Source organism: Stenotrophomonas sp. 1L-E-5-B-C3, assembly GCF_057292075.1.
On the sequence record NZ_JBXAWS010000013.1, the window covers coordinates 1 to 53,755 of the forward strand.

Here is a 53,755-nt window from a genome sequence, read left to right on the forward strand (position 1 = left end):
CTCTTTGGCGACCTGCAGTTTGAAACGCGCGTCGTATCTGTTCATGTATCCCTCGGGGTTGGATCTGGTGTCCAATTCCCGGGGGTCACTTCAGGACGGGTTTACGGCGTCCCCCGACCCGCCTACCCACCCGGCCAAACCCATGAACCCGAGCTTTTCAGCGACCAACCCAACCCCACCACGGAGGGGCTCCGCCGTTCGCCGACTCCCGCCGAAGGCGCGCTTTCCACGGAAGAAATAATTTTCAAAAGACGTGTCGATTCCCAGCCCCCTGGTTCGTTGTACCCAGTGAAGGGCACGCACCACGCGTCCCCACGGGAGACCGCAATGAAAGTGATGGTGATCGTGAAGGCCAACGCCGACTCCGAAGCCGGCCGCATGCCCAGCGAACAGGAATTGTCCGAAATGGGCGCCTTCAACGAACAACTGGTGGCCGCCGGCATCATGCTGGCCGGTGAAGGCCTGCACGCCACCCAGCGCGGTCGCCGCATTCATTTCGGCAGTGGCGCGCCCAAGGTCGAGGCCGGTCCGTTTGGCCCCGCCAGCGAACAGATCGCCGGCTTCTGGCTGTGGGACGTGCGCTCGCTGGACGAGGCCGTTGAATGGGCCAGCCGCGCGCCGTTCAACAGTGGCGGCACGCTGGAGCTGCGTCCGCTGATCTCCGCCGAAGACTTCGGTGAAGCCTTCACCCCCGAATTACAGCAGCAGGAACAGCGTTTGCGTGCACAGCTGGAAGGTTGACCCGGTTCATTTCCCCCGCCGGGCATGGCCCGGCGCTACCACCCTGAAACCCACGACGGAGCATTGCCATGAAATTGATTCCCTTCCTCGGCTTCAGCGGCCAGGCCCATGAGGCGATGGCGTTCTACGCCAAGGCACTCGGTGGCCAGGTCACCTCGGAAATGAAATACCGCGACATGCCGCCCTCCGATGGCTCGCCGGGCTGCAACGAGATGCCGCCGGAAACCCTGGACCACGTCGCGCACAGCCAGCTGGAAATCGGTAGCGCCATCGTGATGGCGGCCGACGGTCCCGGCGGCGGCGAGGGTGGCTCGACCACCATCAATGTCGACGTCGACAGCATCGAAGAGGCCGAACGTGTATTTGCCGCGCTGGCCGAAGGTGGCCAGGTGCAGATGCCGATCGCCGAAACGTTCTGGGCGCACCGCTGGGGCATGCTGATCGATCGCTACGGCAAGCCGTGGATGGTCAATTGCATGAAGCAGCCCTGAGTCCTCTTTCTTTCATCCACAAGGAGCTTCACCGATGAGTGCACCGCAACCGCAGATGATCTTCGTCAACCTGCCCGTGCAGGATCTGAACGCATCCAAGGCGTTCTTCGCCGCGCTGGGCTACAGCTTCAACCCGACCTTCACCAATGACGATGCGGCCTGCATGGTCATCAGCGAGAGCATCTTCGTGATGCTGCTGACCCAGCCGTTCTTCAAGCAGTTCACCAACAAGGCGATTGCTGATGCGCACAGCTACACCGAGGTGATCACCTGCCTGTCGGCCGACAGCCGCAAGGCGGTGGACGTGATGGTGGACAAGGCGCTTGCGGCGGGTGCCAGCGAACCGCAGCCGGCGCGCGACTACGGCTTCATGTACCAGCGCGGCTTCCAGGACCTGGATGGGCACCTCTGGGAAATCGCACACATGGACGGCGAGCCGGGCTGACGGCCGTCGCAAGGGAGAACCCTCATGGCTTACGTGGATGCTTACGTGCTGCCGTGCCCACAGGACAAGGTGGCGGCCTACCGCCGCCTTGCCCGCAAGGCCGGTGCGGTGTGGAAGGACCATGGCGCGCTGCAGTACATGGAATGCGTGGCTGACGATGTGGAACCGGGAAAGAGCACGTCGTTTCCGCGTGCGGTCAAGGCCAAACCTGGCGAAACGGTGATCGTCGCCTTCGTGGTGTTCCGTTCGCGCGCGGCGCGCGACCGTATCAACGCGAAAGTAATGGCGGACCCGCGGCTGGCGTCACTGGGCCCGAAGGACATGCCGTTCGATACCAAACGCATGTTCTGGGGTGGCTTCAAGCCGATTGTTGAAGCGTGAGCTGCGGCGCTTGTGCGGGCCGGGCGTGCGTGCTGTGATCGGCGCATGCTCGAGCCCGCACTGAAGCAGCGTCTGGAAACCCTCTGGCGGATGGAGTCGCCGGTGTTGATCGCGCGCCTGGCGCGGCTGCTCGGGGGCGATGTCGGCCGCGCCGAGGAGCTGGCCCAGGACACCTGGCTGGCCGCGCTGGAGCGCTGGCCGGAGCAGGGCATCCCGGACAACCCCGGAGCCTGGCTGATGACCACCGCGCGCAACCGTGCCATTGATGTGCTGCGCCAGCACCAGCGGGTGGCGCAGCAGCATGCGCAGTGGGGCGAGGAGCTGCATCCGGCACCCTTGCCAGCACCGGACGACAGCCAGGCGCTGGAAGATGATCTGGGTGACGACCTGCTGCGGCTGATGTTCGTGGCCTGCCATCCGGTGCTGCCGGCCGACGCACGGGTGGCACTGACCCTGCGCCTGCTTGGTGGCCTGACCACCGTGGAGATCGCGCGCGCGTTCCTGCAACCCGAACCGACCATTGCGCAGCGCATCGTTCGTGCCAAGCGCACGCTGGCGCAGAAGCAGGTGCCCTACGAGGTCCCGCGTGCTGACGCGATGCCCGAGCGGCTTGGTTCGGTGCTGGAAGCGATCTACCTGGTGTTCAACGAAGGCTATGCGGCCAGTGCCGGTGACGACTGGATGCGCCCGGCGCTGTGCGAGGAAGCGCTGCGGCTGGCACGGATCCTGGCCCACCGGCTGCCGATGCCGCCGGTGCTGGGCCTGCTGGCGCTGATGGAACTGCAGGCGTCGCGCGCGGCAGCGCGCGTGGACGCGCACGGCGCGCCGGTGCTGCTGGATCAGCAGAACCGTGCGCGCTGGGACTGGCTGCAGATCGAGCGCGGACAGCAGGTGCTGGCGCGCGCGCTGGCCGCCGGTGGCGGCGATGATCCCTACGTGCTGCAAGCACGCATCGCGGCGTGCCATGCGGCTGCGCGCCGCGCCGAAGCCACTGATTGGCCGCGCATCGTGTCGCTCTATACACAGTTGCTGCAGGTGCAGCCTTCGCCAGTTGTCGCACTGAACCGGGTAGTGGCGGTGCTGCGCAGCGAAGGTGCCTTCGCTGCATGGGCACAGCTGCAGCCGTTGCTGGACGATGCGCGCTTGCGCGATTACGCGCCGTTGCAGGTAGTGCGGGGCGAGGTACTACAGACGTTGGGGCGAGAGCAGGACGCACGTCACGCTTTTGCCGAAGCCGCCAGGCTCAGCCAGAACCAGGCGGAGCGTGGCCTGCTGCGGCAACGGGCCGGTCTGCCCCCTTTGGAGTGACCCCGACGAAGGCAGCACTTGTCGGCGGGCCCGCGAGCCGTTATGTTTCGCGCCCAGTGGACGCATGCGCGTCTGCTTTCCGTGCGTATTGACCGAGGAGCGGTTGGATGTATTCAAGGACGAAGAGCGCATCGCGCGCTTTTGCGCGCCTGCTCGCCTGTGCCCTGTGCGTGGCCGTATGGCCGATGGCCGTGCAGGCCGCAGACAAATCGCAGCAGGCCTATTGGGCCGGGTTTGCCTACACCGCTGATGCCGCCGCCGTGCAGGCGACCACGCCGCATGCGCATGCGGTGCTGGAGAAGCGCGGCCTGATTCCGCTCAACCAGACCCTGGTGCAGGCGCTCAAGCGCCGTGCGCCGGCCCACCTGGAACTGATCGACCAGCCAGTGGCGATGCTTGACGGCACCACCAGTGCCACCGTGCTGGCTGCCGCGCTGGACCGCGAACTGGTGTCTGTCGAGCCGATCGGCAGCCAGTACAAGGTGCTGGTGGAAGTGGCGCTGCAGGCGCTGTTCTTCGACTTCCGCGAGCGCCAGGTGATCGCGTCCTATCCGCTGACCCTGCAGCGCATCGACGTGCAGGACTACCGTCCTGACAGCGACGATATCGACGCGATCGTCGCTGATCTGCTGTATGGCAACGCCAGCACCAGCCTGTCGCAGGTCCTTGCAGCCAGCCTGGCCCAGGCCAAGCTGCCGGATGCTGCGGTGCGCCGCCTGCAGGTGGGCGGTGTAACCCTGTCCGATGCAGTGCGCGCCAAGTTGCCGGACCCGAAGTGGGAAGCGCCGCTGCGCGCCACCCTGGCCCATGAGCTGTCCAAGACGCTGTCGTCCAATACCGGTGTCGGCCTGCTGCCGCCGGCCTCGGGCCAGGCGATCGGTGGCGCGATGGCGGCCCGCTTTGCCGATGGCAAGGTCTACCAGCTGAAGATCCCCGAGCCGGACTACGTCATCAACCTGCAGGTCGATGCGCTGAAGAACGGCGTGATCGAAGAAACCCCGGCGATGAAGACGATGCTGTTCGGCGCCTTCTTCACCGCCAAGGTGACCGAGCCGTTCTCCGGCAAGGTCTATTTCGAACAACCGCTGCGCAAGGGTGCCACCAAGGTGGTGCCGGTCACGCAGTGGCAGGTCGACCAGTGGTCGGCCAGCTACGAAACCCTGCTGGCCGGCTTCGACGCCTTCGCCGGTGCCGCCGCCAAGCGCGCTGATTCGCGCGGCTGGCTGGACGAACAGAAGCCGGGCGGCCGCCCGTTGCAGCAGCAGACCCAAGCCCTCCAGGAGTTGATCAAATCATGTCGTTGATGCGTACCATCCTGCTCATCCTCATCGCCCTGGCGGTGGCCTCGCCGGTCGCCGCACAGACCGCCAGCTCGCGTGGTACCGGTTCGGCCAGCTACAGCCTGCGCCTGAGTGCCGATACCCGCGCCCAGGCCATGAACAAGGCCAAGGTCAATGCCCTGGAGGCGTACATCGCTGAAACCGGTGCGGCCAAGCTGCGCCTGTTCGAAGCCCGTCGCGCCGAGTTCATCGGCGAGATCGACCGCTACGTGCTCAGTGCCGTGCAGCTGTCGGACAACGAAGACAAGAAGGCCAAGACCTACAGCGTCACCGTCCGCGCAGAGATCAACACCACCCTGCTGCAGACCAAGCTGGATGCTGGCTCGGCCGTTGCTGGCGCCACTGCTGCGCAGCGCTCGCTGCTGACCTTCCTGTTCATGGCGCGCTCGCAGGACACCGTGCAGTCGTTCCAGGACAAGGAATACCGCCGCGTCGACGCCAGCAGCAGCTACAGCGAGAACACCCGTGAAGGCGACAGCTTCCGCGGTAACTCGGTCAGCACCAACGGCAGCATCAACCAGAACGGTTCGATGTCGGTCACCAGCGGTGGCAGCACCACCCAGCGCAGCGACAACATCAGCTGGAAGGTGGCCAACGCCGCCGAAGTGAACACCGCGATGACCGGTGCCTTCAGCGCCGCCGGCTACGAAGTGGTTGAAGCCGAATACGTGGAAGGCGAGTCGCGCGGCCTGCTCAGCATCGAGCGCATCCGCAAGGACTTCAGCACCGGCAACGACCTGGCCCCGGCCACCCTGCGTGATACCGCCAACGGCATCCGTGCGGCCAACATCCCGTACATCGCCGTCGGCACCCTCGACGTCGGCATGCGCGACCGCGATCCGGCCAGCGGCAACACCCGCGTGTTCGTCACCGTCACCGGCAAGGTGCTGGACGTGACCGGTCGTTTCCCGCGCACCGTGTCGTCGGTGGGCCCGGTGCAGTTCTCCGGTACCGGCCCGAATGAAACCGTGGCCCGCACCAATGCCCTGCAGCTGGCCGCCGAGAAGGCTGCCCAGCAGATGATCAACGAACTGAACGTCAAGGCGGTTCGTTGACGTTACCGCTGCGCTCGCCGGGCATGGCCCGGCGCTTCCGGCTCTGGTGGGTGCCGCGCTTGCTCGGCACTGACCCGCTGCCATACCCGATCTTGCGCGCCGCATCGCGGCCGTCTCTCCCAAAGGACTCTCACATGATCCGCAATACTGCTCTTGTCGTGGCCATCGCGGCCGCCACCCTGTCGATGCCGGCCCACGCCCAGTTCGGCAAGCTGAAGGACCTGGCTGGCGCCGCTACCGGCACCTCCAGCAGCAGCGCCTCCAGCGCCGCCGCTCCGGACGAAGCCGCGCAGGAAGCGCTGGTGCGTCGTTTCGTCAGCTCGCAGTCGCACTCTCTGCAGGCCCAGACCTCGTTCGCCCGCGCCTTCGGCCTGGCCGAGCAGGTGCAGCTGCTGGAAGCCGAGCGCCAGGCGCTGTCGTCCGGTTCGGTCAGCGTCGATGCCATGAAGAAGTCGGTGTCGGTCAGCGAAGCCGCCCAGGCGGCCATCAACGAGCGCCAGGCCGCACAGCCGGAACTGAACGCTGAATCCAAGCAGCACTACGCCGAAGGCCTGGTCTCGCTGCTGTCCTCGGCTGCCGAAGCGCAGAAGCTGGGCGGCGAAGCCAGCAGCTTCACCGCCGGCATGAAGAACCTGGGCGCGACCCAGCTGGCCACCGTCGGCCGCAAGCTGGCTGCCGGTGCGTGGGTGGCCAAGGAATCGCCGGGCTTCATCAAGGGCCTGTACGGTTCGACCAAGTCGGCCGTGACCTTTGCCAAGAAGAGCAAGGTGAAGGTGCCGTCCAACGCCGATTCGATGCTCGACTCGCTCTGATCCGAGGCGAATCTCCATGCGTATGACAACCCGTTTGATCGGCCTGGGCCTGGCCGCCGCGCTGCTCGCAGCCTGTGGCAAGCAGGACACCCCGGCTGCCGCGCCCACACCCGCCAAGGACAAGGCAACCAGTGCACTGGCCAGCAATGCGCCAGTGGAAGCAGCGCCCCTGCGTGGCACGCCGGATTTCGGCGGCACCACCCAGGTCGCGCGTGAAGCCGACGGTATCGGCAGCACCCCGGAACTGGCGGTGCTGGCGGCATTGCAGTCGGCGGTGGCGCAGGTCAACGGCGTACGCGTGGCCAGCCAGATGCAGAGCCTGCGTGCAGGCCTGCATGTGGATGTGGATGGCGAACACGTCGGCGATATCCGCGCCGACGCGTTTACCCAGCAGATGATCGCCGGCTCGCAGGGCGCGGTGCTGGGCTATGAAATCCTGTCGCAGGATGAAGTGCGTCAGCTTGACGAGGAAACCGTCGCCCGCGTGCGTGCCAGCGATGAAGGCTGGAGCTTCAAGGGCTCGGCCTCGGCCAGTGCCTCCGGCGAAGCATCGGCCAAGAGCGGTTCGGCCTCGGCCAGCGTCAGGGAAAGCTACGACGAGAAGGTCAACGTCGATGCCAAGCGTGGCGCAAGCTCGTTCGATTCCGATGTGACCCATCGCAGCATGCGCAGCTACTGGAAGGTGCGCGTGCGCGCGCAGATCGCCCAGTACCGCGCACCAGACGAGCAGGGCAAGCCGAAGATCGTGGTTGCCCTGCCGCGCACCAAGGCCGGCAGCTACGCCGTCGGCGACGGCCGCGTGGATGCCGATGAAGTGGCAGATGCGATCCGCGCACGCCTGTCCGACACGCTGACCCAGACCCAGCGCTTCATCGTGCTGGACCGCGAATTCGGCGACGAACTGCAGGCCGAGATCGACCACATCAACAGTGGCAACGTGCGCCTGCAGGACACCGCACGCGTGGGCCAGCAGCTGGCTACCGACCTGATCCTGATCCCGACCATCGAACGCTTCGAGTACCCGCGCAGCGTGCGCAACCTGCGCATGTCCGACCGCCAGGTGACCTCGTACTCCGGTGGCGGCCGCATCACCCTGCGCCTGATCAACGCCACCACCGGCCAGGTGGTGATGTCCGACAGCTTCGACCACCAGCTGGCCTCGACCGGCCCGAGCACCCTGCCGCGCGTGGTCAATGGCCGCAACATGGCCGCGGCGATGATGGAATCGCTGTCCGGCCAGATCGGCACCACCATCGTCACCACGCTGTTCCCGGTGTCGGTGGTTTCGGTGGACGGAGACCAGGTGGTGCTGAGCCAGGGCGGTGACACCGTGCAGGCCGGCCAGCGCTGGCAGGCCGTGCGCCTGGGCGAAGAACTGAAGGACCCGCAGACCGGTCGCTCGCTGGGCCGCAGCGAACACCCGTGCTGCACCATCCGCATCGACCGCGTGGCCGCACAGACCTCTTACGGCACCATCGAAGACGGCGTCGACGCCATGCGCGGCGGCTTCCGTCCGGGCCAGATTGAACTGCGCCAGAAGCTGGGCAGCAAGCCGGCTGCCGCCGCTGCTGGCGGCGCGACTGCCTCGGCCGCACCGGCCGCCGCCGCGCGCCCAGCGGCCAAGCCGAAGCCCAAGCCCGCTGCCGCCCCGGCCGAAGACCCGAACTGGTAACACGCCAAGGCAGCACACAGATGGGGTCAGAGCCCTTTCCCGCCGGGAAAGGGATCTGACCCTTTCTTGTTTCCGCCCGTGTCGACCAAGGTCGACACCTACCAACAGCGGTGTGTCGCCCAAGGTCGACACCCACCAACAGCAGCGGGAACCTGTCGAAGGCGGGGTGGGTCCGGTTGCGGGGGCGTGAGCCGCATGGATGCGGCGACCGAGCTTACATGGACGTACTTGCAGCGGCCCCCGCAACCGGACCCACCCCGCCATCCCACGGAATGCCGCTGTTGCTTCAGCTGTTGCTGTTGCCCTGGCTTCGGCAGGTGCAGGGCGCAGCCCTGCCGAATCCCATTACACTCCAGAAGGATTTCCCTGCTGGAGAGAGCAATGAAACGAGCAGTACTGGGCGTGCTGGCCCTGTCAGTGTCGAGCGCACTGATGGCGGCCACCCCGAAATTCGATGGCGCGCGGATCTCCGCCGACGTCAAGGAACTGGCCTCCGACGCCTACGAAGGCCGCTCCCCGGCCACCGCCGGCGAAGAGAAGACCGTCACCTATCTCAGCAAGCAGTTTGCCGACGCCGGCCTGCAGCCGGGCGGCGACCTCAAGGACGGCAAGCGCCTGTGGACCCAGGCGGTGCCGCTGCGCAAGGGCGACATCGTCGGCGCACCGCAGCTGGCGCTGCACCAGGGCGGCAAGACCGTTGCGCTGGAACAGGGCAAGCAGATCGCCGTGCGCGCCGCCATGAACGGCGCCAGCAACGTCGACATCAGCAAGGCCCCGCTGGTGTTCCTCGGCTACGGCGTCAAGGCACCGGAGCGCAACTGGGACGACTTCAAGGGCGTGGACCTGAAGGGCAAGATCGCCGTCGTGCTGATCAACGACCCGGATTTTGAAACCGGCCAGGGCGACTTCGACGGCAAGGGCATGACCTACTACGGTCGTTGGACCTACAAGTACGAGGAGGGCGCACGCCAGGGCGCGCTGGGCGTGCTGATCGTGCATGAGACCGCACCGGCATCCTATGGCTGGGCCACCGTCGCCGGCTCCAACACCAACACCATGTTCGACGTGGTGCGTGACAACCCGGCCGACAGTCACCCGTTGCTGGAAGGCTGGATACAGCGCGACTTGGCCGTGGAGCTGTTCCGTTCGGCCGGGCAAGATTTCGAAGCGCTGAAGAAGAAGGCGCAGCAGCGTGACTTCACCCCGGTGCCGCTGACCGGTGCCAGCCTGGATGCGAAGTACGCGGTGAAGACCGAAGTGATCACCTCGCACAACGTGGCCGCGCGCCTGGAAGGCAGCAGCCACCCGGACGAGACTGTCATCTACAGTGCGCACTGGGACCACATCGGCGTGGGCGAGCCCGACGCACGCGGCGACCGCATCTTCAACGGCGCGCTGGACAACGCCAGCGGCACCGCATCGCTGATCGAACTTGCCCGCGGTTTCGCCAAGCAGAAGCGCCCGCAGCGCTCGGTGCTGTTCCTGGCGGTGACCGCCGAAGAGAAGGGCCTGCTGGGTTCGGAGTACTACGCCACCCATCCGCTGTATCCGCTGGAAAAGACCGTGGCGATGATCAACATGGACGGCATGGCGCCGTTCGGCCCGTCGCGTGACTTCGGCATCTACGGTGCCGCGCGCTTCGAACTGCTGGACCAGCTGAAGGACGTGGCCAAGGGCTGGGATATCCGCTACACGCCGGACCCGAAGCCGGAAGCCGGCCTGTTCTTCCGCTCCGATCACTTCCCGTTCGCCAAGCGCGGCGTGCCAGCGCTGTCGTGGTCGGCTGGCCAGGATTGGGTGGACGGCGGCGTGGCGGCAGGCAAGAAGGCCTCGGAGGACTACACCGCCAAGCGTTACCACCAGCAGGGCGACGAATGGCAGCCGGACTGGGTGTTCGCCGGTGCCGCCCGCGACCTGGAAGTGCTGTACACGCTGGGCAACCAGCTGGCCAACTCGCGCAGCTGGCCGAACTGGAGCAAGGACGAGTCGTTCCGCGCCGTGCGTGACGCCAGCGCCGACCAGCGCAAATAAGGCAACGCGCCGGGCTTGCCCGGCGCCTCCCTGGTAGTGCCGGCCGCTGGCCGGCAACCCTGTGATGCATGCGGAGATAATGGGGAGCCGGCCAGCGGCCGGCACTACCAGATGGGCTTCCATCCCCGCTTTCCGGCCCTTCGTCGCAGGCCGCTTGCTTGCCGGATGGGCCGCCCTATGCTCGGCTCACCCCCTTCCACCAAGGCGCCGCCGTGATCGCCAGCCTCTCCCTCATCCTCCGTCACCTGCTGGCCTGGGCCGCGGCACTGTTTGTGGCCGGCATGGTCTGGAGCGGCATTTTCAGCGGCATGAACGACGGCCCCGGCTGGGTGTTCGGGCTGCTGGTGATGTTCCTGATGATCTCGGCGCTGGGCAGTGCGGTGACCCATGTGCGCCGGGTCTGGCTGGTGGCCGGCCGCCTCGATGGCGCCACCCTGTCCGGGCGCCAGCGTCGGCAGATCGAACTGCCGATGGATGCCGGCCACGCCTTCGCGGTGGTCGAGGCGGCGGTGGGCGAGCTGCCGCGGGTGGAGGAGGTGGAAAGCTCGGCCGGCAGCCTGCAGGTGCGCGCCTATGTACGCCGCGTCGATCTCTGGAACGGCCGCCAGCCCTCGCGCTGGAACCTGCCGGCGCGGCTGGCGATCAAGCGCAACAGCGTGCTGGCCACGGTCACGCCGGGGCAGGGCACCAGCACCGTCACCCTGCTGTTCGAACCGGACGCAGGCTGGTGGGCCGACCTGTTGGCGCTGGACGAGGGCAGCAACTACGAGAATGCCGAAGCGGTCACCCGCGCGATCAGCCGCCGTGTTGCCGACCAGCGTCGCGACGAGCAGGCCGCCGCCGAACAGACCCAGGTCGAAAAGGAGCTGTCGGTGGCGCGGCTGAACCTGCTGCATGCGCAGGTCGAACCGCATTTCCTGTACAACTCGCTGGCCAACGCGCAGGTGCTGACCCGCACCGATCCGGCGCGCGCCGAACAGATGCTCGGTCATCTGATCCAGTACCTGCGCAGTTCACTGCCGCAGGTGGACGAATCGGTGTCCACCCTGGGCGTGGAGCTGGAGCGCACCCGCGCCTACCTGGAAATCCTGCGTATCCGCATGGGTGCGCGGCTGGCGGTGGAAGTGCAGGTGCCGACTGAACTGCACGAGGTGAAGCTGCCGGCGATGGCGCTGCAGACGCTGGTGGAAAACGCGATCAAGCACGGCCTGGAACCCAAGCCCGGCGGCGGCACGATCTGGATCCTGGCGCGTGGTTTCGATGACCATGTGACGGTGACGGTGGCCGACGATGGCCTCGGCTTCGGCCAGGGCACCAGTGGCACCGGCATCGGCCTGAAGAACCTGCGCGAGCGCCTGCGCCTGACCTGCGGCGAGCAGGCCGGTGTGGCGATCGTTGCCAACTTCCCCAGCGGCGTGGCCGCGACCATGACCCTGCCGCAGTCGGCCAAGGAACGCAGCCATGCCGCTTGAAGCGCTGATCGCCGAAGACGAAGAACTGCTGCGGCAGTCACTGGTGGAGCAGCTGGGCCGGCTGTGGCCGGAACTGAAACTGGTGGCCGAGTGCGAGGACGGCGCCAGTGCGCTGGAGCAGCTGGCCGAGAAGCAGCCGGATATCGCCTTCCTCGACATCCGCATGCCTGGCATCAGCGGCATCGAGGTAGCACGTTCGCTGTCCGAACTGAGCCCGCGTACCCAGGTGGTGTTCGTCACCGCTTATGACCAGTACGCCATCGATGCGTTCGAGCAGGGCGCGATGGATTATCTGCTGAAGCCGGTGAGCGACGAGCGCCTGCTGGCCACGCGCGAGCGCATCCTGTCGCGGCTGCCATCGACGCGCCAGGACGACGCGGTGCTTGAACGCCTGCTGCAACGGCTGGGTCCATCGCAGGGCAGCGCCGACCACCCGCCGCTGGCCTGGATCACCGCCAGCAACGGCCGCGAGACGCAGCTGATCATGCTGGAGGACGTGGCCTACTTCCGCGCCGACAACAAGTACACCACGGTGGTCACCGCCGCCGGCGAAAGCCTGCTGCGCACGCCGCTGCGCGAGCTGCTGGAAGTGCTCGACCCGCAGCACTTCCGCCAGATCCATCGTTCGACCATCGTCAACATGAAGGCGGTGGCGGCGGTGAGCCGCGACGATACAGGGCGCGGTGTACTGCGCCTGCGCCAGCGTGCGGAAACACTGGTGGTCAGCCAGCCCTTCATGAGTCTGTTCCGCGGCATGTAGCCGCGCCGCATCTTCCGATACCCGGAGCTTTCCATGCGTTCCTTCCTGCTTATGGGCCTCGCTGCTTTGGCGCTTGCCGGTTGTCAGAAGTCCACCGAGACCGCAATTACCCGCACCAACGCCAATGGCGTGGACACGCTGTACAGCAAGCGCACCGTGGTGGATGGGGTGGCGCGCTTCGAGTGCATCGCCAGCCGTAGCGGCCAGTGCCACTACCTGGTCCTGGACCCGGCCTGCAGTCCCGATGCCGTCTGTGCGAAAGCGCCGATACGGTCGTTCGCGGTGGCAGTGGGAGAGACGCGGGAGTTCAGTGACCTGCCGAAGGGCTTCAACCAATGCGTCAGCGAGGAACGGAAAGAACAATGCCACCGTGAGTGATCACGGTGGCATTGTGGGTCCCCCCGCTTCCCCGAAGGGTCAGTAGGCTGGCTGCAGCGTCAGTTCGTGGTGGTGCTCGGTTTCACCCACGTGGTTGAGGCGTCCCACCAGTTCCGAATGCTGCTTCATGCGCCCGATCTCGGTCATGATGCGGATGTCCTCATGGCGCAGTTCACGCCGGGCGGTGACCGCCTGCTTGTAGTCCAGCACTTCCGGATAATGCTCGGCCAGGTCCAGCGCCTCGGCCACGTGCTCGACGCTGTCGGCCTTGGAACTGATTCGCGCGCGGCTGTTGAACGCCTTCATCCAGCGCTCGAAACCGGCGGTACGGTCGAACATGTTGGCCATGAACCAGATCACGAACAGGATCGATACCCATGAGCCGAACACGATCACCACGCGGGTGAAGGTGATATGGAAATCGTCACGCCACAGGTAGTTGGCAATCAGGCCGAGGATCAGCAGCGACGCCGCCTGCCAGCCCACGATCGAGGCGATCAGCCATTGGCACTTGGCCTGGGCGAGCACAGCCACTTCGTCGCGGATCTGCTGCTCGCTGAGGTTGCGCCAGTGCGCGACCTGTTTATCGAACGGGCTGCTGTAGAGCTCGTTGTCGCGAAGCAGAATTCCCAAACCCTTGAACAAAGCAATCATGGCTGGCTCCTTGTGGAACGTGCGTCGATCAGCGTTGGACGGTGTGGCAGGTTCAGTTCTAGCACTTCCAGCGAGCCGTGCAATGGGGCCAAGGCCAAGCGGCGCAAGGCTTCTGTCTGAATGAGTGAATGTTGCTGCATTGCAGCATCGCGGCTGCAGCCTGCGACAAGATGTCGCAGGGTGAAACGTGCTGCGGCCGCACATGAAACCGTGGCTGAGTGCGGAGACTCGCCGTTGGCGTCGTGATCGCCCAGAATCGGGGCCGACCGCGCAGCGCGTGGCCGTTCTTCCGCCTTCCCTGGACCTGTGATGCCGGCTCTGCTGCAGCGACTCTCCCGCCCCGTGACGGCGCCGATCCGGCGCTGGGTCCTGGAGGCCTTCCCGCGTGGCCAGAGCGGCATCGATTACGACCACCCGCTGGGTGACCCGGGCTGGTTCGGCCCCGACAGCGTCACTTGGCGGCTGCACGCCGAATTCCCGTCGATGCTGGCCGGCGGCCTGTGCGCACTGATGCTGCAGACCCTGCACCCGCGGGCGTTGGCCGGGGTCTACGACCACTCCAATTTCCGCCAGGACCTGGTGGGCCGCCTGCGCCGCACCACGGCCTTTGTGGCCGGCACCAGCTATGCGCCCGCCGGCGAGGTCGAGATGCTGGTGGCCAAGGTGCGCCGCATCCATGCGCAGATCCGTGGCCAGACCGCGCAGGGTGAGCACTATGCGGCGGACGATCCGCAGCTGCTGACCTGGGTGCACGTGACCGAGGCGTTTGGCTTCCTGCAAGGCTTCCGCCGATACGGGCGCGAGGTGCCGGCGCACATCGCCGATCGTTACTACGACGAGTACCGCTGCGTGGCCGAGGCATTGGGTGCGGTGGATGTGCCGCGCAGCGAAGCGGAAGTGGCGGCGTACTTCTGCGCGCGGCAGCCGGAGCTGCGCGTGGACGAGCGCTCGCGCGAGGTGCTGGAGGTGTTGTCCGGTGTGCGCCTGCCGGTACCGGTGCCAGGCCTGTCGCGCGAAGTATTCCTGGGGGCCGGTGCCGCGCTGCTGCCGGACTGGGCCGAAGGCATGCTCGAACGCAATGGTCGCCAGCGGGCGCAGGCGGCCGCGTCGGCGAAATTGATGCGGGGCATGGCGCCGCTGTTCCGCCGCGCGCTGCCCGATGGCCTGGCCAGCCGCGCCTGCACGCGCGTGGGCGTGCCGGTGGATGTACTGCGCGAGTGGCCCACCGTTCCCAGGTAGGTGCCAACCTTGGTTGGCACGCGTTGCGCGCGGTGCGGCAGAAGAGCCAACCAAGGTTGGCATCTACCAGAGCGGATTCCGTAGTAGATCCTCGCCATGCGTGGATGGGCCTTACTCCGTCGACTTCAACCCACGCAACAGCATCTCCAGCGCCGCCGTCGCCTGCCGCAGGCGCGCGTCGCCCTGCTCGCCGTCGGCGATCCAGAACGCGGCCTCGGCCAGGCTGCCGTAGATCAGCGACGCCAGCGCCTGCGCATCCACCGGCGCCACCGCACCCTGGGTGATCAGCTGCTCGATCAGGCGCTGCATCGAGTTCACGCAGTGCCGCTGCGATTCCGGTGAGGCGCCACCCAGCACCGCGCGCGCATCGCGCAGCACGATGCGCTGGATCTCCGGCTCAAGCGCCATCTCAAGATAGGCGCGGCAACGTTGCACGAAGCCCTCCCATGCATCGTCGGCGGTATCACTGATCGCCTGCAGGCGCAGGTCGGTCTCGGCATCGAGCTGGGCGACGACAGCCGCCAGCAGACCCTTCTTGTCGCCGAAGTGGTGGTACAGCGCGCCGCGGGTCAGCCCGGCCTGGGCGGTCAGGTCGTCCATCGAGGTGGCGGCATAGCCATGCTCGCTGAACACCCGGCGGGCGGTGGCCAGCAGGGTGGCGCGGGTTTCTTCCATCTCGGCGCGGGTGCGACGAACCATCCGGAGCTCCTTACATACACAGTGCATGATTATTTACATACGACGCGTATGAATGTAGTCTCATATTCATACGCACTGTATGTATTGTCGTGGCGCTTCCCGCGCCAGGCAAGTCGCTGCCCTGGAGAATGCGATGGCCACCCCTTACCGCGACCTGTTCGCCGCCCCCGGCACCGCCGGCCTTGCCCTGGCCGGGCTGCTGGCCCGCCTGCCACTGCCGATGACCGGCATCGGCATCATCACCCTGCTGTCGCAGCTGCGCGGCAGCTACGCACTGGCCGGTACGGTGTCGGCCACCTTCGTGCTGACCTACGCGCTGCTGTCGCCACAGGTATCGCGCTGGGTCGACCGCCATGGGCAGGGCAGGGTGCTGCCGTGGGCCACCGCGCTGAGCGCCAGCGGCCTGGTGGTGTTGTTGGCCTGCACCGTGCTGCAGGCACCGGACTGGACCCTGTTCGCCGCGGCGATGCTGGCCGGCTGCATGCCCAGCGTGTCGGCGATGGTGCGCGCGCGCTGGACCGCGATCCATCGCGGTCGCCCGCAACTGCAGACCGCCTACTCGCTGGAGACGGTGTTCGACGAGGTCACCTTCATTGCCGGGCCACCGTTGTCCGTCGGGCTGTCGGTGGCGGTATGGCCGCAGGCCGGCGTGCTGGCTGCAGCCCTGCTGCTGGTGATCGGACTGACCGCACTGGTGCTGCAGCGTGGCACCGAGCCGCCGTTGCAACCGGTTGACAGCGCCACACCACGCCGCTCCCTGCTGCGGCAACCGGAGATCCGCCTGCTGGCGCTGCTCATGCTGGCGATGGGAGTGATCGTCGGCACGGTCGACATCACCAGCGTGGCCTTCGCCGAACAGCGTGGCCAGCCCCTCGCAGCGAGCGTGGTGCTGTCGGCCTATGCGCTGGGCAGCTGCGCGGCTGGCCTGCTGTTCGGTGCGCTGAAGCTGCAGGTGCCGTTGCCGCGCCTGTTGCTGCTGGGCGCAGCGGCCACCGCGCTGACCACGTTGCCGTTGCTGTGGGTCGGCAACCTGCCTGCACTGGCCGTTGCCGTGCTGCTGGCCGGGGTGTTCTTCGCGCCGACGATGATCGTGGCGATGTCGCTGGTCGAACAGTACGTGCCCGAATCGCGCCTGACCGAAGGCATGACCTGGTTGCTGGCCGGATTGAACATCGGCGTGGCGCTGGGCGCGGCGCTGTCCGGGCAGAGTGTCGATGCGGGGGGCGTGCGCAGCGGCTTTGTTGTTGCGCTGGTGGCAGGCAGTGGCGCGCTGCTGTTCGCCGTGCTCGCGCAACGTGCACTGCGCCCGTCTGCCTCGACAACATCCCCTGAAGGAATCGTCCCGTGAGCGCTTCATCGCCTGCGCACGCCGCGCCTGTGCCTCGTCATCTGTGGTGGGCGGTTTCCGCCGTCGGCCTCGCCACGTTCTCGGTGGTCACCACCGAAATGCTGCCGGTGGGCCTGCTGACGCCGATCGCCGAAAGCCTCGGCGCCTCCACCGGCACCGCCGGCCTGATGATCTCGCTGCCGGCCCTGCTGGCAGCAGTGTTCGCACCGCTGGTGGTGATCGCAGCCGGTGGCATCGATCGCCGTCGCATCCTGTGCGCGCTGCTTGCGCTTCTGCTGGTCGCCAACCTCGCTTCGGCGCTGGCACCGGGCATCGGCTGGCTGTTGGCCGCACGGGTGCTGGTGGGGTTCTGCATGGGCGGCATCTGGGCCATCGCCGGCGGTCTGGCCGCGCGCCTGGTGCCGGCTGACCGCATCGGCCTGGCTACTTCGATCATCTTCGGCGGCGTGGCCGCAGCGTCGGTGCTGGGTATTCCGTTGGGCGCGCTGATCGGGGATGCATTGGGTTGGCGCAGCGCCTTTGCGGCGATGGCGTTGTTCAGTGCGGCGGTGATGCTGCTGCATCTGCGGGTGATTCCCGCGTTGCCTGTAAGTACATCGGTGCGGCCAGCGCAGTTCGTGCAGCTGCTCGGCCATCGCGGTCTGCAGCGCGGCCTGTGCTTGACCCTGCTGCTGGTGGCCGGGCACTTCATCGCCTTCACCTACGTGCGGCCGCTGCTTACGACGGTGTCGGGCGTGGAGGCGTCGTTGATCGGTGCACTGCTGTTTGCCTACGGCCTGGCTGGCATCGCGAGCAACTTCATTGCCGGGCCGCTGGCAGCACGCCATCCGCGCGGTACGTTGCTGGCGATTGCGTCCGGCCTGCTGCTGACGCCGCTGTTGCTGCTGTGGGTGGGCAGTACGCCGACCGGCGGCATCGCGGTGCTGCTGTTGTGGGGCCTGGCCTATGGTGGTGTGTCAGTGGGCCTGATGAGCTGGATGATGAAGGCGGTGCCGCATGCCCTGGAGATCGCCACCGCGTTGTACGTGGGCGTGTTCAACATCGGCATCGCAGCGGGCGCGTGGGGCGGGGGTCGTCTGCTGGATGGCGTCGGGTTGCACGCCATCCTGTGGGCTGCGGTGGTGTTGGCTGCGAGCGCTCTGCTGATGGTTGCCACCACCCGCAGGTAGATCCACGCCATGCGTGGATTCCCACCCCTGCCGACCAAGGTTGGCACCCACCAAAGCGAGGGATGCGCCAACCAGGGTTGGCAGCTAACGGGAAATGGAACGGGCGCCGCAAGGCGCCCGTTCCGGTTACATCACCACACCTTGACTCGCTTGTCCGGGGCCAGGTACAGCTTCTGGCCTTCCTTCACTTCGAACGCCGGGTACCAGGCGTCGATGTTGCGCACGGTCAGTGCGCGGAACTGGCCCGGTGCATGCACATCGGTCAGCAGCGAGTTGCGCAGCGCCTGCTCGCGGCTCTTGCTGCGCCACGCCTGGGCAAAGCCGAGGAAGAAGCGCTGGTCGGGTGTGAAGCCTTCCAGAGTCTGCGCCGGCTTGCCCTGCAGCGACAGCTGGTAGGCGTCATAAGCAGTGCCCAGACCGGCCACGTCGGCAATGTTCTCGCCCAGGCTCAGCTTGCCGTTCACGTGCACGCCGGGGAACGGCTCATAGCTGCTGAACTGCGCGGCCAGCGCATCACCGGCGGCGTTGAACTGCTTGAGGTCCTCGGCGGTCCACCAGTTGTGCAGCTTGCCGGTCTCATCGAACAGCGCACCGGCATTGTCGAAGCCATGGCTGATCTCGTGGCCGATCACCGCGCCGATTGCACCGTAGTTCACCGCATCGTCGGCCGCACCGTCGAAGAACGGCGGCTGCAGGATCGCGGCCGGGAACACCAGGCGGTTCTCCAGCGGTACGTTCATCGCGTTGATGGTCTGCGGCAGCATCGCCCACTCGCTGTGGTCGACCGGCTTGCCCAGCTTGGCGATGTTGCGCTGGTACTCGAACAGTTCGGCGCGCTGCGCATTGCCCAGCGCATCATCGCGGCGGATCTCCAGGCCGCTGTAATCACGCCACTTTTCCGGGTAACCCATGCCCACGGTCAGGCCGGCGACCTTGGCCTTGGCGCTGGCCTTGGTCTGCGGTGACATCCAGGCCAGCGCATCGATGCGCTTGGCGAAGGCAGCGATGATGTTCTTCGCCATCTCGTCGGCGCGTTCCTTGGTCTTCGCGTCGAAGTGCTTCTCGACGTAGCGCTTGCCGATCGCTTCGCCCACTGCGTGGTTGGCGTCATCCACTGCGCGCTTCCAGCGGTCGCTCTGCTGCGGGGTGCCGCTCAGCGCGGTGCCATGGAAGGCGAAGCGGGCATCGGCGAACTTCTTCGGCAGGTACGCCGCGGCACGGTCCAGCGCGTGGAAGGCCAGGTAGTCCTTCCAGGCGTCCAGCGGCTCGGTGGCGACCAGCTTGGACAGCCCGGCCACGGCCTTGGGCTGCCACACGATGAAGTCCTGCTGCTTGCCCAGCGCCGCTGCATCGAGGAAGGCGTTCCAGTCCATGCCCGGTGCCTTGGCATTGAAGTCGGCCTGGGTCCAGGGGTTGGCACCCTTGGTCACGTCGTTGGTTTCTTCCTGGGTGGCGTGTGCCTGCGCGATCTTGGTCTCCAGCGCGAGGATGCGCTGCGCCTTGCCGGCCGGGTCGGCAACGCCGGCCAGCTGCAGCATCTGCGCGATGTAGGCCTGGTACTGCTTGCGCAGTTCGGCCATGCGGCCACCCCCCAGGTAGAAATCGCGGTCGGGCATGCCCAGCCCGCCCTGCACCAGGTACGGCGCGGTGCGGTCCGGCTGCAGCATGTCCACCGACACCCACAGGCCGAACAGGCGGTCGGTGTAGAAGTTGGTGGCGTTGAGCAGGTCGACATCGGCGCGCATGTCGCCGCCGAGCGTGCGCGCCAGGCCGGCCTTGTCTGCGATGGCTTCGATCGCCTTCAGCTGCGGCTGCACCGGCGCGAGGCCGTGCTGCTCGATGCCGGCTTCATCCATGAAGGCGGCGTAGTAGTCGCCGATCAGCTTGTCGTCACCGTTGGCCTGGGCGTTGCCGGCAGCGCCTTCGAGGATGGCGCGGGTATCGGCCAGGGTCTTTTCGGCGATGACGTTGAAGCTGCCGAAGCGCGAGCGGTCGGCGGGGATCTCGGTGTTCTTGACCCAGGTGCCGTTGGCGAAGCCGAAGAAGTCGTCGCCGGCGGCAATGCTGCGGTCCATGCCGCTGGCATCGAAGCCGAAGCTGCCCAGCATCGGCTTGGCCGCTGCGGGTGCGGCATCGGCCGGCGCGGCGGTGCCGGCGGCCGGTTCGGCCGGGCGGTCGCAGGCGGCCAGGGACAGGCTGGCAACGATGGCCAGTGCCAGGGTGGGACGGCGCAGCTTGGACATGGACTTCTCTTGCAGCGGAAAACCCCAAGTCTAATCCGCCCCGGCCCGGCTGGCCGTTCCGTTGCACCGCAGCGCCTGTGCAGGATCTGGCTGAACGCGCGGATGCGATCTTCACGGCGCCAGCCGCGTGGTGCATGCTGGCCGCTGGAACCCTGCGCGGACACGGGGAGGTGGCCATGCGGGGCGGTGCCAGGCGTCAAGAATGGCGTCCGCCGGCCGTTGAGGTCGGGGACGTGGAGGATTCGTTCGCGCATGAAGCCAGCCGACTGCACAAGGAAGACCGACCGATGCCCGCGCTGAAGCGGGCGTTGGCTCGGCCGTTGCGCGCCATTACCTGGGGCGGCGTGCTGCTGGGCGTGTTGCTGGTGGCTGGCTTGACCACCATGCTGGCCAACGACCACCACCGCCGGCTGGAGGCTGCGCAGCGCCAGAGCCGCGCGCTGGCGGTGGGCAGCGAGCGCCTGCTGGCGCTGGAACTGCGCAACCTGGAACGGGCGATGTCCGGTATCGCCGCCGACGCGGCCGAACTGTTCCGCCGCGTGCCGGTACAGGCGCCGGCACTGCTGGATGCCGCCATCGGCGGCGTGCTGAGCCGCCATGCCGAGCTGCACAGCATCGTGGTGCTGGACCGCCACGGCCGCGCGATCACCGCCGGCAAAGGCGATCTGAACCTGCCGCTGTGGACCGACCCGCAGCGGCGCGGGCAGGGCAGCGCGCTGTACATCGGTCCGCCGCAGCAGGCCGGCGACGATGGATGGGTGGTGCCGCTGGCGCTGTCGATGGCCGACGATCGCTGGCTGCTGGCGCGGCTGCGCTGCGGCGAGCTGCAGCGCATCATCGGCGGGCTGGACGTGGGCCCGAACGGACTGGTCTCGATCAGCGATGCCGAGGGTTACATGCTGGCGCGGGTGCCGGATCCGCATGGCACGGTCGGCCGTCGCTTCGACCTGCCTCGGCGTGACCTGCTCGGCAAGCAGGCGGTGGTCGAGCTGGGCAGCGTGCCGGGCGCGGTCGATGGCGTGCCACGGATCATCACCGTCAGCACGCTCGAGCGCAGCCCGCTGGCGGTGCAGGTCGGGTTGGCCGATGAGGACGTGCTGGCGCCATGGTGGCCGTACCTGCAGGCGTCAGTGGCGATCGTGCTGGCTTACGTCGGGGTGCTGCTGGTACTGCTGTACGCGGTGCGCCGCAGCACCCGCCGCCAGCAGTCGATGGCGGAGGAACTGAAGACCGGCCACGCCGAACTGCGGCTGGCGCACCAGGTGGGCCGCGTCTGCACCTGGTATGTGGACGAGGACGCGGCACTGCTGCGCTGGTCGCCGCTGGCCCGAGAGATCTTCGGGGTGCAGACCGATGCGCTGCCGGTGGCTGATTTCTTTGCGCGCGTGCACCGTGATGACGCCGCGCGCCTGCAGCACGCCTTCGACCAGGCGTTTGCCGGTAGTGCGGTGCTCGACCAGGTGTTCCGGCTGGTGCTGCCCGGTGGCGAGGTGCGCTGGGTCGGTGCACGCGGCCAGCGGGTCGAGGTGGCTGACAGTGAGCGGCGCATGATCGGTGCGCTGACCGACCTGAGCGAGCGCTACCAGGCGCGGGAGCAGATGGGCGAAGCGGAGCGTCGCTTCCGCCTGCTGTTCGACCGCAACCCGGCGCCGTTCTGGGTATTCGATCCGGACACGCTGCGCTTCATCGAGGTCAACGACGCCGCTGTGCGCCAGTATGGCTACAGCCGCGAGGAATTCCTGGCGATGAGCATCCTCGACATCCGCCCGCGCGAAGGCTGGGACGAGGTGAAGGGCGCGATCGCCAAGGCCCGGGTCGGCGAGCTGCAGGACGCCACCGTGCGACTGCACCGGCGCAAGGACGGCAGCGTGTTTGAAGTACGTGCACATCTGTCCCGGCTCGACTTCGACGGCCAGCCGGCATGCCTGGTGCTGGCCGAGGATGTCAGCGAACGGCTGGCCTATGAGCGCGACCTGGCCTACCAGGCGCGGCACAACCCGGCCACCGGCCTGCTCAACGTGCGCGCGCTGACCGAACAGCTGGACGAGCACGATGCGGGCTACACCATTGCGTTCGTACAGCTGCGCGGCCTGCAGCTGGTGGCCGATACGCTGGGACGCGAGATCGGCGATGCGGTGCTGCAGTCGATGGCCACCCGGCTCGGCGGGCTGGGTGCACGCTGCGGCACGCTGGCCTTCCAGCCGGCAGAAGATTTCGTGTTCGCCATCAGCACCGGGCAGGATGTCCAGCGCGTGCTGGACGACCTGCTGCAGATCGTATCGGCGCCGATGCGCGGCAAGGATTCGCTGCACCAGTTCGAGCCGCGTATCGGCGTGGCTACGCACGTGGCCGGTGACGGGCACAGTGCCGAGCAGGTGATCGGCATGGCGGCACAGGCCGCGCATGCAGCGCGCGCCGAGGGCAACGTGGTGGTCTGGTTCGACGCGGCGGTGACCACGCGGCTGGCCGACCGCCTGCGCTTGGCCGGGCGAATCCACGCCGCCATCGACAACGAATTCCAGCTGTACTTCCAGCCGATCCGGCACGCCGGCGATGGCAGCCCGGCAGCGCTGGAGGCGCTGCTGCGCTGGCCGCAGGCTGACGGCAGTTTCATTCCGCCCAACGAGTTCATCCCGTTGTGCGAAGACACCGGACTGATCCTGGCACTGGGGCGCTGGGTGATCCGCGCGGCGGCGAAGGCGCAGCGGCGGCTGGTCGATGCCGGTTGGGGCGAGCTGCCGATCGCGGTCAACGTGTCGGCGGTGCAGTTCTTCAACAGTGACCTGGTAACCGAGTTCACGCGCGCGCAGCAGGACTTCGGCCTGGCGCGCGGCGCGCTGCACGTGGAGCTGACCGAGAGCAGCCTGATGCGCAAGCCGGCGCAGGCGATGCAGACCATGCAGCGCCTGCACGAGCAGGGCATCAGCGTGTCGCTGGATGATTTCGGTACCGGCTACTCGAGCATGTCCTACCTGCAGCACCTGCCGCTGGACATCCTGAAGATCGACCGCAGCTTCGTTGCCGACGTGGAAACCAACCCACGCAATGCCTCGATCTGCCGCGCGCTGCTGTCGCTGGGCCACAGCATGGGGCTGACCATCATCGCCGAGGGCGTGGAAACGCCGGGGCAGCTGGACTGGCTGGCCGCGCACGGCTGTGACCAGGTACAGGGCTATCTGCTGGGCCGGCCGGCGCCGCTGGAGCAGATCATTGATGCGCTGGACGAGGTTCCCGCCTGATCGGGTTTCGCATCTGCCGGTCAGCGGCCCGGCGCTACCCCGTGACGGACCTCTGGTAGCGCCGGGCCATGCCCGGCGGATGCGTCATCAGACTCCGACGTCCACCAGATGGTCGATGAAGCTGCGCACCTTTGGCGCCAGGTGGCTGCGGCTGGTGTAGACCGCGAAGATGCCGATCGGCGAGGCCTCCCATTCGGGCAGGATGCGCACCAGGCGGCCATCAGCCAGCGCGTCTTCCAGCAGGAAATCCGGTTGCAGGATCACGCCCATGCCGGCGATTGCTGCTTCGCGCAGCACGTCGCCGTTGTTGGCGTGCAGCAGGCTGCTTACTCCCACCTTCACTTCGCCACCGGGGCCCTGCAACGGCCAATGGTCGCCGGCGGACCAGTAGCTGTAGCTCAGGCATGCATGTGCCTGCAGCTCCTGCGGGGTCTTTGGCGCACCGTGCGCGGCCAGGTAGGAAGGTGCGGCGCACAGGCTCACCCGCGATTCGCCGAGGCGGCGCGCGATCAAGGTAGGGCTGGGCTCGCGGGTGATGCGAATGGCCACGTCGTAGCCTTCTTCGACCATGTCCACCAGGCGGTCGGACAGTGCCAGGTCCAGTTCCACCTGTGGAAAGCGCTCGCGGTAGCTGGCCAGTAGTGGCCCGAGGCGGGCGATGCCCCAGCTGACCGGCGCGTTGATCCGCAGCGTGCCCGAGGGCTCCAGCGCCTGCGCACCGATGCTGGCCTCCAGCGCATCGAACTCGGCCAGCAGGCGCACGCACTGGGCGTAGTAGGCGGCACCGGCACTGGTCGGGCTGACTCGGCGCGTGGTGCGGTGGAGCAGGCGCGTGGCCAGGCGCTTCTCCAGCGCGGCGACGTGGCGGGTGACGCCGGCGGTGGACAGGTCCAGGGCCTGCGCGGCAGCACTGAAGCCGTTGCGCTCGACCACTGCCACGAACACGCGCATCGCCTCGAGGGTGTCCATTGTTGCGCCTTTTGAAATAAATACGGTCGAAAGATCGTATTTATCGATTCGTGAAGGCGCAATAACCTGTGTCCACTCCCTTCAAGGTGTTTCCCCCATGCACACCACGACTGCTCCTGTTTCGCCGCTGGCCCCGTATGGCGCCACCCTGCTGCGCCTGGCCCTGGGCGTGCTGTTCCTGGTCCATGCGCTGACCAAGTTGCTGGTGTTCACCCCGGCCGGTACCGCCGCGTTCTTCGAATCGCTGGGCCTGCCCGGCGTGCTCGGTTACCTCACCATCGGCGTCGAGCTGGTGATCACCGCCGCATTGCTGCTGGGCATCTACGCACGCTGGGTGGGCCTGATCGGCGTGCCGCTGCTGCTGGGCACCATCGTCACCGTGCATGGCGCCAATGGCTTCAGTTTCGCCAACGCTGGCGGCGGCTGGGAATACCCGGCGTTCTGGGCGCTGGCGCTGGTGGTGCTGTTCCTGGTCGGCGACGGCAAGTGGACCCTGCGTTCGCGCTGATCGCCGCCTGATCCTGCAACTGGAGAATTCCATGTCCCGCCTGCCTTCGCTGTACATCTCCCACGGTTCGCCGATGACTGCCCTGCATCCGGGCCAGGTCGGCGTGCGCCTGGCCGAGCTGGCGCGCGACCTGCCGGCGCCACGTGCCATCGTGATGGCCTCGGCGCACTGGCTGGGCCGGCAGCCGCTGGTCGGCGCGCACCCGCAGCCGCCGACCATCCATGACTTCGGCGGCTTCCCGCGCGCGCTGTTCGAACTGCAGTACCCGGCGCCGGGTGATCCGGCGCTGGCCGAAGAGGTGGCCGGCCGTATCGCCGCCGCTGGCCTGCCGGTGGCGCTCGATCCGCAACGTGGCCTCGACCACGGCGCGTGGGTGCCGCTGCGGTTGCTGCGCCCGCAGGCCGACATCCCGGTGGTGCCGGTGTCGATCCAGCCGCTGCTTGGCCCCGAGCACCAGTTCGCGCTGGGCCGCGCGCTGGCACCGCTGCGCGAGCAGGGCGTGCTGCTGGTCGGCTCGGGCAGCATCACCCACAACCTGCACGACTGGGGGGACTACCAGGACGGCAAGGAAGCGCCGTACGTGCGGCCCTTCATTGAGTGGGTGGAGCAGCGCCTGGCCGCCAATGACCGCCAGGCCCTGTTGGATTACCGCCGGCAGGCGCCATTCGCCGAACGCGCGCACCCGACCGACGAGCACCTGCTGCCGCTGTTCTTCGCGATGGGCGCGGCCGGCGAGGGCGGCTTCGGTGCACGCCGCATCGACGCTGGTATCGATGCCGGCTTCCTCGCCATGGATCTGTACCGCTTCGACGGGGCATGAGCCGGGGCTGACGCGCGGCGGCCGTGGTCGCCGCGGTCGTGGCCGCGTGTGGTAATTTTTTCCGGGTTTCCGGCGCTGGCCCCCGTGCCTCCCCGCGCGCCGCTTCCTGGAAGAAGCATGCATACCATCGAAGTCGTCCTGGCGATGCTGGTGGCCGTTGTCGCCAGCGGCTACCTGGTTCGCGTCCTGCCGTTCTCATTGCCGCTGCCGCTGGTGCAGATCGGCCTGGGTGCGGTGATCGCCGGGGTGTTCAACCGCGGGCACGCGTTGGAGCCGGAAGTGTTCTTCCTGCTGTTCCTGCCGCCGCTGCTGTTCCTCGACGGCTGGCGCATCCCCAAGCAGGGCCTGTTCCGCGATAAAGGCGCGATCCTCGAACTGGCGTTCGGCCTGGTGGTGTTCACCGTGATCGGTGCCGGCCTGCTGATCCACTGGATGATTCCGGTGATGCCGCTGGCAGTGTGCTTCGCGCTGGCGGCGATCGTGTCGCCGACCGACCCGGTGGCGGTCGGGGCGATCGCCTCCAAGGCGCCGATTCCCAAGCGCCTGATGCACATCCTGGAAGGTGAGTCGCTGCTCAACGATGCGTCCGGCCTGGTCTGCTTCCGCTTCGCGGTGGCGGCGGTGATGACCGGTACCTTCTCGCTGGCCACGGCCTCGCTGACCTTCCTGTGGGTGGCGGTGGCCGGCCTGGCGGTGGGCGTGGCGGTCACCCTCGGTGTTTCCACCTTCCAGCGCTGGCTGTGGCGCCGCTTCGGCGAGGAGCCGGGTGCGGCGATGCTGGTCAACCTGCTGATTCCGTTCGCGGCCTACCTGCTGGCCGAAGAGATCAATGCCTCGGGCATCCTGGCTGCGGTCGCGGCCGGCATCTCGATGAGCTACGTGGAAATGACCGGCCGCGTCTCCGGCAGCATGCGCGTGCAGCGTGCCGGGGTCTGGAACATGCTGCAGTTCAGCTTCAACGGCATCATGTTCGTGCTGCTGGGCGAGCAGCTGCCGGGCATTGTCGAACGTGCCACCACCACCATGAACGAGAGCGGCCACCAGAGCGCGTGGTGGTTGCTGGTCTACGTGCTGGTGATCAATGCCACGTTGATCACGCTGCGCCTGCTGTGGGTATGGCTGTCGCTGCGCTGGAACCTGCTGCGCGCGCGGCGTCGCGGGCTGGAGCGTGGCGAGGCGCCGAACTGGCGCATCGTGGTGGCCACCTCGGTGGCCGGTGTGCGCGGTGCGATCACCCTGGCCGGCGTGCTGACGCTGCCGTTGTTCCTGCCTGATGGCAGTCCGTTCCCGGCGCGCGACCTGGTGATCTTCCTGGCCGCGGCGGTGATCCTGTTCTCGCTGGTCGGCGCCAGCGTGGCGCTGCCGCAGTTGCTGAAGGGCCTGCAGCTGCCGGCCGATTCGGGTGAACGCAAGGAAGAAGACCTGGCACGCAGGCTGTCATCGAAGGCCGCGCTGGCGGGGGTGGAGCGCATGCGCCAGCAGATGGTGATGAACCAGAACACCGAGAACGTGCAGTTGTACAACGACGCCGCCTCGCGGGTGAGCCTGCTGTACCAGCGGCACCTGGAGAAGGACAGCGACGGGCCCGACGTGGACCCGGAGAAGGTGCAGCGCATGGAACTGGGCTATCGCCAGCTGCGCAGCGCCGGCCTCAATGCCGAGCGCGAGGAACTGTTCCGGCTGACCCGGCGCGGGGTGATCTCCGACGAGATCTCGCGGCGCCTGATCCGCAACCTGGACCTGCTGGAATCGCGCAAGCGCGAATGACCCGGCCCCGGTAGCGCCGGGCCATGCCCGGCGGTCCCAGGTGGGTGCGGACCGTAGTCCGCACGCCTTATTCCGGCTTCGTTTCCAGGAAATATGCCTCGACCTTGCCCTTGACCTTGATCGTCATCGGGTTGCCACGGCGGTCGCGGGCCTTGCCGGCCTGCACGCGGATCCAGCCTTCGCTGACCGAATATTCTTCGACGTTGTCGCGCTCGACGTCGTTGAAACGCACGCCGACGCCGCGCTCCAGCGCCTGCGCATCATGGAAGGGGCTGGCCGGGTTGATCGCCAGGTGGTCGGGAGGGGTATCGCTCATCGCTTCATTCAGGGTGACGGCCACCAAGGCCGGCTTCAGCGCTACAGGATAAACCGTAGAATGCCCGCCTGCCCCAAGGAGTGCCCGCCATGCCCGACAACAGCGATTATTTCGACTTCGAAGAAGACGTCCAGGATTTCGACGAGGCCGATTTCGAGGCGCGTGTCTGGAACCTGCTGGTGCTGATCAATCCGGGTGATGACGAGCAGGCCCTGCAGCAGTTCAACCGCTGGCGCGAGCAGCTGGCCGAGCAGGGGCAGCCGCTGGAGGCTGACAGCGACTGGCTGCCGGCCCTGTTCACGGCCATCGCCTGGCAGTCGGGCTTCGAGGTGGAGCGCGACGACCTGGATTCGCTGCAGTCGGCGGTCAATGAGCTGTCGGCGCGCTTCAACGTACAGCTGGACTGGGGCGGCGACCTGGATGACGAGGACTTCGCCGAGGAGCTGGATGGTGTGCAGCTGATGTCCACCGCTTTTGATCGCCTGCGCGAACACAACTACACGCTGTGGAGCGTGGATGCCGGCAGCGATGGCTTCACCGGCGTGATGGCACTGACCCGCGATGACGACGCGATGCTGGCGCTGTGCTCGCTGCTGAACGTGGAAATCCGCCTGGGCAGCGACCCGTTCTGAGAGTGATCGGTAGCGCCGGGTCATGCCCGGCGGCTTCTCACCGCACTGCGCGCTCGCCGGGCATGGCCCGGCGCTACCCATCTACGGCCGGTACTGCGCCCTGGCGGTGGCGATCACGGCTTTTACCAGCGCGCGGTCGGTATGCCGGGAAATCGCCCGGGCACCCAGCGCGATTGCCTGCGCACGCAGGTCTGCAGTGACATCGTAATGCGCGCCGCTGGCCTTGTTCTGGAAGGCCCGCGGTGCAATGCCGAGCTGCGCCGCCATGGCGTGCAGCTCGGTCAAGGTGTCGGCCATCAGGTGCGCCCAGCGCTGACCGCGCCAGGGATGCACCGCGTCATCGACGTAGACCGACACCGCCGTGGCCGGATCAGGCCTGCGGCTTGCCGTCGGCGTCGGCGGCCGGGGTGGCCTCGGCGTCGGCAGCGCCTTCGGCGCCGGTGGTCTCTGCAGCAGCGTCATCGGCAGCTGCTTCGCCTTCAGCGGCTGCGTCTTCGGCCTGCTCGCTGGCGAACTCGGCTACCAGCTTGTCCAGGTACTCCTCGGCGGTCTGGCCGGCTTCAGCGGCCAGGGTGTCCAGCAGCTTCTGCATCAGCTCGGAGTACTCCAGGGTGACCGTGCGGCCTTCGGCTTCCTGCATGTTCGACAGGTGCTTGAGCATGGCCAGCATCGGCACCGGGTTGTCGGCGTTGCCCATGGTCTGGCCACCGATGGCCAGCAGCCACTCACGGCCCTGCAGGCCGATGGCGGCCACGGCCTGGCCGTCTTCGCTGAGCAGCACGGCATGGTTCTGCACCTGCTCGCGCGCGTTCAGACGGAGGAACGGACGCTTGGCCTGCTGCTTCTTGCGCTTGTCGCGCTTGGCCTTGGAGTTCTGGGACATGGGGTGGAATCACCTGAAAAGGAAAGACCGCCATTGTAGCGGGTGCTGCAGGGCGCGCTCGCCGGGCATGGCCCGGCGCTACCCGGGTTCATCGTCATCCGGTAGCGCCGGGCCATGCCCGGCGGCGGGCTTCAGGGGGTCACGGCCGAGGTTGCGGCCTCACCCTGCGCCGCCTGCACATCCGGGTCGGCGGTGGTGGCCGACAGCCCCACCTGCGGGCCGGCACCGGCCAGTGCGGCCTGTTCGGCGGCCTGGGTCATCACCACGATGCTGATGCGGCGGTTGATCGGGTTCTGCGGGTCGGCCTTGTCGAACAGCACCGACGAGGACAGGCCGACCACGCGGGTGATCTTGCTGTCTTCCAGGCCGCCATCGATCAGCGCACGTCGTGCGGCGTTGGCGCGGTCGGCACTCAGTTCCCAGTTGCCGTAGCCGCGCGCGGCCGAATAGGCGGTGATGTCGGTGTGGCCGGTCAGGCTGATCCGGTTCGGCACGTGGTTCAGGTATTCGGCCAGCTCGTGCAGGATCTGCTGGGTGTACGGCTTCAGCGTGGCGCTGCCGAGGTCGAACATCGGCCGGTTCTGCTTGTCCACGATCTGGATGCGAAGGCCTTCCGGGGTCAGGTCCAGCAGCAGCTGGTCCTTGAACGGTTCCAGTGCCTGGCTCCGGCTGATCGCTTCCTGCAGTTCCTTCATCAGCGCTTCCAGCTGCTGCTTGTCGCGCTGCTGCTGGTCCACCGGCTGCGGCACGGCTTCCTTCTGGTTCTGGAAGGGATCGTTGCTGCTGCCCCGCGAGATGTCGGTGGCACCACCCAGCTTGATCATCGAGGTGCTGGCGCCACCCGGGCCGGCCATGCCCGGTGCGGGGGTGGCACTGGAACCGACCAAGGGGCTGGGGTTGCGGAAGTATTCGGAAATAGCTGCCCGTTCCGGCTTGCTGGTGCTGGCCATCAGCCACAGCACCAGGAAGAAGGCCATCATCGCGGTCACGAAGTCGGCGTAGGCGACCTTCCACGAACCGCCATGGTGGGCGGCGTGGCCGGCCTTCCTGACCCGGCGGACGATGACGGTGGGCTTGGTTTCGGCCATGGCTTACTTGACCGTCTTCAGGTGCTGCTCGAAATCGGAGAAGGCCGGGCGCACGTTCGACGGCAGCGTCTTGCGGGCGAATTCCAGCGCGATCTTCGGGTTGTAGCCACGCAGGCAGGCCAGCAGCGCGGTTTTCACCGACTCGTAGATGCGGCTGTCCTGCTCGGCGCGGGCTTCCATCGCCGAGGCCATCGGGCCGACGAAGCCATAGCCCAGCAGGATGCCGAGGAAGGTGCCGACCAGTGCGCCGGCCACGTGGCCGCCGACCTCGACGATGTCGCCGCCGATCGAGCCCATGGTGATGACGATGCCCAGCACCGCCGCGACGATGCCGAAACCGGGAAGTCCGTCGGCGACCTTGGTCAGCACCTGCGACGGCGCCATCGCCTCGGCGTGGTGCTTTTCCAGCTCCAGTTCCAGCAGCGGCTCCAGCTCGTGCGGCTCGATGTTGCTGCCGATCATCAGGCGCAGGCAATCGGTGATGAAGTCGATCAGGTGATGGTCGGCCTGCACCTTCGGGTAGTTGCCGAACAGCGCGCTTTCAGCCGGGCGCTCGACATGGTCTTCCAGCGCCATGAAGCCCTCGCGGCGGGCCTTGTTGAGCAGTTCGTACACCAGGCTGAGGACGTCGATGTAGTCCTGCTGCTTGTAGCGCGGGCCCTTGAACACGCCGACCATGGCCTGCAGGGTCTGCTTGACCGTCTTGGCCGGGGTGCCGACCAGGAACGCGCCCAGTGCGGCACCGCCGATGATGACCAGTTCGTAGGGCTGCCAGAGGGCACCCAGGCGTCCGTGGGCCCCGAGGTAGCCCCCGAGCACGCTGATGATGACGACCAGGAATCCAACGATGATGAGCATGGGGCGACGCAGGGAGGGGGGATATCTCCTTGTCGGCCCGTCGCCCGGATTTCTGAAGAGGGAATTCTGTGAAATCGGTCAGCGGGGTGTTTCAGCCCGCCACGCCGCTTTCCGCGCCGCCACGCTGCAATGGGTCGGGCCAGGGCTCGCCGTTGCCGGTGAACGAAAGTGAGACGGAGTTCAGGCAGTGGCGCTCGTAGGTCGGCGGCGGGCCGTCCGGGAACACATGGCCCAGATGGCTGCCGCAGCGCGCGCAGGTGATCTCGGTGCGGACCATGCCGTGGCTGGTATCGCGGATCTCGCGCACGTGCGCCGGGTCGAACGGCGCGAAGAAGCTGGGCCAGCCGGTGCCGGAATCGAACTTGGTGCTGGAGCGGAACAGCGGCAGCGCACACAGCCGGCAGCAGTAGACGCCCTCGCGCTTGTTGTCGAGGAACACACCGCAGAAGGGCGCTTCGGTGCCGTGCTGCAGCAGCACGCGGCGCTCCTCACTGCTGAGACCGGCAACCAGCGCTTCGGTCTGGGTGGTGGTCGGGGGCGTCAGGTCGAAGGCGGTCATGGCGGCGCTCCGTGGGGTCGATGGCCTGGGGATGCCGACAAACGTGGGGCTGCCGGCGCGACCTTGCAAGTGTGATGGCCGTTCATGGGCGGCACACAGGCGCAGGCGCAAGGTGAATGCGATCCATGCCGGAGCGTGTCATGAAACCGACCCTTTCCCTGCTGCTGGCCCTGCTGCCCACGCTGGCGCTGGCCCAGGTGCCGACCGGTAATCCGACCGCCACCCGCAGCACCACCACCGTAGCCCCCCAGCCGGTGGTGCCGCCCGTGCAGCCAGCGCGGCCGCAGCCACAGGTACTGCCTTCGCCGCAGCCGGCACAGCCGATCAAGTCCACCGGTCCGGCCCAGATTGCGCCGGTTCCGGCGCCGAAGCCGTCCAGCAAGGTCTACGACCGCAACGGCCGCATCATCCCGGGGGTGCGCCCGGCTGGCCCCAACCGCGTGTTCGATTCGCGCACCGGCCGCTATTACGACAGCGTGCCCAGTGGTGACGGTCAGCAGATCCGGTAGCGCCGGGCCATGCCCGGCGGCCGGGCAGTACGGTGCCAACCCGGGTTGGCCGCTACCTGGCCTGAACGCACGAAAACAACATCCTGCCGATCACTGCTTTTTCGCCTGCGATTAACCGTTCCGGGACCACCGTGGCCCTGCGTCGGCACTCCGCCGCCGCGTGTCCTTCGTCCACTGGATCGCGATCATGAAAAACCAGCAGAACCGTCATCCCGGCAAGGAACCGCAGGGCCGTAACCCGCAGCAACAACAGCAACAGCAGCAGATGGACCCGCAGCAGCCGCACAAGGGCGGAAAGCAGCAGGAGCAGCGCTCGCAGAAGCACCCGCAGCAGCGTTGACTGTTGCCATGACCGGGGTCAGAGCCCGCTGCGCGGGATCCGACCCCTTGCCGAATCCTGACCGGGGTCGGATCCCGCACCGCGGGCTCTGACCCCAACCGCAGCCGCAGCCGCGGCTCAATCCGGAATCGGCAGGCTCAGCGTCTCCTTCACCTCTTCCATCACGATGTAGCTCTTCGACTCACGTACGTGCGGCAGTGTCAGCAGCGTGCTGCCGAGCAGCTTGCGGTAGGACGCCATCTCGCTGATCCGCGCCTTCAGCAGGTAATCGAAGTCGCCCGATACCAGATGGCACTCCAGCACGTTGGGCAGCTTCAGGGCCGCGCGCCGGAACTCCTCGAAGATGTCGCCGGACTTGTAGGCCAGGCTGATCTCTACGAACACCAGCAGGCTGGCTTTCACCGCCGCCGGGTCCAGGTGAGCGTGATAACCGGTGATCACTGCTTCGCGTTCGAGCCGACGCACCCGTTCGGTGCACGGGGTGGTCGACAGCCCGACCCGTTCCCCCAGTTCGGTGAAGGAGATACGGCCCTCGGCCTGCAGGATGCGCAGGATCTTGCGGTCTATCTTGTCCAGTTCACGGGTACGTGTGGCCATGGCCGTCAACCTTGGGGAATGAATTGCAGGAGAACATCCTGCCGGTTGATCGCAAATCAGGCAAATCAACTGGTATTGGCTGTCTATACTTCCCCAATTATGGTCCCGGCACGCTCCAGTGCAGGGAATGATCGGGTTGGAGAAGTCCCATGCGAGTCCTAGTCCTCGGCAGCGGCGTGATCGGCACCACCAGTGCCTGGTACCTGCGACAGGCCGGGTTTGAAGTCACGGTCATCGACCGTCAGCCCGGCCCGGCGCTGGAAACCAGCTTCGCCAATGCCGGCCAGCTGTCGTTCGGCTACACCTCGCCGTGGGCCGCCCCGGGAGTGCCGAAGAAGGCGATCGGCTGGCTGTTCGAAAAGCACGCGCCGCTGGCGATCAAGCCGGGCATGGACCTGGCCCAGTACCGCTGGCTGTGGCAGATGCTGCGCAACTGCACCCACGAGCGCTACGCGATCAACAAGGCGCGCATGGTGCGCATGTCCGAGTACAGCCGCGACTGCCTCAATGAGCTGCGCGCGCAGATCGGCATCGAATTCGAAGGCCGCGACCTGGGCACCACCCAGTTGTTCCGCACCCAGCAGCAGCTGGACGCCTCGGCGCAGGACATCGAGATCCTGGCCCAGTACGGCGTGCCGTACGAGGTACTGGACCGCGCCGGCATCATCCAGGCCGAACCGGCCCTGGCCCACGTCGACGGCCTGGTCGGCGCGCTGCGCCTGCCGCGTGACCAGACCGGTGACTGCCAGCTGTTCACCCGCCGCCTGGCGCAGATGTGCGTGGACGCCGGCGTCGAGTTCCGCTTCGACCAGGACATCACCGGCCTGGTCTCCGATGGCGAGCGCATCACCGGCGTGCACGTCAACGGCACCCTGGAAACCGCTGACCGCTTCGTGGTCGCGCTCGGCAGTTACTCGCCGGCGCTGGTCGCACCGCTGGGCATGCGCCTGCCGGTGTACCCGCTGAAGGGTTACTCGCTGACCCTGCCGATCACCGATCCGGCGATGGCACCGACCTCGACCATCCTCGATGAGAGCTACAAGGTGGCGGTCACCCGTTTCGACGACCGCATCCGCGTCGGTGGCATGGCCGAAGTGGCCGGCTTCGACCTGTCGCTGTCGCAGCGCCGCCGCGAGACCCTGGAACTGGTGGTCAGCGACCTGTACCCGAAGGGCGGTGACCTGTCGCGCGCGCAGTTCTGGACCGGCCTGCGCCCGGCCACGCCGGATGGCACGCCGGTGATCGGCGCCACGCCGTTCCGCAACCTGTACCTCAACACCGGCCACGGCACGCTGGGCTGGACCATGGCGTGCGGCTCGGGCCGCTACCTGGCCGACCTGATGAGCGCGCGCCAGCCGCAGATCAGCACCGAAGGCCTGGATGTTTTCCGCTATGGTCAGTACGGTCACGCCCCGCAACATGAGAACCGCACATGCGTCCTGCCCGCGCGCTGATTGATCTGGGCGCCCTGCGCAGCAACTACCGCCTCGCCCGCGAACTGGGCGGTGGCAAGGCCCTGGCGATCATCAAGGCCGATGCCTACGGCCATGGCGCCGTGCGCTGTGCGCAGGCGCTGGAAGGCGAGGCCGATGGTTTCGGCGTGGCCACCATCGAAGAGGCGCTGGAACTGCGCCAGGCTGGCATCGGTGCGCCGATCCTGCTGCTGGAAGGCATCTTCGAAGCCAGTGACATGGCGCTGGTGGCCGAGCACGATTTCTGGTTCGCCGTCGGTTCACCGTGGCAGCTGGAGGCGCTGGCCGCCTTCGACAGCCCGCGTCCGTTGACGGTGTGGCTGAAGCTGGACAGCGGCATGCATCGCCTCGGCCTGGACGTGGACAGCTTCCGCGCCGCGCATGCGCGCCTGTCGGCGTTGCCGCAGGTCGAACGCGTCGTGCTGATGACCCATCTGGCACGTGCCGATGAGCTGGACAGCGAACGCACCCACGAGCAGGCGGCGACGTTCGCCCGTGCCATCGACGGCCTTGAAGGCGAGACCAGCGTGTGCAATTCGCCGGCGCTGCTGGGCTGGCCGGATGTGCGCAGCGACTGGGTGCGCCCGGGCCTGATGCTCTACGGCGCCAATCCGTTGCCGGACAACACCGATCTCACCGCGCGCCTGCGCCCGGTGATGACCATGCAGTCCAAGGTGATTGCCGAGCGCTGGATCGAGTCGGGGGAGCCGGTGGGCTATGGCGCCCGCTTCGTTTCCAAGGCACGCACCCGCGTCGGCGTGGTCGCGCTGGGGTATGCCGATGGCTATCCGCAGTTCGCGCCGAACGGCACCCCGGTGCTGATCGATGGCCAGCCCGGCGCGCTGATCGGCCGCGTATCGATGGACATGCTGACCGTGGACCTGACTGCGCATCCGCAGGCGGGCGTTGGCAGCGTGGTGGAGCTGTGGGGCAATGCGCCGACGCTGTCCGAGCTGGCGCCGCGCTGTGGCGTGAGTGCGTACCAGCTGCCGTGTGGCGTCAAGCGCGTGGCCAGGGTGTACATGTAGAGCCGAGCCCATGCTCGGCGCTGTGAATGCGTGTCGACCAAGGTCGACACCTACCGATGGGCCTAACAGGCAGCGGTCGCCTGGTACGGGTCGCCGTGGGGCCTACCGCGCCGCGGTGGCCTGGCTGGTCAGCTGCCGCTTCACCCAGTCATCGATCAGGCGCTTCTCGTAGCGCAGCGGATCACTGTCGCTCTTCAGCCCCACGTTGTGCAGATAGCCGGTGTCGCTCAGGCGCGCATCGCCTTCGCTGATGATGCGGCCGCTGGCATCCTTCAGCGTGTACTGCAGGCTGATCCGCGGCGGGTAGATGTCACGCATGATCCGGATGTCGCGCCCACGCGGGCCGTGCCACGGCTCGTAATCACCGGCGCGCTTGACGTCGACCAGGGTCACATCGAGGGTCTGACCGGGCTGCAGCGGCTTGGCTGCCGTGGTCTGCAGGTAGCGCGCCAGCTGCTGCACCCAGTCGCCGCGCTCGGCTTCGAAGCGGTTGCTGCTCTGGCGGATCTCGGTGAACTTGGCCGGATCATCCCATTTCACGTTGACCGGGCCATCGGCCTGCAGGGTGCGTGGTGCCTGCGCATCGGTCACGGTGCGCGGGGCCGCATTTGCGCCACCCGCCACCAGGGCGCCTGCCAGCAGGGCAATCGCGAGTGAGCGTTTCATGACGGTCTCCTGCGTCCCGCCGATGGGGACGATGTTGATCACAGATCGAGTGTGATCCTGCTTCCAGGCAACGGCAATGGCCGATTGCGTCATGCGCAAGAGTGGTTGCCGCCAATTCATTGTCGTCAAGCATGACTGACGGCGCTTGACGCTGTGAATACGCCCTTTGGAAGATGCTGTGCCTCCAACCCGGCCTGTCCAAACGCCCTTGTCCACACTGCCGCCCCTAGTGGAGCGCCCACCGATGATGGTGCCGGCGCCCGAACCCGACCTGCATCATGGCGTGCTTGAGCGCATCAACGCAGGTTTCTGCGTGATCCAGGTGCTGTTCGATGGTGACCGCGCGGTGGACTACCGTTTCATCGAGGTCAACGATGCCTTCGAGCGGCATACCGGCCTGAAGGACGCACGCGGCCAGCGCATGAGCGCGCTGGAACCGCATCACGAAGAAGACTGGTTCCGCATCTACGGTGAAGTGGCCCGCAGCGGCCGGCCGGCGCAGTTCGAGATGGAAGCGCGGGCGCTGGGCCGCTCGTTCGCGGTCGACGCGGTGCGCGTGGGGCGCCCGGGTGAGGACAAGGTCGGCATCCTGTTCTTCGACATCACCGCGCGCAAGCAGATGGAAGTTGAGCTGGGCGAAAGCGAAGCGCGCTTCAGTGCGCTGGCCGATGGCTTGCCGATGCCGGTCTGGGTGCTCGACGAGCGCGGCCATGCGCGCTTCGTCAACAGCGCCTTCAGTGAGTTCTTCGGTGGCGACGAGACACGCGTTCCCGAGGACGTGTGGCGTGGGCTGGTGCATCCGGACGATGCCTCGGTGTTCGAGTACGAGCTGCAGGAGGCCTTGAAGGCGCAGCGCTCGATGCACGCGCTGGTGCGTGCGCGGCGTGCCGATGGCCAATGGCGCTGGCTGGAGATGAATGCACGTCCACGTTTTTCGCGGATGGGCCGCTTCATCGGCCTTGCCGGCAGCAGCCCGGACGTGACCGAGCGCCGCGAAATCGAACTGGCCCGCGAGGAGCTGCTGCAGTCCGAGCGTGCCGCGCGCAGTGCGGCCGAGAACATGGCGCGGCTGAAGGACGAATTCCTGGCCACGTTGTCGCATGAGCTGCGCACGCCGCTGACCACCATCCTGGGCTGGAGCGAACTGTTGCTGCAGCGCGTGGACAACACCAGCCCGCTGTACAAGGGCCTGGGCGTGATCGCCAACAGCGCTGGCGCGCAGAAGCGGCTGATCTCGGACATGCTCGATCTCAGCAGCATGCTGCTGGGCAAGGTGCAGCTGGAAGTGGAAGTGCTGGACCTGTGCGGCGTGCTGGGCGAAGCGATCGGTGCGCAGGAGCTGGTGGCCGAAGGCAAGGCGCTGGATGTGCACCTGCAGCTGCCCGACCGGCCCAGCCTGGTGCTGGGCGATGCCACCCGCCTGCAGCAGGTGTTCTGGAACCTGCTCTCCAACGCGATCAAGTTCACCCCGGCCGAGGGCCGCATCGACGTGGCCCTGCAGGCCGATGGCAATCACTGGGTGATCACCGTGCGCGATACCGGCGACGGCATCGCGCCTGAGTTCCTCAACCACCTGTTCAGCCGCTTCCGCCAGGCCGATGGCACCACCACCCGCCGCCATGGCGGCCTGGGCCTGGGTCTGGCGATCGTGCAGCAGCTGGTCGAGCTGCACGGCGGCACGGTCACCGCCGCCAGCGAAGGCCATGGCCACGGCGCCACCTTCACCGTGCGCCTGCCGCAGCACCTTCCGGATGCCGAGCGGCGGCCGCTGCGCGAAGTAATCAGCGGGCCGATCCTGGAGCCGGTGATCGTTGAACCGTATCCGCTGCGCGGCATGCACGTGCTGGCGGTGGAAGATCAGCCGGAAGTGCTGGAGTACCTGCGGCGCATGCTGGAAGAACAGGGCGCGAGCGTGTCCGCGGCAAGTTCGGCAGGCGAGGCATTGGCGCTGCTGGCCGACACCGGCCATCTGCAGTACCACGTGATGCTGACCGACATCGGCATGCCCGGCATGGACGGCTACGGCCTGGTGCGTACGTTGCGCGAGGACATGGGCGTGGACGCGCTGACCCTGCCAGCGGTGGCGGTGACAGCACTGGCGCGCGCTGACGATCGCCGTCGTGCGTTGGCGTCAGGCTTCCAGGAGCATGTGGCCAAGCCCTATTCGGTGGCGCAGCTGGTGTCAGCGGTACGCAAGGTGCAGGTGCCGCGCGCCGACAGCGCGCTGCACTGAGCATTCACGGCTGATCGGCGACCCTGCATGCAGGAGGTCGCCGATGTCCCGTATAGCTCCCCGTATCCATACCGATCCGGCGCAGATCGCGCGCCTGGAAGCCCTGCTGCCGCAGCTGGAAGGCGAAACGCAGGTGGAACTGACCCTGCAGGACGGTCGCCGGCTGCTCGGCACCATTGCAGTGAAGCCGACCGTGCAGCAGTACCGCAACGATGCCGGCGACGAAGGCAGCAACGGCCAGCTGCGCCTGGACGACTACGACACGCCGGTGCAGCAGCATCATGTGTGGCTGGATGAGATCGCCAGCATCCGCAGGTTGCCGCCAAAGGCACCTTGAGCCGATGTAGAGCCGAGCCCACGCTCGGCTGCCGCCCGTGCGGCTGCGCCGCCGCCCGAGCATGGGCTCGGGGGCTGCAGGGATGTCAATGCTCGAACAACGTCGGCGTCGCTTCGAACCTGCGCGCATAGGCGCGTTCTTCCGCCACCCTCGCCACCTCGTCGTCGGCCAGGTCCGGCGCGCCGTAGACCGCGTAGGCCACGCTGCCATCGGCGCCGTGGCCGACCTGGTGCAGGCGGTAGCGTGAGTGGCCGCCGCCGGTGTCTTCGGGGTAATGCACGGGCGGATGGCTGCCTTCCAGGTCCATTTCGCTGTTGTCGACCACGCCACCGACGAACAAGGCTCGCATGCAGGTTCTCCTGGGTTTCCGGGGGGAGCCTCTACCCTGAACGTTCCAATGTTTCTGGCAGATCAAGGCCCCGTTCGGGTTTCGCAAAGTGGCCGCCGGGGCCGGCCCGGCCAAGCCGGTACAATGGACGGCCCTCACGCTTTGAAGTAACCGCGCCGATGGCCTCCAGCGACGACGCCCCCCTGCAGACCCTGCTCCTGCCGTTCTCCCAAGGCGCCCTGCGCTGGCCGGAGGGCCCGGTGGCCTTCCTGCGTGCCCGCGATGGCTGGCCGCTGCGCGAAGTGGCCGGTGGCCGTGAAGTGCACTGCGAGCAGAGCTTCGCCCCGTTCGCGCAGCCGCTGCAGCAAGCCGCCGGCTGGACCGTCAGCGGTCAGCTGGATGATGAAGCCGGCAAGGGCCGCTATCCGCTGGTGCTGGTGCTGCCGCCGCGCCAGCGCGAGGAAGCCCGTGCGCTGTTCGCCCGCGCCCTGGCGCTGGTTGCCGAAGGCGGCCGCATCGTCGCCTGCCAGTCCAACAACGAAGGCGCGCGTTCCGGCGAGGGCGACCTCAAGCAGCTGACCGGCCTCGGCGGCAGCCTGACCAAGAACCACTGCCGGGCGTACTGGACCGCGCCGATGCAGGGCCAGCACGATGCCGACCTGGCCAAGCGCTGGTCCGCCCTGGACGCGGTCCGCCCGATTGTCGGTGGCCGCTTCCTCAGCCGGCCGGGCGTGTTCGCCTGGGACCGGATCGATCCGGCCTCGGCGCTGCTGGCCGAGCACCTGCCGGCCGACTTGGCCGGTCGCGCCGCCGACCTCGGTGCCGGCTACGGCTACCTGTCGCGCGAGCTGCTGGAACGCTGCCCGGAGATCACCGCGCTGGACCTGTACGAGGCCGAGCAGCGTGCGCTGGCGCTGGCCGAGCTGAACCTGTCGCCGCCGCCGCGCCCGCTGCCGCTGCGCTTCCTGTGGCGCGACGTCACCGCCGGCATCGAGCCGGATTACGACGTCATCATCAGCAACCCGCCGTTCCACACGCCCTCGCGTGCCGACCGTCCGGACATCGGCCAGCGCTTCATCGCCGTGGCCGCGCAGGCGCTGCGCCCGGGCGGGCGCCTGTACGTGGTGGCCAACCGCCACCTGCCGTACGAATACACGCTCAATGAGAGTTTCGGTGCGGTGCGCGTGGTTGCCGAGCGCGATGGCTTCAAGCTGGTCGAGGCAGTGAAGGGCAGGGGGAAGGGCAAGTGAAGCTGGTCAAGCTCATCGCCAACCTGGGCTATGGCAGCCGCAAGCAGGTGCAGTGGATGTTCCGCGAAGGCCGCGTCACCGACGCCGATGGCGAGGTGCTGTACGCCGACGACCAGGTACCGCATGAAGCGGTGCGCGTCGATGGCGAGCCGCTGGACCCGCCGGTGGGCCTGTCGATCGCGCTGCACAAGCCGGCCGGCTACACCTGCTCGACCAAGGACAAAGGTCGCCTGATCTACGACCTGCTGCCGCCGCGCTACCGCGACCGCGACCCGGTGTTGTCCACCGTCGGCCGGCTGGACCGCGACACCAGTGGCCTGTTGCTGCTGACCGACGATGGCGGCCTGCTGCACCGGATCATCTCGCCGAAGTCGAAGCTGCCCAAGGTCTACGAGGTGGAACTGAGCGACGACCTGCGCGGCGATGAAGTGGCGCTGTTCGCCAGTGGCACGCTGATGCTGGAGTCCGAGAAGACGCCCTTGCTGCCGGCTGAACTTGAAGTGCTGGATGCGCGCCGCGCACGCCTGGTGCTGCATGAAGGCCGCTACCATCAGGTACGCCGCATGTTCGCCGCCACCGGCAACCATGTGCAGGCCCTGCACCGCAGCCGAGTCGGCGGGCTGGACCTGCAGGGATTGGACGAAGGGCAATGGCGGCAGCTCACTCCTACCGACCTGGATACGCTTTTCGCTCCATGACCACCATCGCTGCGCTGCCGTTCCTGCCCGACGCCATCATCTTCGACATGGACGGCCTGATGATCGACAGCGAGCGGGTCTCGCTTGCCTGCTGGAGCCAGGCCGCCGATGAGTTCGGCCTGGGCCTGGACGAAACGGTGTTCCTGCGCATGGTCGGACTCGGCGACCGCGATACGCACGCGTTGCTGCGTGTGCAGGGTGTCGAGGACAGCGTGATCGAAGCCGTGGCCGCACGCTGCCACGATCTCTACGAGGAACGCACGCAGACCGGCCTGCCGCTGCGGCCGGGCATCCTGGAGCTGCTGGAACTGCTGAAGGCGCACGCGATACCGCGTGCGGTGGCAACCACCACGCGGCAGCCGCGGGCCAACCGCAAGCTGTCCGCCGCCGGCCTGCTGCCGTATTTCGATGCGGTGATCACCAGCGGCGACGTGGCACGGCCGAAGCCGGCGCCGGACATCTACCTGCTGGCCGCGCAGCGGCTGGGCCAGGTGCCCGAGCGCTGCCTGGCGCTGGAAGACTCACCGGCCGGCACGCGCGCAGCGCTGGCTGCCGGCATGACCGTGATCCAGGTGCCGGACCTGGTGCATCCGGACGAAGAGCTGCGCGCATTCGGACACCGCATCGTCGGCTCGCTGCTGGACGCGCACGCGCTGCTGGTGCCGTTGCTGCCGAAATAACCGGTAGGTACCGACCACCGCCCTGGTGGGTGCCGACCGTTGGTCGGCACGCTTCACCGCTCTCGCTGGGCATGGCCCGGCGCTACCGCTCTGGTGGGTGCCGACCGTTGGTCGGCACGCCTTCCCATCACACCCGGCCGAACACCAGCGCCGCGTTGGTGCCACCGAAGCCGAAGCTGTTGGACATCACCGTATCCAGCGTCTGCTCGCGGCTCTCGCGCAGGATCGGGAAGCTTTCCACCTTCGGGTCCAGCTCGCCGATGTTGGCCGAACCGGCGACGAAGCCGTCGCGCATCATCAGCAGGCAGTAGATCGCCTCGTGCACGCTGGCCGCACCCAGCGAATGGCCGGACAGCGCCTTGGTCGAGGACAGCGGCGGCACCGCATCGCCGAACACTTCGCGGATCGCGTTGAGCTCGGTGACGTCGCCCAGCGGCGTGGAGGTGCCGTGGGTGTTGAGGTAGTCCAGCGGACGATCCACGCCCTGCAGCGCCATCTTCATGCAGCGCACCGCGCCTTCACCGGACGGCGCCACCATGTCGGCGCCGTCGGAGGTCACGCCATAGCCGATCAGCTCGGCATGGATGTGCGCGCCGCGCGCAACGGCGTGGTCGTAGTCTTCCAGCACCAGCATGCCGCCGCCACCGGCGATGACGAAGCCGTCGCGGTCCTTGTCGTACGGCCGCGAGGCGCTGGCCGGGGTTTCGTTGAAGCTGGTCGACAGCGCGCCCATCGCATCGAACATCACGCTCATCGACCAGTGCAGGTCTTCGCCACCACCGGCGAACATGATGTCCTGCGCACCGTGGCGGATCATGTCCGCGGCGGCGCCGATGCAGTGCGCCGATGTCGCGCAGGCGGCCGACAGCGAGTAGCTGACGCCCTTGATCTGGTAGGCGGTGGCCAGGCAGGCCGAGACCGTCGAGCACATCGTGCGCGGCACCATGTACGGGCCGACCTTGCGCACACCGCGTTCGCGCAGCAGGTCGACCGCGCCGATCTGCCATTCGCTGGAGCCGCCACCGGAACCGGCGATCAGGCCGGTACGCAGGTTGCTGACCTGCTCGGGGCTGAGCCCGGCATCGGCGATGGCATCGCGCATGGACAGGTAGGCGAAGGCCGCCGCATCGCTCATGAAGCGCTTCTGCTTGCGGTCGATCAGCGCGTCCAGGTCGAGGTCGACACGGCCGCCGACCTGGCTGCGCAGGCCCGCGTCGGCGTGGTCGGACAATGCCGTGATGCCGGAGCGCCCTTCGCGCAGCGCATTCGAAACGGTATCCAGATCATTGCCGAGGCAGGACGTGATGCCCATGCCGGTGATGACGACGCGACGCATCAGAAGCTCCCGGTTTCAGTGAACAGGCCGACGCGCAGATCGCGCGCGCTGTAGATTTCGCGGTCATCCACGTACATGCGGGCGTCCGACTGAGCCATCACCAGCTTGCGGTTGATGACCCGGCTGATGTCGATCTCGTAACGCACCAGCTTCGCATCCGGCAGCACCTGGCCGGTGAACTTCACCTCGCCGCAGCCCAGAGCACGGCCCTTGCCGGGGGCACCCAGCCAGGTCAGGAAGAAGCCGGTCAGCTGCCACATGGCATCCAGGCCCAGGCAACCAGGCATCACCGGGTCGCCGATGAAGTGGCAGCCGAAGAACCAGAGGTCGGGGCGGATATCCAGTTCGGCGCGTACCATGCCCTTTCCATGCGGTCCGCCGTCCTCGCGGATTTCGGTGATGCGGTCGAACATCAGCATCGGATCGTTGGGCAAACGGCCGGCAGCGGCGCCGAACAGTTCACCGCGTGCGCTGGCCAGCAGCTGTTCGCGGTTGAACGCGTGGAGACGGGTCATGAAGCACAATCCTGGAAGCGAAGAACAGGGAAACAAGCGCCCGAGAATGCCCGTGGAAACTGCGCCGATCAAACATTTCAACCGTACGCAACCGTAGTGTTTTCAAGGGAATACGCGCATCCTGTTGATGTGCAACGACCATACCTGTGCGTGTGGTCGGTTCAGCCTGCCCCCGCCCTTTCCGCCTGACATGACCCGACTGCGCAAGATCATCCACGTCGACATGGACGCCTTCTACGCGTCGGTGGAGCAGCGCGACGATCCGTCACTGCGCGGCAAGCCGGTGGTTGTGGCATGGCGTGGCGCGCGTTCGGTGGTGTGCGCGGCGTCCTACGAGGCGCGCGTGTTCGGCGTGCGCTCGGCGATGCCGGCGGTGCGTGCCGAGCGCCTGTGCCCGGATGCGATCTTCGTACCGCCGGACTTCGCACGTTACAAGGCGGTGTCACAGCAGGTGCGCGAGATCTTCCTGCGCCACACCGACCTGGTCGAGCCGCTGTCGCTGGATGAGGCCTACCTGGACGTGACCGAGCCCAAGAGCGGCATGGAACTGGCCACCGACATCGCGCGCACCATCCGCGCGCAGATCCGCGAGGAAACCCAGCTGACTGCTTCAGCCGGCATTGCGCCGAACAAATTCCTGGCCAAGATCGCCTCTGACTGGCGCAAGCCCGATGGCCAATTCGTGATTCCGCCGCAGCGGGTGGACGCCTTCCTGCTGCCGTTGCCGGTGAACCGGGTGCCCGGCGTCGGCAAGGTGATGGAAGGCAAGCTGGCCGCGCGCGGCATCGTCACCTGCGGCGACCTGCGGCAGTGGGCACTGATCGATCTGGAAGAGGCGTTCGGCAGCTTCGGCCGCAGTCTGTACAACCGCGCACGCGGTGTCGATGAACGGCCGGTGGAGCCGGACCAGCAGGTGCAGTCGATCTCCTCCGAAGACACCTTCGCCGAGGACCTGCCGCTGGAAGATCTGGGTGAGGCCATCGTGCAGCTGGCGGAGAAAACCTGGAACGCCACCCGCAAGACCGAACGCGTCGGCCACACCGTGGTGCTGAAACTGAAGACCGCACAGTTCCGCATCCTCACCCGCAGCTTCACCCCGGAGCGCCCGCCGGAATCGATGGAAGAACTGCGCGACATCGCGCTGGCCCTGCGCGCGCGGGTGGATCTGCCCGCCGACACCCGCTACCGCCTCGTTGGCGTCGGCCTCAGTGGTTTCCGCGACAAGGAACCTGTGGTGCAGGGCGAACTGTTCGAGCACTGATCATTGCCGTGCCGACCAACGGTCGGCACCCACCAACAGCAGCAGGTTCCATCAGCAGCAGGAAACTGTCGAAGGCGAGGTGGGTCCGGTTGCGGGGGCGTGAGCGCCATGGATGGCGCGACCGAGCCTCCATGGACGGATTCACGGCGTCCCCCGCAGCCGGACCCACCTCGCCATCCCACGGATAGCCAGCTGTTGCTTCGGCTGTTGCCGTTGCATTGAGCAGGTGCAGGGCGCAGCCCTGCAAAAGACCCCCCCTACCTCATGGCCACTGCATCTCGCCCTTGGCCACCTTCGCACTCAGCTCCAGCGACGCCACGCCTGCCAGCTTCGGATAGCGCGACTGCATCGCCTTCACCAGCGCCGCACTGTCCTTCGCCTTTGCCGCCTCAACATCGAACGCACGGATGTAGTCTGCGGTGAAGCGCAGCGCACTGGCATCCAGTGCCGCACCCGGCGCGTAATGCCCCGGCACCACCACCTTCGGCTTCAGTGCCTGCAGCCGCTGCAGGGTCTGCAGCCAGTCGGCGTGCGACTTCGGGGTCTGCGTGTCGGCCATCCACACGTGTTCGCCCGCCACCACCGGAATGCCACCGACGATCGCGCGCAGCGTCGGCACCCATAGCACCGTGCGGTCCGGGGACGGGCCATCGAGGCCGATCAGCGGCAGGCGCTGGCCTTCCAGTTGCAGGGCATCGCCGTCCAGCACCTGCGGCACCACGATGCGCGCCGGCACGTCGGCGCCCATCTTCGGTCCCCAGTAGGCCAGTTTGCCGGCCTGGGTCTGCTGGATGTGAGCGACGGTCTGCGCAGTGGCGACGATGCGCGCCTGCGGGAACGCGTCCTGCAGCGTGGCCAGGCCGAAGTAGTAATCCGGATCGCCGTGGCTGATGTAGATCGTGGTCAGCTGCTTGCCGCTGGCGCGGATCAGATCCACCAGCTTGCGCGCATCGCTGGCGCCGAACTGTGCGTTGACCAGGATCGCATCGTGGCGGCCTTCGACCAGCACCGAGGACACCGAGAACATCGCCTGCGGGCCGGGATGGAAGGTCTGCAGGTGCAGCTGGGATTTCGTCACCGTGGCCGGCGCCGCGGTGGCCGGTGCGGCCAGCAGCGGCGCACTGGTGAAGGTGGCGGCCAGGGCGAGGGGAAGCAGCAGGGCAGCGGTACGCATGGGAATTCCTTGTGGCGGATGGCGAGCCGAGCGTGGGCGCGGCTCTACAGGTGGGTAGCGCCGGGCCATGCCCGGCGGCCTGGCATCAGTACGCCGCGGTGATGATCTGCTTCGGGTAGCGGTGCGCTTCCAGCTCGGCGACGAACGCCGCGCCGTAGTCGGCGTAGCTGATGCGGCTGTGGCCGCTGGCGTCGGCCAGGAACGCCTTGGGCTGCACGCGGTACTGGCCGCGCTCTTCGCCCGGGCCGATTTCGGCGGCCGGCGAGAAGAAGGTCCAGTCCAGGTCATCCACCGCCTGCAGGCGGTTGAACGCCTCACGGTGGGCCAGTGCGTACGGCTTGTAGGCCTCCGGGAAGGTGGGGGTATCGACCAGCTGCACGCCGGGCGCGACTTCCAGGCTGCCGGCGCCACCGACCACGACCAGGCGCGGCACGCCGGCCTTGCGTGCGGCAGCAGCCAGCTGCGCGGCGACCTCGCCGACGCGGCCGATGTCATCGCCCGGGCGCGGGCCGTAGGCACTGGCCAGCACGTCGTGGCCGGCGATGGCGGCGACCAGCGCGTCCGGGTCATCCAGCGAGGCGATCACCGGATGGGCACCGGCCAGTTCAGCCGGAAGGTCCTGTGCGCTGCGCACGATGACGGTGAGTTCGTGGCCGCGGGCCAGCGCGTGGCGGGCGATCTGGCGGCCGATGTTGCCGGTGGAACCAACGAGGGCGATCTTCATGGCAGGACTCCGTGGGGCGGTGTGGGGTGGGAATGGGGCCACTCTAGGCCGCTGCAGTCGCTCGAAAAACAGCGTATAACGCGCTTGTTTGTTGCATGGATCGAGCATATGGACCGATTGACCGCCATGACCGTGTTCGTCGAGGTCGCCGAGCGCGGCAGCCTCACCGCCGCCGCCGAGGTGCTGGACATGTCGCGGGCGATGGTCAGCCGCTACCTGGCCGAGGTCGAGGGCTGGCTGGGGGCGCGCCTGCTGCACCGGACCACGCGCCGGGTCAGCCTGACCGGGCCGGGCGAGGCAGCGCTGGCGCGCTTCCGGCAGATGCTGGCGATCGGCGAGGAACTGCGGGGCGAACTGGCCAGCGATGACCCCGAGCCGCATGGCACGCTGCGGGTAACCGCCAGTGTCTCGTTCGGGCAAAGCCACCTGGCGCGGGCGGTGGCCGGCTTCGTCGCACGCCACCCGGCAGCGCGCATCGAACTGCTGCTGGTCGACCGCACGGTGAACCTGGTGGAAGAGCGCGTGGATCTGGCGGTGCGCATCGCCCGCCAGATCGACCCGAGCCTGATCGCGCGGCGGCTGGCCACCTGCCGTTCGGTGCTGTGCGCGACGCCGTCCTACCTGCAGGCGCGTGGCACACCGACCGCGCCCGAGCATCTGGCCGCGCACAACTGCCTGACCCATCACTACGTCGGCAAGAGCCTGTGGCAGCTGCACCGTGAAGGCCGTTCGCTGTCGGTGGCGGTGGGCGGCAACATCAGCGCCAACGAAGCGTCACTGCTGCTGGAGGCAGTACGCGCCGGTGCCGGCATCGCCATGCTGCCGACCTACCAGGTGGCGCCGTTCCTGCGCAGTGGCGAACTGATCGAACTGCTGCCCGAATTCAGTCTGGACGAACTGGGCATTCATGCGGTGTACGCGTCACGGCGCCAGCAGCCCGCTATCATGCGGCGATTCCTGGACTTCCTGGCCGAGTGCTTCGCCAGCCCGGCCTTCCAGGATCTGGATTGGCGCCCACCGGGCAAGGAGAACACATGAACCATGGACAGGCCTTGATCGACCACAACCGTGCTGCCTGGGACCGCCAGGCCAGCGAAGTGCGCGAATGGTCGCGCCCGGTGGAAAGCTCAACGATTGCCGCCGCGCGCGAGGGCCGCTGGCAGGTACATCTGACCCCGCGCGCGTTGCCACTGGACTGGATGGGTGATGTGCGCGGCCGTCGCATCCTGTGCCTGGCGTCGGGCGGTGGACAGCAGGCGCCGGTGCTGGCGGCGGCCGGGGCAGACGTCACCGTGTTCGACCTGTCCGATGGGCAGCTGGAACAGGACCGCGCGGTCGCCGCGCGCGATGGCCTGCAGCTGCGCACCGTGCAGGGTGACATGCGCGATCTGCACGTATTCGCCAACGACAGTTTCGATGTGGTGTTCCACCCGATCTCGAACCTGTACGTGCCCGACGTGCGCCCCGTGTGGACCGAATGCCGGCGCGTGCTGGCGCGCGACGGCATGCTGATGGCCAGCTTCTACAACCCGGTGCTGTTCGTTGGCGCGCGCGATCCGCAGCTGGATGCACAGGGCCTGATCCGGCCGCAGTACGCCATTCCCTATTCGGACCTGGAAGACCTGCCGCCGGCCGAGCGCGAGGCGAAGCTGGCACGGGGCGACGCACTGACCTTCGGCCACAGCCTGACCGAACTGATCGGGGGCCAGCTGGATGCCGGCTTCATCATCGATCGCTTCATGGAAGACTGGCAGCCGCAGCCGCGCTTCCTGATCGATCGCTATCTGCCCACCTTCCTGGCGACCCGCGCGCGCCGGATCGGCTGAGGCGGATCGGCGCAAAAACCAGCGGCGTACAATGGACGGCCCCACGTCATGCAGGTGCCGTCCCTTGTCGTATCCCTATCCGCTGGTCGTGTTCGACCTTGATGGCACGCTGGTCGACAGCGCAGCTGATATCGCCGAAGCACTGAACCGCACGCTGGAGGACATCGGTGTGGCACGCGTGCCGGAAACCACGGTGCTCGGTTGGATCGGCGACGGTGTGCGCCGCCTGGTCGAACAGGCCGTGCATGCGGCCGGCCGCGAGGTGGACCTGGCCGAAGTGATGCCGGTATTCATGGTGCACTACCGTGAGTGCCTGCTGCGCAGCCCGCGTCTGTTCGATGGCGTGGCTGAAGCACTGGCGCGACTGCGTGCGCGCAACGTGCCGCTGGCGATCTGCACCAACAAGCCCGAAGCGCTGGTGCCACCGCTGCTGCAGCACCTGGGTATCGGTGATGCGTTCGCGCTGGTGCTGGGTGGCGACTCCCTGCCGCAGCGCAAGCCCAGTGGTGAACCGCTGCGGCATATGGCCGCGCACTTCGGGCTGCCTGTAGAGGCGTGCCTGATGGTCGGTGATTCGTTGACCGACTACCGCGCCGCCGAAGATGCAGGCATGCCGATCGCGCTGGTGCGTTACGGCTATCCGCGCGGCCTGGATCTGGCCACCGCGCATGCGGTGGCGGTGATCGACGACCTGCGTGAGTTGCCGGGGTTGAAGGGCTGATGCAACGGATAACGCCGGTCACCGGGCGGTAACCCGGGCCGACGCAATGGGTAGTGCCGGCCGCTGGCCGGCAAGCCGGAACGCGTTGCCGAAGGTCATGATGTTGCCGGCCAGCGGCCGGCACTACCATGACCGTCGCGGTCACTTCGGCTGGTAACGCACGCTCAGCTGGTACTCGCGACCAGGCTGGTTGAACCACGCCACCGTCTCGTAGCGGCGGTCGAACACGTTGGCGGCACGCGCCAGCAGCGACCACTCCGGCGTCAGCGCGTACTCGGCGCGCAGGTCCAGCGTGCCGTAGCCGCCGACCTTCACTGCGTTGGCGGCATCGTCATAGCGCTTGCCCGCACCCTGCACGGTCAGGCCGGCGCGGAAATCACCGAAGCGGCGGTCAATGTCCAGGCGCGCGGTCTGCTGCGCGCGGCGCGGCAGCCAGTTGTCGAACTGGGTGCTGCCGTGGGTGCGGTTGCGTGGGTCGGTGTAGCTTAGCTGCGCATTGATGTCGAAACCGGCCAGCAGCACGCCACCGGTCAGCTCGGCGCCACGGATGCGTGCCTTCTCCACCTGCTGCATTTTCATTGTGGACGCATCGTAGGTGATCAGGTCATCAATGCGGGTCTCGTATACGTCCAGGCCCCAGTGCCAACCTTTGCCGTGCTGCGAAACGCCGAGGTTTGCGCTCTTGGACTTTTCCGGGTTCAACGTTGGCACGCCGCTCCACGGGTCATACAGGTCACTGAAGGTCGGTGCCTTGAACGCCGTGCCGTAGCTGGCATTGACGCGCAGGCCGTGCTCCAGTTCCATCGCCCAGCCCACGCTGCCGGTGGCATGGTTGCCGAACTGCTGGTTGTCGTCGTTGCGCGCGCTGACCTGCAGCTGATGGCGGCCGAAGCGGCCCTGGTACTGCACGAACACGCCGGTGTTGCGGCGGCTGTCGACCAGATATCCGGCGCTGCTGCCATCCAGGTTGTCCTCACTCCAGTCCACGCCGGTGCTCAGCAGCTGACCTTCGGCCAGCGTGATGTCACCCTGCAGCGAGGCGCTGTCACGATGGGTCTGCGCGCTGCCAAACACCCCTGGTGCACCGAAGTTGTCGGATTCATTGTCGCTGCGGCCGACGTTGGCAGTGAATGCCAGGCGTTCGGACGGGGTGTAGCGCACCTTGCCGGCCAGGATCTGCTGGCGGGTTTCCGAGTAGTTGTAGTAACCGTCGTAGTGGTTCTTGCCGTCGGCGCGCAGCGCGCTGCCTTCCACGTTCCACTGGTCGTTGAAGCTGTAGCCGCCACGCAGGCTCTTGGACAGGTTGCGGTAGCCGTCGCGGTCGGGTTCGTCTGCGAAGCAGCCGGCGAACAGCGTGGCCGAGCCGCGGCAGGCATCGATGCCGTCGGAGTGCTGGTAGGCGATGTCGGCGCCGAACCAGCCGCGCTCGGTACCACCGCCGATGCCGCCGCTGGCTTCGCGCAGGCCATTGCTGCCGCCACCGAGCTGGAAGTGCGGGGCGAAGTCGCCCTGGTTGCGGCGGGTGAAGATCTGGATCACGCCGCCGATGGCATCGGCACCGTACAGGCTCGACTGCGGGCCGCGTACGATTTCGACGCGCTCGATCTGCGCCAGCGGCAGGTCCTGGTACATGGCCAGGCCGAGATCGGCGCTGTTGATGCGCACGCCATCCACCAGCACCACGGTGTGGCCGGAGTTGGTGCCGCGCAGGAACAGCGAGCTCTGCTTGCCGAGGCCGCCAGCATTGGTCAGGTTGATGCCTGCGCGGCCGCGCAGCAGCTCCTGCAGCGAGGTGGCCTGGCTGGATTCGATCTGCGCGCGGTCGATTACCTGCGCCGGCGCGATGCTGTACTGCAGGGCGATCGGGGTGCGGGTGGCGGTGACCAGGATCTGGTCAAGCGCGGTGGTGTCATCGGCGGCCTGGGCCAGCGCGGGAAGGGCGGCGAGCACGGCCAGGGACAGCATTCGGGACTGCAGCTTCATCGGGGGAACTCCGGGTGCCACGCACGCCCGCGTGGCGAAGGGGAGGAGCCGCGAAGGCAGGCACGCGCCGATGCCGCAGCACAGGCCGCGATCATCCAGCGCCATGCCCACCGCATCGCGACCTGAGGCTTCCGGGCCGGTCTCCGGGCTTGCCGCCGGGTGGCGCGAGGCCACCGTCCAGGCGCCTTCCCATGCCTGCGGCACAGTGGCGGTGTTGCCTGGAACTGACGTGCTTACCGTTGCGGGGGCAGCGCCGGCATGGCGTGGAATCACGCGTCACCGGCTTCCCGTTTCAACCTGCCGGCCATGGCCGCAGGTCACCTGGAAGTGCGCGCAGTCTACGGCATCGCAGGCAGCCCGTAGCGTCGAGCTTGCTCGACTGCCCTTAGAATGGCCCCTTGATCCCGTGGTGCCGTTGCCGATGTCCGCCCGTTTTCCGTTGTACCTGCGTCGCCCGCATGGGATGCACGCATGATCCTCGACCTGGTCCGCCACGCCGGCAATGGTCGCGATGAATTCCTCGATGGCCGCAGCGATCCGCCGCAGCTGGCCCGCCTGCCACAGGAACTGGTCGAGGCCTACGCCGCGCATCCCTGGGAGCGGGTGATCAGCTCGCCGCGCCTGCGCTCGCTGCACACCGCCATGGCACTGGCCACCCCACGCGGGCTGGACGTGGACGCGGACGAGGAATGGGAAGAACTGGACTTCGGTGATTGGGACGGGCAGTCGCTGTTCGACCTGCCGGAGGATGCGCTGGCCGCTTTCCATGCTGACCCGCATGCGTTCCCACCACCGAATGGTGAAAGCTGGGGCCACTTTGAGCGACGTATCGCACGCGCGCTGGATCGCCTGCTCGATGATGACGATCCGGTGCCGACGCTGGTGGTCAGCCATGGCGGTCCGCTGCGTATGGTGCTGTCGCAGGTCTGTGGACTGCCGATGTCGCTATGCTGGGCCCTGCGCATCGACCACGGCACCCGCCTGCGGGTGTGGCTGGAGCGAGGTGAGGTCGGGCTGGTGGGCGAACTGCTGGAGCTGCAGCAGCCCTGACGAATCCGGTAGCGCCGGGCCATGCCCGGCGAATTCCACATCACCCGCGCTACGCGCTCGCCGGGCATGGCCCGGCGCTACCGGTCAATCCTCGTCGGCGCTCTCGGCCACGCTGTCTTCCGCGTCATCATCGGTGTCGAAGCGCTGCTCATGCACCGGTCCCGAGGCCGGGCCGGCCGCTTTCAACGGATGCGCGGCGATGCGCGCCTCATAGTCCTGCACCAGCGCATCGCGCTGCGGCTCGCTCAGTTCCTGCCAATGGCAGTCCAGCAACGCGCCTTCCAGTGAATAGAGCAGGTTCAAACTGGGCTTGAAGCCGGCGCGCTTGACCTTGACGAAGGCGCCGACCGCGCCGATCGCCACCAGATCCTCGCGGCTGCGCAGGCCGACCTGGCGCAGCCACGCCGCACTCTTCGGGCCGATGTTGCGCAGCTTCGGTGCGCTCATCCCAGCGCCTCGACGAACACGCGGGCGATGGCTTCCAGGCCGGCCTGGTCGTCGGCGTCGAAGCGGCCGACCTTGGGGCTGTCGATGTCGAACACGCCGATCAGTTCATCGCCGCGCAGCAACGGCACCACCAGTTCCGAGCGCGAGGCCGAATCGCAGGCGATGTGGCCGGGGAAGGCATCGACATCATCCACGCGCTGGGTCACGCGCTGGCTGGCGGCGGCACCGCACACGCCCTTGTCCAGCGGGATGCGGACGCAGGCCGGCAGGCCCTGGAACGGTCCGACCACCAGCTCTTTGCCGTCGTACAGGTAGAAGCCCACCCAGTTCAGGTCGGGCAGGGCGTGGTAGACCAGTGCCGAGAGGTTGGCCGCGTTGGCGATGCGGTCGGACTCGGCGTAGACCAGGCCACGGGCCTGTTCCAGCAGCTGGGCGTATTGTTCCGGCTTGCTGCCGGTAAGCGAGGCATTGGCGAACATGCCCGCAGTCTAGCAAGCGCGCCGGGCCGGCGATAATGCACGCTCTGTTGTCCCGCTGGAGCTTATCGATGCCGTTGCCCGCCACGCTACCGCCTGCCCTGTTCGTCACCGGCACCGATACCGAGATCGGCAAGACCGCGGCCAGCACCGCGCTGCTGCATGCACTGCGCCGGCGCGGCCTGCGCGCGGTCGGCATGAAGCCGGTGGCCAGCGGCAGTGAGGAT

The 53,755-nt window shown here is 67.4% G+C and carries 56 protein-coding genes and 1 riboswitch (1 of these 57 cut by a window edge); of the genes, 36 read left to right on the top strand and 20 right to left on the bottom strand.

Translation table 11 applies throughout. The features are described from left to right. Positions 1-327: 327 nt before the first annotated feature. From AC0Z6F_RS15715 to AC0Z6F_RS15775, 13 genes are all read left to right on the top strand, one after another. Positions 328-741 carry a YciI family protein gene (locus AC0Z6F_RS15715; RefSeq protein ID WP_049424778.1) on the top strand — a complete coding sequence of 138 codons (414 nt, stop codon included), beginning with the start codon at positions 328-330 and terminating at the stop codon, positions 739-741. A 68-nt stretch (positions 742-809) separates the two neighbouring features. After that, entirely contained in the window at positions 810-1,232 is a 423-nt protein-coding gene (locus AC0Z6F_RS15720) for a VOC family protein (RefSeq protein ID WP_005407887.1), read from the top strand. 34 nt (positions 1,233-1,266) lie between these two features. Next, positions 1,267-1,677 carry a VOC family protein gene (locus AC0Z6F_RS15725; RefSeq protein ID WP_485617754.1) on the top strand — a complete coding sequence of 137 codons (411 nt, stop codon included), beginning with the start codon at positions 1,267-1,269 and terminating at the stop codon, positions 1,675-1,677. 24 nt (positions 1,678-1,701) lie between these two features. After that, positions 1,702-2,058 (top strand): DUF1428 domain-containing protein, encoded by a 357-nt coding sequence (locus AC0Z6F_RS15730; protein WP_032128771.1) that lies wholly within the window; start codon positions 1,702-1,704, stop codon positions 2,056-2,058. 45 nt (positions 2,059-2,103) lie between these two features. Next, positions 2,104-3,366 (top strand): RNA polymerase sigma factor, encoded by a 1,263-nt coding sequence (locus AC0Z6F_RS15735; RefSeq protein ID WP_485617752.1) that lies wholly within the window; start codon positions 2,104-2,106, stop codon positions 3,364-3,366. A gap of 107 nt (positions 3,367-3,473) precedes the next feature. Beyond that, positions 3,474-4,670: a hypothetical protein gene (locus AC0Z6F_RS15740; protein ID WP_004140033.1), complete on the top strand. Its 1,197-nt coding sequence runs from the start codon at positions 3,474-3,476 to the stop codon at positions 4,668-4,670. Beyond that, the gene (locus tag AC0Z6F_RS15745) at positions 4,661-5,761 is read left to right on the top strand and encodes a hypothetical protein (RefSeq protein ID WP_065724776.1); all 1,101 of its coding nucleotides are present in this window, start codon (positions 4,661-4,663) and stop codon (positions 5,759-5,761) included. Before AC0Z6F_RS15740 ends, AC0Z6F_RS15745 begins: the two co-directional genes overlap by 10 nt. A gap of 134 nt (positions 5,762-5,895) precedes the next feature. Beyond that, the gene (locus tag AC0Z6F_RS15750; protein WP_004140043.1) at positions 5,896-6,573 is read left to right on the top strand and encodes a hypothetical protein; all 678 of its coding nucleotides are present in this window, start codon (positions 5,896-5,898) and stop codon (positions 6,571-6,573) included. Positions 6,574-6,589: 16 nt separating this feature from the next. Continuing rightward, positions 6,590-8,245 (top strand): CsgG/HfaB family protein, encoded by a 1,656-nt coding sequence (locus AC0Z6F_RS15755; protein ID WP_065724775.1) that lies wholly within the window; start codon positions 6,590-6,592, stop codon positions 8,243-8,245. Between the two features lie 381 nt (positions 8,246-8,626). Further along, positions 8,627-10,276: a M28 family metallopeptidase gene (locus AC0Z6F_RS15760; RefSeq protein ID WP_485617749.1), complete on the top strand. Its 1,650-nt coding sequence runs from the start codon at positions 8,627-8,629 to the stop codon at positions 10,274-10,276. Between the two features lie 212 nt (positions 10,277-10,488). Next, a complete protein-coding gene (locus tag AC0Z6F_RS15765) occupies positions 10,489-11,748 on the top strand; it encodes a sensor histidine kinase (protein WP_012509918.1) in 1,260 nt (419 codons plus the stop codon). Further along, a complete protein-coding gene (locus tag AC0Z6F_RS15770) occupies positions 11,738-12,508 on the top strand; it encodes a LytR/AlgR family response regulator transcription factor (protein ID WP_004140108.1) in 771 nt (256 codons plus the stop codon). Before AC0Z6F_RS15765 ends, AC0Z6F_RS15770 begins: the two co-directional genes overlap by 11 nt. Before the next feature lie 33 nt (positions 12,509-12,541). Next, positions 12,542-12,886 (top strand): hypothetical protein, encoded by a 345-nt coding sequence (locus tag AC0Z6F_RS15775; RefSeq protein WP_012509919.1) that lies wholly within the window; start codon positions 12,542-12,544, stop codon positions 12,884-12,886. 39 nt (positions 12,887-12,925) lie between these two features. On the opposite strand, the gene AC0Z6F_RS15780 is transcribed toward AC0Z6F_RS15775, so the two are convergent. After that, on the bottom strand, positions 12,926-13,540 hold the full coding sequence (locus tag AC0Z6F_RS15780) for a hypothetical protein (protein WP_012509920.1): 615 nt from the start codon (positions 13,538-13,540) through the stop codon (positions 12,926-12,928). Positions 13,541-13,849: 309 nt separating this feature from the next. Between AC0Z6F_RS15780 and AC0Z6F_RS15785 the strand changes: the two genes are divergently transcribed. Then, positions 13,850-14,779 (top strand): oxygenase MpaB family protein, encoded by a 930-nt coding sequence (locus tag AC0Z6F_RS15785; RefSeq protein ID WP_012509921.1) that lies wholly within the window; start codon positions 13,850-13,852, stop codon positions 14,777-14,779. A 111-nt stretch (positions 14,780-14,890) separates the two neighbouring features. Here AC0Z6F_RS15785 and AC0Z6F_RS15790 read toward each other — a convergent pair whose 3' ends face one another. Then, positions 14,891-15,478: a TetR/AcrR family transcriptional regulator gene (locus AC0Z6F_RS15790; RefSeq protein ID WP_012509922.1), complete on the bottom strand. Its 588-nt coding sequence runs from the start codon at positions 15,476-15,478 to the stop codon at positions 14,891-14,893. Between the two features lie 133 nt (positions 15,479-15,611). Between AC0Z6F_RS15790 and AC0Z6F_RS15795 the strand changes: the two genes are divergently transcribed. Together AC0Z6F_RS15795 and AC0Z6F_RS15800 are read left to right on the top strand one after the other, a co-directional pair. Then, positions 15,612-16,826 carry an MFS transporter gene (locus AC0Z6F_RS15795; RefSeq protein ID WP_012509923.1) on the top strand — a complete coding sequence of 405 codons (1,215 nt, stop codon included), beginning with the start codon at positions 15,612-15,614 and terminating at the stop codon, positions 16,824-16,826. Continuing rightward, positions 16,823-17,995, top strand: a complete 1,173-nt coding sequence (locus AC0Z6F_RS15800; RefSeq protein ID WP_012509924.1) for an MFS transporter — start codon at positions 16,823-16,825, stop codon at positions 17,993-17,995. The genes AC0Z6F_RS15795 and AC0Z6F_RS15800 overlap by 4 nt, the downstream gene beginning before the upstream one ends. Positions 17,996-18,126: 131 nt before the next feature. Here AC0Z6F_RS15800 and AC0Z6F_RS15805 read toward each other — a convergent pair whose 3' ends face one another. Beyond that, positions 18,127-20,238: a M13 family metallopeptidase gene (locus AC0Z6F_RS15805; RefSeq protein ID WP_012509925.1), complete on the bottom strand. Its 2,112-nt coding sequence runs from the start codon at positions 20,236-20,238 to the stop codon at positions 18,127-18,129. Between the two features lie 176 nt (positions 20,239-20,414). On the opposite strand from AC0Z6F_RS15805, the gene AC0Z6F_RS15810 reads away from it, so the two are divergent. Beyond that, entirely contained in the window at positions 20,415-23,477 is a 3,063-nt protein-coding gene (locus tag AC0Z6F_RS15810) for a bifunctional diguanylate cyclase/phosphodiesterase (RefSeq protein WP_485617757.1), read from the top strand. Between the two features lie 87 nt (positions 23,478-23,564). Here AC0Z6F_RS15810 and AC0Z6F_RS15815 read toward each other — a convergent pair whose 3' ends face one another. Further along, complete coding sequence (locus tag AC0Z6F_RS15815; protein ID WP_100433970.1) at positions 23,565-24,446, bottom strand: LysR family transcriptional regulator; 882 nt, start codon at positions 24,444-24,446, stop codon at positions 23,565-23,567. Between the two features lie 97 nt (positions 24,447-24,543). Here AC0Z6F_RS15815 and AC0Z6F_RS15820 point away from each other — a divergent pair, with 97 nt between their 5' ends. The 3 genes from AC0Z6F_RS15820 (at position 24,544) to AC0Z6F_RS15830 (ending at position 27,541) form a co-directional block, all read left to right on the top strand. Then, positions 24,544-24,954, top strand: coding sequence for a DoxX family protein (locus tag AC0Z6F_RS15820; protein ID WP_004140328.1), 411 nt, complete (start codon positions 24,544-24,546; stop codon positions 24,952-24,954). A 31-nt stretch (positions 24,955-24,985) separates the two neighbouring features. Continuing rightward, complete coding sequence (locus AC0Z6F_RS15825; protein ID WP_012509928.1) at positions 24,986-25,774, top strand: dioxygenase family protein; 789 nt, start codon at positions 24,986-24,988, stop codon at positions 25,772-25,774. Between the two features lie 117 nt (positions 25,775-25,891). Next, a complete protein-coding gene (locus AC0Z6F_RS15830; protein WP_012509929.1) occupies positions 25,892-27,541 on the top strand; it encodes a Na+/H+ antiporter in 1,650 nt (549 codons plus the stop codon). 67 nt (positions 27,542-27,608) lie between these two features. Here AC0Z6F_RS15830 and AC0Z6F_RS15835 read toward each other — a convergent pair whose 3' ends face one another. Next, on the bottom strand, positions 27,609-27,857 hold the full coding sequence (locus tag AC0Z6F_RS15835) for a DUF3297 family protein (RefSeq protein WP_012509930.1): 249 nt from the start codon (positions 27,855-27,857) through the stop codon (positions 27,609-27,611). 89 nt (positions 27,858-27,946) lie between these two features. Between AC0Z6F_RS15835 and AC0Z6F_RS15840 the strand changes: the two genes are divergently transcribed. Beyond that, on the top strand, positions 27,947-28,489 hold the full coding sequence (locus AC0Z6F_RS15840; RefSeq protein ID WP_012509931.1) for a DUF6630 family protein: 543 nt from the start codon (positions 27,947-27,949) through the stop codon (positions 28,487-28,489). An 81-nt stretch (positions 28,490-28,570) separates the two neighbouring features. On the opposite strand, the gene AC0Z6F_RS15845 is transcribed toward AC0Z6F_RS15840, so the two are convergent. The 5 genes from AC0Z6F_RS15845 to msrB form a co-directional block, all read right to left on the bottom strand. Then, positions 28,571-28,846, bottom strand: coding sequence for a DUF4031 domain-containing protein (locus tag AC0Z6F_RS15845; RefSeq protein ID WP_012509932.1), 276 nt, complete (start codon positions 28,844-28,846; stop codon positions 28,571-28,573). A gap of 13 nt (positions 28,847-28,859) precedes the next feature. Further along, positions 28,860-29,372: a hypothetical protein gene (locus AC0Z6F_RS15850; protein WP_004140466.1), complete on the bottom strand. Its 513-nt coding sequence runs from the start codon at positions 29,370-29,372 to the stop codon at positions 28,860-28,862. Between the two features lie 131 nt (positions 29,373-29,503). Next, positions 29,504-30,460, bottom strand: a complete 957-nt coding sequence (motB, locus tag AC0Z6F_RS15855; RefSeq protein WP_012509933.1) for a flagellar motor protein MotB — start codon at positions 30,458-30,460, stop codon at positions 29,504-29,506. A gap of 3 nt (positions 30,461-30,463) precedes the next feature. Continuing rightward, the gene (motA, locus tag AC0Z6F_RS15860; protein ID WP_012509934.1) at positions 30,464-31,318 is read right to left on the bottom strand and encodes a flagellar motor stator protein MotA; all 855 of its coding nucleotides are present in this window, start codon (positions 31,316-31,318) and stop codon (positions 30,464-30,466) included. Between the two features lie 91 nt (positions 31,319-31,409). Then, positions 31,410-31,877: a peptide-methionine (R)-S-oxide reductase MsrB gene (gene msrB, locus AC0Z6F_RS15865; RefSeq protein WP_012509935.1), complete on the bottom strand. Its 468-nt coding sequence runs from the start codon at positions 31,875-31,877 to the stop codon at positions 31,410-31,412. A gap of 140 nt (positions 31,878-32,017) precedes the next feature. Between msrB and AC0Z6F_RS15870 the strand changes: the two genes are divergently transcribed. Together AC0Z6F_RS15870 and AC0Z6F_RS15875 are read left to right on the top strand one after the other, a co-directional pair. Continuing rightward, the gene (locus AC0Z6F_RS15870; protein WP_012509936.1) at positions 32,018-32,386 is read left to right on the top strand and encodes a hypothetical protein; all 369 of its coding nucleotides are present in this window, start codon (positions 32,018-32,020) and stop codon (positions 32,384-32,386) included. Between the two features lie 187 nt (positions 32,387-32,573). Then, positions 32,574-32,726 (top strand): hypothetical protein, encoded by a 153-nt coding sequence (locus AC0Z6F_RS15875; protein ID WP_005407918.1) that lies wholly within the window; start codon positions 32,574-32,576, stop codon positions 32,724-32,726. Between the two features lie 117 nt (positions 32,727-32,843). Here the strand turns inward: AC0Z6F_RS15875 and AC0Z6F_RS15880 are convergent, their stop codons facing one another. After that, complete coding sequence (locus AC0Z6F_RS15880) at positions 32,844-33,323, bottom strand: Lrp/AsnC ligand binding domain-containing protein (protein ID WP_004140558.1); 480 nt, start codon at positions 33,321-33,323, stop codon at positions 32,844-32,846. A 149-nt stretch (positions 33,324-33,472) separates the two neighbouring features. Here AC0Z6F_RS15880 and AC0Z6F_RS15885 point away from each other — a divergent pair, with 149 nt between their 5' ends. Together AC0Z6F_RS15885 and alr are read left to right on the top strand one after the other, a co-directional pair. After that, positions 33,473-34,777 carry a D-amino acid dehydrogenase gene (locus tag AC0Z6F_RS15885; RefSeq protein ID WP_004140565.1) on the top strand — a complete coding sequence of 435 codons (1,305 nt, stop codon included), beginning with the start codon at positions 33,473-33,475 and terminating at the stop codon, positions 34,775-34,777. Beyond that, positions 34,756-35,823 carry an alanine racemase gene (gene alr / locus AC0Z6F_RS15890; RefSeq protein ID WP_004140567.1) on the top strand — a complete coding sequence of 356 codons (1,068 nt, stop codon included), beginning with the start codon at positions 34,756-34,758 and terminating at the stop codon, positions 35,821-35,823. The genes AC0Z6F_RS15885 and alr overlap by 22 nt, the downstream gene beginning before the upstream one ends. Positions 35,824-35,925: 102 nt before the next feature. Here the strand turns inward: alr and AC0Z6F_RS15895 are convergent, their stop codons facing one another. Then, complete coding sequence (locus AC0Z6F_RS15895) at positions 35,926-36,489, bottom strand: DUF3016 domain-containing protein (RefSeq protein WP_012509937.1); 564 nt, start codon at positions 36,487-36,489, stop codon at positions 35,926-35,928. 244 nt (positions 36,490-36,733) lie between these two features. On the opposite strand from AC0Z6F_RS15895, the gene AC0Z6F_RS15900 reads away from it, so the two are divergent. Both AC0Z6F_RS15900 and AC0Z6F_RS15905 read left to right on the top strand, forming a co-directional pair. Then, on the top strand, positions 36,734-38,722 hold the full coding sequence (locus AC0Z6F_RS15900) for a hybrid sensor histidine kinase/response regulator (RefSeq protein WP_004140574.1): 1,989 nt from the start codon (positions 36,734-36,736) through the stop codon (positions 38,720-38,722). Positions 38,723-38,765: 43 nt separating this feature from the next. Beyond that, positions 38,766-39,059, top strand: a complete 294-nt coding sequence (locus AC0Z6F_RS15905) for a DUF3247 family protein (protein ID WP_004140576.1) — start codon at positions 38,766-38,768, stop codon at positions 39,057-39,059. Positions 39,060-39,144: 85 nt separating this feature from the next. On the opposite strand, the gene AC0Z6F_RS15910 is transcribed toward AC0Z6F_RS15905, so the two are convergent. After that, on the bottom strand, positions 39,145-39,408 hold the full coding sequence (locus AC0Z6F_RS15910; RefSeq protein ID WP_005407925.1) for a hypothetical protein: 264 nt from the start codon (positions 39,406-39,408) through the stop codon (positions 39,145-39,147). A gap of 158 nt (positions 39,409-39,566) precedes the next feature. Here AC0Z6F_RS15910 and AC0Z6F_RS15915 point away from each other — a divergent pair, with 158 nt between their 5' ends. From AC0Z6F_RS15915 to AC0Z6F_RS15925, 3 genes are read left to right on the top strand one after another with little or no spacing between them, the layout of a single operon-like run. After that, positions 39,567-40,637 carry a class I SAM-dependent methyltransferase gene (locus AC0Z6F_RS15915; protein WP_012509938.1) on the top strand — a complete coding sequence of 357 codons (1,071 nt, stop codon included), beginning with the start codon at positions 39,567-39,569 and terminating at the stop codon, positions 40,635-40,637. Next, a complete protein-coding gene (locus tag AC0Z6F_RS15920) occupies positions 40,634-41,335 on the top strand; it encodes a pseudouridine synthase (protein ID WP_004140604.1) in 702 nt (233 codons plus the stop codon). Before AC0Z6F_RS15915 ends, AC0Z6F_RS15920 begins: the two co-directional genes overlap by 4 nt. Next, on the top strand, positions 41,332-42,015 hold the full coding sequence (locus AC0Z6F_RS15925) for an HAD family hydrolase (protein ID WP_012509939.1): 684 nt from the start codon (positions 41,332-41,334) through the stop codon (positions 42,013-42,015). Before AC0Z6F_RS15920 ends, AC0Z6F_RS15925 begins: the two co-directional genes overlap by 4 nt. A gap of 127 nt (positions 42,016-42,142) precedes the next feature. Here AC0Z6F_RS15925 and fabB read toward each other — a convergent pair whose 3' ends face one another. Both fabB and fabA read right to left on the bottom strand, forming a co-directional pair. Continuing rightward, positions 42,143-43,351 carry a beta-ketoacyl-ACP synthase I gene (fabB, locus tag AC0Z6F_RS15930; protein WP_004140658.1) on the bottom strand — a complete coding sequence of 403 codons (1,209 nt, stop codon included), beginning with the start codon at positions 43,349-43,351 and terminating at the stop codon, positions 42,143-42,145. Beyond that, on the bottom strand, positions 43,351-43,866 hold the full coding sequence (gene fabA, locus AC0Z6F_RS15935) for a 3-hydroxyacyl-[acyl-carrier-protein] dehydratase FabA (RefSeq protein WP_004140661.1): 516 nt from the start codon (positions 43,864-43,866) through the stop codon (positions 43,351-43,353). The genes fabB and fabA overlap by 1 nt, the downstream gene beginning before the upstream one ends. A gap of 190 nt (positions 43,867-44,056) precedes the next feature. Between fabA and dinB the strand changes: the two genes are divergently transcribed. Beyond that, positions 44,057-45,127 (top strand): DNA polymerase IV, encoded by a 1,071-nt coding sequence (dinB, locus tag AC0Z6F_RS15940; RefSeq protein ID WP_012509940.1) that lies wholly within the window; start codon positions 44,057-44,059, stop codon positions 45,125-45,127. 262 nt (positions 45,128-45,389) lie between these two features. On the opposite strand, the gene AC0Z6F_RS15945 is transcribed toward dinB, so the two are convergent. Continuing rightward, complete coding sequence (locus tag AC0Z6F_RS15945) at positions 45,390-46,301, bottom strand: MBL fold metallo-hydrolase (protein WP_012509941.1); 912 nt, start codon at positions 46,299-46,301, stop codon at positions 45,390-45,392. Between the two features lie 85 nt (positions 46,302-46,386). Then, entirely contained in the window at positions 46,387-47,025 is a 639-nt protein-coding gene (locus AC0Z6F_RS15950; RefSeq protein WP_012509942.1) for an NAD(P)-dependent oxidoreductase, read from the bottom strand. Between the two features lie 108 nt (positions 47,026-47,133). Between AC0Z6F_RS15950 and AC0Z6F_RS15955 the strand changes: the two genes are divergently transcribed. The 3 genes from AC0Z6F_RS15955 (at position 47,134) to gph (ending at position 49,572) form a co-directional block, all read left to right on the top strand. Beyond that, complete coding sequence (locus tag AC0Z6F_RS15955; RefSeq protein WP_012509943.1) at positions 47,134-48,063, top strand: LysR family transcriptional regulator; 930 nt, start codon at positions 47,134-47,136, stop codon at positions 48,061-48,063. Continuing rightward, positions 48,060-48,851 carry a class I SAM-dependent methyltransferase gene (locus AC0Z6F_RS15960; protein WP_004140753.1) on the top strand — a complete coding sequence of 264 codons (792 nt, stop codon included), beginning with the start codon at positions 48,060-48,062 and terminating at the stop codon, positions 48,849-48,851. The genes AC0Z6F_RS15955 and AC0Z6F_RS15960 overlap by 4 nt, the downstream gene beginning before the upstream one ends. Before the next feature lie 64 nt (positions 48,852-48,915). Then, positions 48,916-49,572, top strand: a complete 657-nt coding sequence (gph, locus tag AC0Z6F_RS15965) for a phosphoglycolate phosphatase (protein ID WP_041864468.1) — start codon at positions 48,916-48,918, stop codon at positions 49,570-49,572. A 141-nt stretch (positions 49,573-49,713) separates the two neighbouring features. On the opposite strand, the gene btuB is transcribed toward gph, so the two are convergent. Continuing rightward, a complete protein-coding gene (gene btuB / locus AC0Z6F_RS15970) occupies positions 49,714-51,555 on the bottom strand; it encodes a TonB-dependent vitamin B12 receptor (RefSeq protein WP_485617734.1) in 1,842 nt (613 codons plus the stop codon). A 117-nt stretch (positions 51,556-51,672) separates the two neighbouring features. Next, positions 51,673-51,895: riboswitch (cobalamin riboswitch) on the bottom strand. Positions 51,896-52,026: 131 nt separating this feature from the next. On the opposite strand from btuB, the gene AC0Z6F_RS15975 reads away from it, so the two are divergent. Then, on the top strand, positions 52,027-52,605 hold the full coding sequence (locus AC0Z6F_RS15975) for a histidine phosphatase family protein (protein ID WP_004140776.1): 579 nt from the start codon (positions 52,027-52,029) through the stop codon (positions 52,603-52,605). Positions 52,606-52,689: 84 nt separating this feature from the next. Here AC0Z6F_RS15975 and AC0Z6F_RS15980 read toward each other — a convergent pair whose 3' ends face one another. Beyond that, complete coding sequence (locus AC0Z6F_RS15980) at positions 52,690-53,052, bottom strand: TfoX/Sxy family protein (protein ID WP_012509946.1); 363 nt, start codon at positions 53,050-53,052, stop codon at positions 52,690-52,692. Then, on the bottom strand, positions 53,049-53,531 hold the full coding sequence (locus AC0Z6F_RS15985; protein WP_004140850.1) for a GAF domain-containing protein: 483 nt from the start codon (positions 53,529-53,531) through the stop codon (positions 53,049-53,051). Before AC0Z6F_RS15985 ends, AC0Z6F_RS15980 begins: the two co-directional genes overlap by 4 nt. Before the next feature lie 68 nt (positions 53,532-53,599). On the opposite strand from AC0Z6F_RS15985, the gene bioD reads away from it, so the two are divergent. Next, positions 53,600-53,755: the start of a dethiobiotin synthase gene (gene bioD / locus AC0Z6F_RS15990; RefSeq protein ID WP_012509947.1), read on the top strand. 537 nt of this gene lie beyond the right edge of the window; only the first 156 of its 693 coding nucleotides appear in the window; it begins with the start codon at positions 53,600-53,602; its stop codon lies beyond the right edge, outside the window.

What these genes read in the sequence shown, in the direction of transcription:
- AC0Z6F_RS15715 (WP_049424778.1), top strand. Translation starts at nt 328, where the DNA reads ATGAAAGTGATGGTGATCGTGAAGGCCAACGCCGACTCCGAAGCCGGC.
- AC0Z6F_RS15720 (WP_005407887.1), top strand. Translation starts at nt 810, where the DNA reads ATGAAATTGATTCCCTTCCTCGGCTTCAGCGGCCAGGCCCATGAGGCG.
- AC0Z6F_RS15725 (WP_485617754.1), top strand. Translation starts at nt 1,267, where the DNA reads ATGAGTGCACCGCAACCGCAGATGATCTTCGTCAACCTGCCCGTGCAG.
- AC0Z6F_RS15730 (WP_032128771.1), top strand. Translation starts at nt 1,702, where the DNA reads ATGGCTTACGTGGATGCTTACGTGCTGCCGTGCCCACAGGACAAGGTG.
- AC0Z6F_RS15735 (WP_485617752.1), top strand. Translation starts at nt 2,104, where the DNA reads ATGCTCGAGCCCGCACTGAAGCAGCGTCTGGAAACCCTCTGGCGGATG.
- AC0Z6F_RS15740 (WP_004140033.1), top strand. Translation starts at nt 3,474, where the DNA reads ATGTATTCAAGGACGAAGAGCGCATCGCGCGCTTTTGCGCGCCTGCTC.
- AC0Z6F_RS15745 (WP_065724776.1), top strand. Translation starts at nt 4,661, where the DNA reads ATGTCGTTGATGCGTACCATCCTGCTCATCCTCATCGCCCTGGCGGTG.
- AC0Z6F_RS15750 (WP_004140043.1), top strand. Translation starts at nt 5,896, where the DNA reads ATGATCCGCAATACTGCTCTTGTCGTGGCCATCGCGGCCGCCACCCTG.
- AC0Z6F_RS15755 (WP_065724775.1), top strand. Translation starts at nt 6,590, where the DNA reads ATGCGTATGACAACCCGTTTGATCGGCCTGGGCCTGGCCGCCGCGCTG.
- AC0Z6F_RS15760 (WP_485617749.1), top strand. Translation starts at nt 8,627, where the DNA reads ATGAAACGAGCAGTACTGGGCGTGCTGGCCCTGTCAGTGTCGAGCGCA.
- AC0Z6F_RS15770 (WP_004140108.1), top strand. Translation starts at nt 11,738, where the DNA reads ATGCCGCTTGAAGCGCTGATCGCCGAAGACGAAGAACTGCTGCGGCAG.
- AC0Z6F_RS15775 (WP_012509919.1), top strand. Translation starts at nt 12,542, where the DNA reads ATGCGTTCCTTCCTGCTTATGGGCCTCGCTGCTTTGGCGCTTGCCGGT.
- AC0Z6F_RS15780 (WP_012509920.1), bottom strand. Translation starts at nt 13,540, where the DNA reads ATGATTGCTTTGTTCAAGGGTTTGGGAATTCTGCTTCGCGACAACGAG.
- AC0Z6F_RS15785 (WP_012509921.1), top strand. Translation starts at nt 13,850, where the DNA reads ATGCCGGCTCTGCTGCAGCGACTCTCCCGCCCCGTGACGGCGCCGATC.
- AC0Z6F_RS15790 (WP_012509922.1), bottom strand. Translation starts at nt 15,478, where the DNA reads ATGGTTCGTCGCACCCGCGCCGAGATGGAAGAAACCCGCGCCACCCTG.
- AC0Z6F_RS15795 (WP_012509923.1), top strand. Translation starts at nt 15,612, where the DNA reads ATGGCCACCCCTTACCGCGACCTGTTCGCCGCCCCCGGCACCGCCGGC.
- AC0Z6F_RS15805 (WP_012509925.1), bottom strand. Translation starts at nt 20,238, where the DNA reads ATGTCCAAGCTGCGCCGTCCCACCCTGGCACTGGCCATCGTTGCCAGC.
- AC0Z6F_RS15810 (WP_485617757.1), top strand. Translation starts at nt 20,415, where the DNA reads ATGCGGGGCGGTGCCAGGCGTCAAGAATGGCGTCCGCCGGCCGTTGAG.
- AC0Z6F_RS15815 (WP_100433970.1), bottom strand. Translation starts at nt 24,446, where the DNA reads ATGGACACCCTCGAGGCGATGCGCGTGTTCGTGGCAGTGGTCGAGCGC.
- AC0Z6F_RS15820 (WP_004140328.1), top strand. Translation starts at nt 24,544, where the DNA reads ATGCACACCACGACTGCTCCTGTTTCGCCGCTGGCCCCGTATGGCGCC.
- AC0Z6F_RS15825 (WP_012509928.1), top strand. Translation starts at nt 24,986, where the DNA reads ATGTCCCGCCTGCCTTCGCTGTACATCTCCCACGGTTCGCCGATGACT.
- AC0Z6F_RS15830 (WP_012509929.1), top strand. Translation starts at nt 25,892, where the DNA reads ATGCATACCATCGAAGTCGTCCTGGCGATGCTGGTGGCCGTTGTCGCC.
- AC0Z6F_RS15835 (WP_012509930.1), bottom strand. Translation starts at nt 27,857, where the DNA reads ATGAGCGATACCCCTCCCGACCACCTGGCGATCAACCCGGCCAGCCCC.
- AC0Z6F_RS15840 (WP_012509931.1), top strand. Translation starts at nt 27,947, where the DNA reads ATGCCCGACAACAGCGATTATTTCGACTTCGAAGAAGACGTCCAGGAT.
- AC0Z6F_RS15850 (WP_004140466.1), bottom strand. Translation starts at nt 29,372, where the DNA reads ATGTCCCAGAACTCCAAGGCCAAGCGCGACAAGCGCAAGAAGCAGCAG.
- motB (WP_012509933.1), bottom strand. Translation starts at nt 30,460, where the DNA reads ATGGCCGAAACCAAGCCCACCGTCATCGTCCGCCGGGTCAGGAAGGCC.
- motA (WP_012509934.1), bottom strand. Translation starts at nt 31,318, where the DNA reads ATGCTCATCATCGTTGGATTCCTGGTCGTCATCATCAGCGTGCTCGGG.
- msrB (WP_012509935.1), bottom strand. Translation starts at nt 31,877, where the DNA reads ATGACCGCCTTCGACCTGACGCCCCCGACCACCACCCAGACCGAAGCG.
- AC0Z6F_RS15870 (WP_012509936.1), top strand. Translation starts at nt 32,018, where the DNA reads ATGAAACCGACCCTTTCCCTGCTGCTGGCCCTGCTGCCCACGCTGGCG.
- AC0Z6F_RS15875 (WP_005407918.1), top strand. Translation starts at nt 32,574, where the DNA reads ATGAAAAACCAGCAGAACCGTCATCCCGGCAAGGAACCGCAGGGCCGT.
- AC0Z6F_RS15880 (WP_004140558.1), bottom strand. Translation starts at nt 33,323, where the DNA reads ATGGCCACACGTACCCGTGAACTGGACAAGATAGACCGCAAGATCCTG.
- AC0Z6F_RS15885 (WP_004140565.1), top strand. Translation starts at nt 33,473, where the DNA reads ATGCGAGTCCTAGTCCTCGGCAGCGGCGTGATCGGCACCACCAGTGCC.
- alr (WP_004140567.1), top strand. Translation starts at nt 34,756, where the DNA reads ATGCGTCCTGCCCGCGCGCTGATTGATCTGGGCGCCCTGCGCAGCAAC.
- AC0Z6F_RS15895 (WP_012509937.1), bottom strand. Translation starts at nt 36,489, where the DNA reads ATGAAACGCTCACTCGCGATTGCCCTGCTGGCAGGCGCCCTGGTGGCG.
- AC0Z6F_RS15900 (WP_004140574.1), top strand. Translation starts at nt 36,734, where the DNA reads ATGATGGTGCCGGCGCCCGAACCCGACCTGCATCATGGCGTGCTTGAG.
- AC0Z6F_RS15905 (WP_004140576.1), top strand. Translation starts at nt 38,766, where the DNA reads ATGTCCCGTATAGCTCCCCGTATCCATACCGATCCGGCGCAGATCGCG.
- AC0Z6F_RS15910 (WP_005407925.1), bottom strand. Translation starts at nt 39,408, where the DNA reads ATGCGAGCCTTGTTCGTCGGTGGCGTGGTCGACAACAGCGAAATGGAC.
- AC0Z6F_RS15915 (WP_012509938.1), top strand. Translation starts at nt 39,567, where the DNA reads ATGGCCTCCAGCGACGACGCCCCCCTGCAGACCCTGCTCCTGCCGTTC.
- AC0Z6F_RS15925 (WP_012509939.1), top strand. Translation starts at nt 41,332, where the DNA reads ATGACCACCATCGCTGCGCTGCCGTTCCTGCCCGACGCCATCATCTTC.
- fabB (WP_004140658.1), bottom strand. Translation starts at nt 43,351, where the DNA reads ATGCGTCGCGTCGTCATCACCGGCATGGGCATCACGTCCTGCCTCGGC.
- fabA (WP_004140661.1), bottom strand. Translation starts at nt 43,866, where the DNA reads ATGACCCGTCTCCACGCGTTCAACCGCGAACAGCTGCTGGCCAGCGCA.
- dinB (WP_012509940.1), top strand. Translation starts at nt 44,057, where the DNA reads ATGACCCGACTGCGCAAGATCATCCACGTCGACATGGACGCCTTCTAC.
- AC0Z6F_RS15945 (WP_012509941.1), bottom strand. Translation starts at nt 46,301, where the DNA reads ATGCGTACCGCTGCCCTGCTGCTTCCCCTCGCCCTGGCCGCCACCTTC.
- AC0Z6F_RS15950 (WP_012509942.1), bottom strand. Translation starts at nt 47,025, where the DNA reads ATGAAGATCGCCCTCGTTGGTTCCACCGGCAACATCGGCCGCCAGATC.
- AC0Z6F_RS15955 (WP_012509943.1), top strand. Translation starts at nt 47,134, where the DNA reads ATGGACCGATTGACCGCCATGACCGTGTTCGTCGAGGTCGCCGAGCGC.
- AC0Z6F_RS15960 (WP_004140753.1), top strand. Translation starts at nt 48,060, where the DNA reads ATGAACCATGGACAGGCCTTGATCGACCACAACCGTGCTGCCTGGGAC.
- btuB (WP_485617734.1), bottom strand. Translation starts at nt 51,555, where the DNA reads ATGAAGCTGCAGTCCCGAATGCTGTCCCTGGCCGTGCTCGCCGCCCTT.
- AC0Z6F_RS15975 (WP_004140776.1), top strand. Translation starts at nt 52,027, where the DNA reads ATGATCCTCGACCTGGTCCGCCACGCCGGCAATGGTCGCGATGAATTC.
- AC0Z6F_RS15980 (WP_012509946.1), bottom strand. Translation starts at nt 53,052, where the DNA reads ATGAGCGCACCGAAGCTGCGCAACATCGGCCCGAAGAGTGCGGCGTGG.
- AC0Z6F_RS15985 (WP_004140850.1), bottom strand. Translation starts at nt 53,531, where the DNA reads ATGTTCGCCAATGCCTCGCTTACCGGCAGCAAGCCGGAACAATACGCC.